The organism is Bacteroides sp. D1, assembly GCF_000157095.2.
Lineage (GTDB): Bacteria > Bacteroidota > Bacteroidia > Bacteroidales > Bacteroidaceae > Bacteroides > Bacteroides xylanisolvens.
In genome coordinates this window covers 416,186-460,607 of record NZ_JH114350.1, presented here as the reverse complement: position 1 = coordinate 460,607, position 44,422 = coordinate 416,186, and the positions used below count along the sequence as shown (strand labels likewise).

General features: G+C 42.8%; 45 protein-coding genes, 7 tRNA genes and 1 pseudogene (1 of these 53 only partly in view). 37 read left to right on the top strand and 16 right to left on the bottom strand.

What is annotated here, in order from left to right; genetic code table 11:
- Together BSAG_RS0223500 and BSAG_RS03025 are read left to right on the top strand one after the other, a co-directional pair.
- Nucleotides 1–566, top strand: a pseudogene (locus BSAG_RS0223500) (RHS repeat-associated core domain-containing protein); the annotation flags it as partial.
- 11 nt (nt 567–577) lie between these two features.
- Nucleotides 578–1,039, top strand: a complete 462-nt coding sequence (locus BSAG_RS03025; protein WP_008997737.1) for a hypothetical protein — start codon at nt 578–580, stop codon at nt 1,037–1,039.
- Between the two features lie 58 nt (nt 1,040–1,097).
- Here BSAG_RS03025 and BSAG_RS03030 read toward each other — a convergent pair whose 3' ends face one another.
- Entirely contained in the window at nt 1,098–2,147 is a 1,050-nt protein-coding gene (locus tag BSAG_RS03030) for a leucine-rich repeat domain-containing protein (RefSeq protein WP_008770942.1), read from the bottom strand.
- Nucleotides 2,148–2,250: 103 nt separating this feature from the next.
- On the opposite strand from BSAG_RS03030, the gene BSAG_RS03035 reads away from it, so the two are divergent.
- A complete protein-coding gene (locus BSAG_RS03035; protein ID WP_004316326.1) occupies nt 2,251–3,147 on the top strand; it encodes a CPBP family intramembrane glutamic endopeptidase in 897 nt (298 codons plus the stop codon).
- Here BSAG_RS03035 and BSAG_RS03040 read toward each other — a convergent pair.
- Nucleotides 3,119–5,251 carry a Tex family protein gene (locus BSAG_RS03040; protein ID WP_004316327.1) on the bottom strand — a complete coding sequence of 711 codons (2,133 nt, stop codon included), beginning with the start codon at nt 5,249–5,251 and terminating at the stop codon, nt 3,119–3,121. The genes BSAG_RS03035 and BSAG_RS03040 overlap by 29 nt on opposite strands.
- Before the next feature lie 118 nt (nt 5,252–5,369).
- Here BSAG_RS03040 and BSAG_RS03045 point away from each other — a divergent pair, with 118 nt between their 5' ends.
- The 3 genes from BSAG_RS03045 to BSAG_RS03055 all read left to right on the top strand — a co-directional run bounded on the left by BSAG_RS03045 (nt 5,370) and on the right by BSAG_RS03055 (nt 10,041).
- A complete protein-coding gene (locus BSAG_RS03045) occupies nt 5,370–7,304 on the top strand; it encodes a sensor histidine kinase (RefSeq protein WP_004316328.1) in 1,935 nt (644 codons plus the stop codon).
- Nucleotides 7,301–9,043 carry a bifunctional metallophosphatase/5'-nucleotidase gene (locus BSAG_RS03050; protein ID WP_004316329.1) on the top strand — a complete coding sequence of 581 codons (1,743 nt, stop codon included), beginning with the start codon at nt 7,301–7,303 and terminating at the stop codon, nt 9,041–9,043. The genes BSAG_RS03045 and BSAG_RS03050 overlap by 4 nt, the downstream gene beginning before the upstream one ends.
- Before the next feature lie 95 nt (nt 9,044–9,138).
- Nucleotides 9,139–10,041, top strand: a complete 903-nt coding sequence (locus BSAG_RS03055) for a helix-turn-helix domain-containing protein (RefSeq protein WP_004316330.1) — start codon at nt 9,139–9,141, stop codon at nt 10,039–10,041.
- A gap of 2 nt (nt 10,042–10,043) precedes the next feature.
- Here the strand turns inward: BSAG_RS03055 and BSAG_RS03060 are convergent, their stop codons facing one another.
- Nucleotides 10,044–10,628 (bottom strand): Crp/Fnr family transcriptional regulator, encoded by a 585-nt coding sequence (locus BSAG_RS03060; RefSeq protein WP_004316331.1) that lies wholly within the window; start codon nt 10,626–10,628, stop codon nt 10,044–10,046.
- 15 nt (nt 10,629–10,643) lie between these two features.
- Here BSAG_RS03060 and BSAG_RS03065 point away from each other — a divergent pair, with 15 nt between their 5' ends.
- On the top strand, nt 10,644–11,465 hold the full coding sequence (locus tag BSAG_RS03065) for a DUF3845 domain-containing protein (RefSeq protein WP_008770943.1): 822 nt from the start codon (nt 10,644–10,646) through the stop codon (nt 11,463–11,465).
- 202 nt (nt 11,466–11,667) lie between these two features.
- Here the strand turns inward: BSAG_RS03065 and BSAG_RS03070 are convergent.
- From BSAG_RS03070 to BSAG_RS03085, 4 genes are all read right to left on the bottom strand, one after another.
- A tRNA-Glu gene (locus BSAG_RS03070) sits at nt 11,668–11,739 on the bottom strand.
- Between the two features lie 67 nt (nt 11,740–11,806).
- Nucleotides 11,807–11,893: transfer RNA gene (locus BSAG_RS03075), tRNA-Ser, on the bottom strand.
- Nucleotides 11,894–12,323: 430 nt separating this feature from the next.
- Nucleotides 12,324–13,751: a hypothetical protein gene (locus BSAG_RS03080; RefSeq protein WP_004316333.1), complete on the bottom strand. Its 1,428-nt coding sequence runs from the start codon at nt 13,749–13,751 to the stop codon at nt 12,324–12,326.
- Nucleotides 13,726–15,300 (bottom strand): AAA family ATPase, encoded by a 1,575-nt coding sequence (locus BSAG_RS03085; RefSeq protein WP_004316334.1) that lies wholly within the window; start codon nt 15,298–15,300, stop codon nt 13,726–13,728. The genes BSAG_RS03080 and BSAG_RS03085 overlap by 26 nt, the downstream gene beginning before the upstream one ends.
- 213 nt (nt 15,301–15,513) lie before the next feature.
- Between BSAG_RS03085 and BSAG_RS03090 the strand changes: the two genes are divergently transcribed.
- The 3 genes from BSAG_RS03090 to BSAG_RS03100 all read left to right on the top strand — a co-directional run bounded on the left by BSAG_RS03090 (nt 15,514) and on the right by BSAG_RS03100 (nt 20,056).
- Nucleotides 15,514–15,960, top strand: coding sequence for a hypothetical protein (locus BSAG_RS03090; RefSeq protein WP_004316335.1), 447 nt, complete (start codon nt 15,514–15,516; stop codon nt 15,958–15,960).
- Between the two features lie 371 nt (nt 15,961–16,331).
- The gene (locus tag BSAG_RS03095) at nt 16,332–17,996 is read left to right on the top strand and encodes a putative transporter (protein ID WP_008019318.1); all 1,665 of its coding nucleotides are present in this window, start codon (nt 16,332–16,334) and stop codon (nt 17,994–17,996) included.
- Between the two features lie 65 nt (nt 17,997–18,061).
- Nucleotides 18,062–20,056 (top strand): fructose-bisphosphatase class III, encoded by a 1,995-nt coding sequence (locus tag BSAG_RS03100; RefSeq protein ID WP_004316337.1) that lies wholly within the window; start codon nt 18,062–18,064, stop codon nt 20,054–20,056.
- 194 nt (nt 20,057–20,250) lie between these two features.
- Here BSAG_RS03100 and BSAG_RS03105 read toward each other — a convergent pair whose 3' ends face one another.
- The 5 genes from BSAG_RS03105 to BSAG_RS03125 all read right to left on the bottom strand — a co-directional run bounded on the left by BSAG_RS03105 (nt 20,251) and on the right by BSAG_RS03125 (nt 27,042).
- Nucleotides 20,251–21,399 (bottom strand): LA_2272 family surface repeat-containing protein, encoded by a 1,149-nt coding sequence (locus tag BSAG_RS03105; protein ID WP_004316338.1) that lies wholly within the window; start codon nt 21,397–21,399, stop codon nt 20,251–20,253.
- 54 nt (nt 21,400–21,453) lie between these two features.
- Nucleotides 21,454–23,112, bottom strand: coding sequence for an AMP-binding protein (locus BSAG_RS03110; protein WP_004316339.1), 1,659 nt, complete (start codon nt 23,110–23,112; stop codon nt 21,454–21,456).
- 424 nt (nt 23,113–23,536) lie between these two features.
- Nucleotides 23,537–24,607: a GDP-L-fucose synthase family protein gene (locus BSAG_RS03115; protein ID WP_004316340.1), complete on the bottom strand. Its 1,071-nt coding sequence runs from the start codon at nt 24,605–24,607 to the stop codon at nt 23,537–23,539.
- Nucleotides 24,608–24,708: 101 nt separating this feature from the next.
- The gene (gene gmd / locus BSAG_RS03120) at nt 24,709–25,779 is read right to left on the bottom strand and encodes a GDP-mannose 4,6-dehydratase (protein WP_004316341.1); all 1,071 of its coding nucleotides are present in this window, start codon (nt 25,777–25,779) and stop codon (nt 24,709–24,711) included.
- A gap of 93 nt (nt 25,780–25,872) precedes the next feature.
- Nucleotides 25,873–27,042: a dicarboxylate/amino acid:cation symporter gene (locus BSAG_RS03125; protein ID WP_004316342.1), complete on the bottom strand. Its 1,170-nt coding sequence runs from the start codon at nt 27,040–27,042 to the stop codon at nt 25,873–25,875.
- Nucleotides 27,043–27,151: 109 nt separating this feature from the next.
- Here BSAG_RS03125 and gnd point away from each other — a divergent pair, with 109 nt between their 5' ends.
- The 4 genes from gnd (at nt 27,152) to BSAG_RS03145 (ending at nt 32,212) form a co-directional block, all read left to right on the top strand.
- Nucleotides 27,152–28,627, top strand: coding sequence for a decarboxylating NADP(+)-dependent phosphogluconate dehydrogenase (gene gnd / locus BSAG_RS03130; RefSeq protein WP_004316343.1), 1,476 nt, complete (start codon nt 27,152–27,154; stop codon nt 28,625–28,627).
- 369 nt (nt 28,628–28,996) lie between these two features.
- Nucleotides 28,997–30,493, top strand: a complete 1,497-nt coding sequence (gene zwf / locus BSAG_RS03135; protein ID WP_008770944.1) for a glucose-6-phosphate dehydrogenase — start codon at nt 28,997–28,999, stop codon at nt 30,491–30,493.
- Nucleotides 30,490–31,221, top strand: coding sequence for a 6-phosphogluconolactonase (gene pgl, locus BSAG_RS03140; RefSeq protein ID WP_004314091.1), 732 nt, complete (start codon nt 30,490–30,492; stop codon nt 31,219–31,221). Before zwf ends, pgl begins: the two co-directional genes overlap by 4 nt.
- A gap of 40 nt (nt 31,222–31,261) precedes the next feature.
- Nucleotides 31,262–32,212, top strand: coding sequence for a Dyp-type peroxidase (locus tag BSAG_RS03145; protein ID WP_004314092.1), 951 nt, complete (start codon nt 31,262–31,264; stop codon nt 32,210–32,212).
- A gap of 35 nt (nt 32,213–32,247) precedes the next feature.
- Here the strand turns inward: BSAG_RS03145 and BSAG_RS03150 are convergent, their stop codons facing one another.
- Entirely contained in the window at nt 32,248–32,460 is a 213-nt protein-coding gene (locus BSAG_RS03150; protein WP_004314093.1) for a hypothetical protein, read from the bottom strand.
- Nucleotides 32,461–32,774: 314 nt separating this feature from the next.
- On the opposite strand from BSAG_RS03150, the gene BSAG_RS03155 reads away from it, so the two are divergent.
- Nucleotides 32,775–33,113, top strand: coding sequence for a hypothetical protein (locus BSAG_RS03155; protein WP_004300192.1), 339 nt, complete (start codon nt 32,775–32,777; stop codon nt 33,111–33,113).
- Here BSAG_RS03155 and BSAG_RS03160 read toward each other — a convergent pair.
- Genes BSAG_RS03160 through BSAG_RS25365 form a run of 3 tightly spaced genes read right to left on the bottom strand, consistent with a single transcriptional unit; the run spans nt 33,110 to nt 34,376 of the window.
- Nucleotides 33,110–33,577, bottom strand: a complete 468-nt coding sequence (locus BSAG_RS03160; RefSeq protein WP_004318837.1) for a hypothetical protein — start codon at nt 33,575–33,577, stop codon at nt 33,110–33,112. The two genes, BSAG_RS03155 and BSAG_RS03160, sit on opposite strands and share 4 nt — an antisense overlap.
- Before the next feature lie 19 nt (nt 33,578–33,596).
- Complete coding sequence (locus BSAG_RS03165) at nt 33,597–33,983, bottom strand: hypothetical protein (RefSeq protein ID WP_004318836.1); 387 nt, start codon at nt 33,981–33,983, stop codon at nt 33,597–33,599.
- A gap of 12 nt (nt 33,984–33,995) precedes the next feature.
- Nucleotides 33,996–34,376, bottom strand: a complete 381-nt coding sequence (locus BSAG_RS25365) for a helix-turn-helix transcriptional regulator (RefSeq protein WP_008997734.1) — start codon at nt 34,374–34,376, stop codon at nt 33,996–33,998.
- A 153-nt stretch (nt 34,377–34,529) separates the two neighbouring features.
- Between BSAG_RS25365 and BSAG_RS03175 the strand changes: the two genes are divergently transcribed.
- The 22 genes from BSAG_RS03175 to BSAG_RS03250 all read left to right on the top strand — a co-directional run.
- A complete protein-coding gene (locus BSAG_RS03175) occupies nt 34,530–34,823 on the top strand; it encodes a hypothetical protein (protein WP_008765982.1) in 294 nt (97 codons plus the stop codon).
- Between the two features lie 15 nt (nt 34,824–34,838).
- Nucleotides 34,839–35,075: a hypothetical protein gene (locus tag BSAG_RS03180; RefSeq protein ID WP_004300198.1), complete on the top strand. Its 237-nt coding sequence runs from the start codon at nt 34,839–34,841 to the stop codon at nt 35,073–35,075.
- 274 nt (nt 35,076–35,349) lie between these two features.
- Nucleotides 35,350–35,483: transfer RNA gene (locus tag BSAG_RS25060), tRNA-OTHER, on the top strand.
- Nucleotides 35,484–35,509: 26 nt separating this feature from the next.
- The gene (locus BSAG_RS03185) at nt 35,510–35,716 is read left to right on the top strand and encodes a hypothetical protein (RefSeq protein WP_004318833.1); all 207 of its coding nucleotides are present in this window, start codon (nt 35,510–35,512) and stop codon (nt 35,714–35,716) included.
- A 17-nt stretch (nt 35,717–35,733) separates the two neighbouring features.
- Entirely contained in the window at nt 35,734–35,991 is a 258-nt protein-coding gene (locus BSAG_RS0223495) for a hypothetical protein (RefSeq protein WP_004300201.1), read from the top strand.
- A complete protein-coding gene (locus BSAG_RS03190) occupies nt 35,988–36,179 on the top strand; it encodes a hypothetical protein (RefSeq protein WP_004300202.1) in 192 nt (63 codons plus the stop codon). The genes BSAG_RS0223495 and BSAG_RS03190 overlap by 4 nt, the downstream gene beginning before the upstream one ends.
- A 62-nt stretch (nt 36,180–36,241) precedes the next feature.
- Nucleotides 36,242–36,312 (top strand) — tRNA-OTHER (locus BSAG_RS0223490).
- Nucleotides 36,313–36,408: 96 nt separating this feature from the next.
- Nucleotides 36,409–36,506, top strand: a tRNA-OTHER gene (locus BSAG_RS25055).
- A gap of 409 nt (nt 36,507–36,915) precedes the next feature.
- Nucleotides 36,916–36,982 (top strand) — tRNA-OTHER (locus BSAG_RS25050).
- A gap of 101 nt (nt 36,983–37,083) precedes the next feature.
- A tRNA-OTHER gene (locus tag BSAG_RS25045) sits at nt 37,084–37,166 on the top strand.
- Nucleotides 37,167–37,402: 236 nt separating this feature from the next.
- A complete protein-coding gene (locus BSAG_RS03195) occupies nt 37,403–38,185 on the top strand; it encodes a hypothetical protein (protein ID WP_004300204.1) in 783 nt (260 codons plus the stop codon).
- 5 nt (nt 38,186–38,190) lie between these two features.
- Complete coding sequence (locus tag BSAG_RS03200) at nt 38,191–39,105, top strand: hypothetical protein (RefSeq protein WP_004314097.1); 915 nt, start codon at nt 38,191–38,193, stop codon at nt 39,103–39,105.
- Nucleotides 39,102–39,551: a single-stranded DNA-binding protein gene (locus BSAG_RS03205; protein WP_004300206.1), complete on the top strand. Its 450-nt coding sequence runs from the start codon at nt 39,102–39,104 to the stop codon at nt 39,549–39,551. Before BSAG_RS03200 ends, BSAG_RS03205 begins: the two co-directional genes overlap by 4 nt.
- A 6-nt stretch (nt 39,552–39,557) precedes the next feature.
- Complete coding sequence (locus BSAG_RS03210) at nt 39,558–40,010, top strand: hypothetical protein (RefSeq protein WP_004300208.1); 453 nt, start codon at nt 39,558–39,560, stop codon at nt 40,008–40,010.
- A gap of 18 nt (nt 40,011–40,028) precedes the next feature.
- Nucleotides 40,029–40,697 (top strand): hypothetical protein, encoded by a 669-nt coding sequence (locus tag BSAG_RS03215; RefSeq protein ID WP_004300209.1) that lies wholly within the window; start codon nt 40,029–40,031, stop codon nt 40,695–40,697.
- On the top strand, nt 40,615–40,965 hold the full coding sequence (locus tag BSAG_RS26115) for an HNH endonuclease (RefSeq protein WP_229070380.1): 351 nt from the start codon (nt 40,615–40,617) through the stop codon (nt 40,963–40,965). The genes BSAG_RS03215 and BSAG_RS26115 overlap by 83 nt, the downstream gene beginning before the upstream one ends.
- A complete protein-coding gene (locus tag BSAG_RS03225) occupies nt 40,962–42,119 on the top strand; it encodes a DEAD/DEAH box helicase (RefSeq protein WP_004314098.1) in 1,158 nt (385 codons plus the stop codon). The genes BSAG_RS26115 and BSAG_RS03225 overlap by 4 nt, the downstream gene beginning before the upstream one ends.
- 5 nt (nt 42,120–42,124) lie before the next feature.
- On the top strand, nt 42,125–42,589 hold the full coding sequence (locus tag BSAG_RS03230) for a recombination protein NinG (protein ID WP_004300212.1): 465 nt from the start codon (nt 42,125–42,127) through the stop codon (nt 42,587–42,589).
- A gap of 35 nt (nt 42,590–42,624) precedes the next feature.
- A complete protein-coding gene (locus tag BSAG_RS03235; RefSeq protein WP_004314099.1) occupies nt 42,625–43,437 on the top strand; it encodes a DUF6291 domain-containing protein in 813 nt (270 codons plus the stop codon).
- A gap of 127 nt (nt 43,438–43,564) precedes the next feature.
- Nucleotides 43,565–43,981: a hypothetical protein gene (locus BSAG_RS26220; RefSeq protein WP_008997732.1), complete on the top strand. Its 417-nt coding sequence runs from the start codon at nt 43,565–43,567 to the stop codon at nt 43,979–43,981.
- Nucleotides 43,938–44,159, top strand: coding sequence for a hypothetical protein (locus BSAG_RS03245; protein WP_004318822.1), 222 nt, complete (start codon nt 43,938–43,940; stop codon nt 44,157–44,159). Before BSAG_RS26220 ends, BSAG_RS03245 begins: the two co-directional genes overlap by 44 nt.
- 101 nt (nt 44,160–44,260) lie before the next feature.
- Nucleotides 44,261–44,422: the beginning of a ParB/RepB/Spo0J family partition protein gene (locus tag BSAG_RS03250; protein ID WP_004314101.1), read on the top strand. It continues 1,557 nt past the right edge of the window; the window shows 162 of its 1,719 coding nt (coding positions 1–162); it begins with the start codon at nt 44,261–44,263; its stop codon lies off the right edge, out of view.

Sequence of the window (44,422 nt, the reverse complement as noted above, 5' to 3'; positions counted from 1 at the left end):
ATATTGACCCAGATGGAAAGCAAGTAATACCTGTTCCAATGCCTTATGCACCTCTTCCATTCTATTCTCCGATAACGTATCCTCAAAGTTATAATTTGCCTTCGGATCAACAAATAATGAGACATGCATCAGGAAAGTTTGCAGAAGTTGGACAAATAATAACAGATACTCCTAGGATGTCTTATGCTTTTGGTACTCTTTTATACTATCAAGCGAAGAATGCTATTAGTCCGGAATATGAGCATCAGCGAAATAGAGAAAGAAAAAGCAAAGAGGAACTGGATAGGAATCAGGCGAATGTCGCAAAAAGCATTGATACTAATGTATCGGGGATGATGCCTAATGGAGACCCGGCTCCGAAAAGAAATCCAAAAGATGGAGGAAAGAAAACAATGGTAGGTATGATTCTTGGGGCTATAGGAACATTGTCGAAGGAAACATTAGACGTTACCAACCCTGATCCGTCACAAGATTCTTATGAAGTCCATACAAAAAAAGTAGAAAAAAAAGAAATATATGGTCCAACTATATGGGAGGAGTATTTTGATTGGAAAATAAACTTTTAATTTATAAATATATGAGATATCTTTTAATAGCAATATATGAAAAAACAGCTTTGTTAGGTAGTATAATCCTAATTGCCTATCGTATCTTCTTGCCTTATATATATAAGATTCCTTATCTGTCATCCAGTGTACAGATAATATTCTTAATTTTTTGGGCGATTACATTAATAGGCGGAATGATGAGTTATTTATTTCCCTATATACGGACTCCTAAACGACCATTGAAAGCAGAAGGAATCATTCGGACATTTTATTTGAAATCAGATAAAATAATAATGCAAGTCTATTGTTATGTTTTTGGAGCGTATGCAATTTTTTATTTAGATCGGGTATCTGTATTATTTGATTATCTAATGTTACTTTTACTGGGAATGTTTCTCGGATATAAGATAGCAGTGAGAGCGAATAAATACTCATTGGATGAAACTAGCAAAAAGAAGCAAGTCAGTAAGAAAGAATCTCATACTCGCTAAGATAATTTTATCCCCTGATATGAATAACCAAGCGGTTTAATTCATATCAGGGGATTTTTTATTTCTTATAAACCAACTTACTCGGAACTCCCTCCCCGAACAAATTATCACCCAGCGTCGTAATCTTATTTCCGGTAGCCAACACATAGCGGAGATTATCGCATCCCATAAAAGCACCGAACTCGATAGCCGTCACACTGGCCGGCAGCTCCAACGTGCCGCAAAGGCGACCGCAGTTGCTAAATACCCGCTGTCCGATAGATTTCAGATTATGAGGTAATTTCATATTCAACAGATACTTCTTCTGTGCGAAAGTGAAGTCGGGGATAGCCGTTGCGTTCGTTCTGGAAATATCGACAGAGACGAGATTCGGCATATAATCGCGGATCAGTTTGAAGTCGGCGTTATCCAGCTTGCCCTCAACGGTCAGGAAGTTGATGTCTCTGGGTTGCAGTCCCGCTTTCAGGATCTCTTCTTCCAGTTTGCCCATGGCGCCCACTTGCAGGGTAGTCTCTACCGGTTCCCCCTCGATAAACGCAAAGTTCTGCCATCTGTCCTTGTAGCGGTAAGAGTCGCTGCTGCCCAGGGGGACGAAGATAGCGGTAACGCTGTCTGCCAACGCTTCCGGCAACAGGTTGGGAGCTGTCTTCTTGCGGATCTGGCAGATTTTCAGGTTCTCGCAACCTTTGAAGGCGGCATCTTCGATATTCTTTGTTTTCTCCGAAAGAATCACTTTCTCCAGCGTGGCTTTGCCTTTGGTCACTCCGTCCACCACATTCGAGAAAGCGTATGCAGGAATGAAGTTCGGCATATAAATATAGAATTTCCCGTTGGGATAAGTGCCCGCTTTTCCGCTGTACATCTTGATTTCAGCGTTCGAAATATCCAATACTTTCAGATTATCAAATTCGTCACGGAGATGGCGGAAGTCCTCCGCGTTCAGTTTGCCGGTCAGTGTGAGATGGGTGACACTGTTGGCTTCCTCTTCAGTCATCATGGAAATCAGCGTACCGGGCTTACTCACATAATACGTTTTACTCACTTGGGCGGCTGCTCCTAACGCATTAGCGGCCAATAAGAAACTTATCAATAGTAGTTTTATTTTCATAATTTTGTAGATTTGTTCTGACAAATATAGGAAAAATAGAGAATACATGATGTTTTTTTATGTTTTATATCTAATTTTGTAGCCGGATTAACAAATTGTAAAAATGGAGGCAGACAACATTGCTGGGGGCAAAGAACCCAAAAGACTTCCTGTGTGGGCTTGTATCCCGCTGTTTATTGTGATACTTTTCATCCTTCTTGGATTGTATGGTACGCTGGCCCGCGGATGTTTGTCGTTGGTGTTGGGTGTGGAAGCCCGCCATCCGGGAGTGATGGGATACATTATCCTCGAAGCCAGTATGCTGCTCGCCGTTCTAACCGCCGCCATTCCTATGCTCCGCTTCGAACGCCGTCCGTTTTCTGATTTGGGGCTCTCCTTAAAAGGACACGTCAAGGGACTGTGGTATGGCTTCCTGATGGCAATCCTGCTCTATCTGTTCGGCTTCGGAATCTCGTTCGTTTTGGGAGAGATAGAAGTCACCAGTTTCCAGTTCAAGCCGTTGGAGCTGCTGGGCTCGTGGGTGTTTTTCCTGCTGGTCGCCTTGTTCGAAGAAATACTGATGCGCGGCTATATCCTCGGACGCCTATTGCATACCACCATGAATAAATTCCTGGCGCTTTTCGTCTCGGCAGCGTTATTCGCCTTTATGCACATCTTCAATCCCGAAATAGCTTTCCTGCCTATGCTCAACCTGTTGCTGGCAGGTATGCTGCTGGGAGCTTCCTATCTATATACGCGGAACTTGTGTTTCCCTATCTCGCTTCATCTTTTCTGGAATTGGATTCAAGGCCCCATCCTCGGTTATCAGGTAAGCGGAAACAACTTCACCACCAGTATGCTGACTTTGCGTATGCCCGAAGAAAACGTACTGAATGGCGGAGCCTTCGGTTTTGAAGGCTCGCTCATTTGCACAGTACTTATGATTGTATTTACGATTCTGATCGTGTGGTGGGGAGAGAAAAGAGAAGCAATCAGTCTTGCGGTACCCCGATCATGCTAAGTTGAATTCGTTTCCGGTCATAATCTACATTCATCACCCTCACCATGACGTGCTGATGGATGGACACCACTTCTGTCGGGTCGGAAATGAACCGTTCCACTAATTGAGAAAGGTGTACAAGACCGTTCTCCTTAATTCCTATATCGACAAACGCCCCGAAATTGGTGATATTGCCTACAATGCCCGGAAGAATCATCCCTTCGCGCAAATCGGCTATGGTGCGTACGTTCTTGTCGAACTCGAAGACTTTGATAGCCTTGCGCGGGTCACGTCCCGGCTTGTCGAGCTCCTGCAGAATGTCCTGTAAGGTAGGCAGGCCGACGGTAGGAGTGATGTAGTCGGAAATATTGATCTTCCGGCGAAGTTCCTTGTCGGCTATCAACTCGTCGATGGTGCATTTCAGGTCTTTGGCCATTTGCTCTACGATGTGGTAACTTTCCGGATGCACGGCGGTATGATCCAACGGATTTTTAGCTCCGGGGATGCGAAGAAATCCTGCGCATTGCTCGAAGGCTTTGGCGCCCATGCGCGGCACTTTCATCAGTTCTTTCCGCGAACTGAAAGCTCCGTTTTCCGCCCGGTAATTGACAATGTTCTGTGCCAGTTGGGGGCCCAGACCGGATATATAAGTGAGCAGATGACTGCTTGCCGTATTGAGATTTACCCCGACTAGGTTCACGCAATTCTCTACCGTCTGATCGAGTGCTTTCTTCAGCTTCGTCTGGTCTACATCGTGCTGGTATTGCCCCACGCCGATGGACTTGGGATCTATCTTCACCAATTCTGCCAACGGATCCATCAGGCGGCGTCCGATGGAGACTGCCCCACGCACCGTTACGTCGTAATCCGGAAACTCGTCACGAGCAATTTTGGAAGCCGAATAAATGGAAGCCCCCTGCTCGCTGACTACAAACACGGGTATCTGGCGGTCGAAACTCTGACTGTTGATGAAATCTTCCGTCTCCCGGCTTGCCGTTCCGTTGCCGATGGAGATGGCTTCTATCTGGTAGGCCTCAATCATCTTGCGAAGTTTCGAAGCAGCCTCGCCGGTCTTGTTGATTGGAGGATGCGGATAGATATTCTCATTATGCAACAGATTGCCTTGTGCGTCGAGACAAACCACCTTACATCCGGTACGGAATCCGGGGTCGATGGCGAGCACCCGTTTTTGTCCCAATGGCGGAGCGAGAAGAAGTTGGCGGAGGTTTTCGGTGAATACGCGAATCGCTTCATCGTCGGCTTTCTCTTTGGATTGGGCGGCAAATTCTGTCTCAATGGAAGGCTTGAGCAACCGTTTGTAAGCATCCGTCGTGGCTTCGCCCACTTGCCGGCTACATTCGTTGTTGCCACGTACGAATTGGCGTTCCAAACGTTCGATGCAGGCCTCGTCGTCGGGATTGATAGACACTTTCAGCAACCCTTCCGACTCTGCCCGGCGGATGGCGAGCAGACGGTGGGACGTGCAACGTTTCAGTGGCTCGGAGAAATCGAAATAATCGCGGTATTTCGCTGCTTCTTCCTCTTTTCCTTTGACTAGTTTGGCCGTAATCTCTGCCTGTCGCCCAAACTGGTTACGTACCGCGTTGCGGGCACGCTCGTCTTCGTTCACCTGCTCCGCGATAATGTCACGCGCACCTTTCAGCGCGTCTTCCACATCTTTCACTTCACCTTTTACAAAGGAAGCAGCTTTGGCGCTAAGGTTGTTTTCCCGTTGCAACAGCAGGATGGTGGCAAGCGGCTCCAGCCCTTTCTGGCGGGCCACTTCGGCACGTGTCTTCCGTTTGGGTTTGTAAGGGAGGTATATATCTTCCAGTTCCGTCGGGTTCCAGGTGTCGTTGATGCGTTTCTCCAGTTCCGCAGTCAGTTTGCCCTGTTCGGTGATGGTGCCGAGAATCGTTTCTTTCCGTTTGGCTATGTCGCACAACTTATCGTGTTGCTCTTTGATCTGCTCTATTTGCACCTCATCCAGCCCGCCAGTGGCTTCTTTGCGGTATCGGCTGATGAAAGGAATCGTAGCACCTTCGCCCAAAAGATGGAGCGTGCTGCTTATTTGTCTTTCCGGTATGCCCAGAAATCCGGAAATCATCTTGTGAAATAATTCCATAATTTGTATTTTTTGACAGTAAATGAGCGACAAAAATACATATAAATCTGTTAAACCCGACAAGTTTTACTATATTTGCAACTCAATTAATGAATTAACACATCAAAACTGCATTATTATGCTGGGACGTCTTGGATATTTTTTTATCTGTTTTCTTTGGCTCCTGCAGTCATCGAAGGTCTTGGCTGTCTCTAACGATAAGAAACCTATTCTGATTATCTATTCTTATAATCCGGCAGCGCACCAAACATCGGTCACTATTTCCGATTATATGGATGAATATAGTAAGTTGGGAGGACAGCGCGACATCATCATCGAGAATATGAACTGTAAAAGCTTCTCGGAAGCTCCGCTATGGAGCAAAATGATGACACAGATTCTTGCTAAATATCAAGGGGAAAAGCATCCGGCGCAGATTATTTTGTTAGGTCAGGAAGCATGGGCCGCTTATTTGTCGCAGCGGGATGAAATGCAGGTGAAAGTGCCCGTGATGTGCAGTCTGGCCAGTAGCAACGTGGTGATATTGCCGGAAGATACCGTGGAAAGCCTGGATAGCTGGATGCCCGAATCTGTCGATCTCTTCGATGACCATCTGAATATCCCCGAACTCAAATCGGGATTTATCAACCAATATGATATAGAGGGTAATATTCAGGTGATTCAAGCCTTCTATCCGAAAACGAAACACATTGCCTTTATTTCGGACAACACGTATGGCGGAGTGACCATGCAAGCATTGGTGCGAAAAGAAATGAAGAAATTCCCCGATCTGGATTTGATTCTGATGGATGGACGGAAACATTCTATTTATACCATCGTTGAGGAGTTGAGGCAACTGCCCGAAAACACGGTGATCCTGGTAGGAACGTGGCGGGTGGATATGAACGAGGGGTATTTCATGAGAAATGCCACGTATGCCATGATGGAAGTTACCCCTACCATTCCGACTTTTACCCCTTCATCGGTGAGTCTCGGTCATTGGGCGATAGGAGGGGTGTTGCCCGACTACCGGAAAGTGGGTGGAGAAATGGCTATGGAGTCTGTACGGATGGATACGCACCCGCAGGATACGGTGAAACATCTTTCGGTAATCGGCTGCAAAGCGGTATTGGATAGCCGGAAGGTGAAGGAATGGGGGCTGGATCCGGCAGTATTGCCTTTTAAAGTGCAGCTTGTCAACCAGCCGGTTTCGTTCTATCAGCAATATACTTATCAGATATGGTCTGCCTGTGCTTTGTTTGTGATACTGGTGCTCGGCTTGTGCATCTCTCTCTTCTATTATTTCCGTACGAAACGCCTGAAAGATGAGCTGCTGAAATCGGAGAAGGACTTGCGCGTAGCAAAAGACAGGGCGGAAGAGTCCAATCGTCTGAAGAGTGCTTTCCTTGCCAATATGAGCCATGAGATACGGACACCGTTGAATTCGATTGTAGGATTCTCGGATGTATTGGCCGTTGGCGGTAGCACGGAGGAGGAACAGCAGTCTTATTATCAGATTATCAAAACCAATTCGGATTTGTTGCTTCGACTGATTAACGATATTCTCGACCTTTCACGTCTGGAGGCCAACCGGGTGACGCTGACTTGGGAGGAATGTGACGTGGTGCAATTGTGCAGCCAGGTGGTGGCGTCTGTTAGTTTTTCGCGGCAGTCGTCGGAAAACCAGTTCTTGTTTACCACTTCTTTCGAATCTTTCCGGATGGTGACGGATGTGCAGCGTATGCAGCAAGTGATGATTAACCTGCTTTCCAACGCCAACAAGTTTACGAAGTGCGGTAAGATCACATTGGACTTTTCTGTGAACGAGGAAACGCAAATGGCTGTCTTCTCGGTGACGGACACCGGATGCGGTATCCCGAAAGAAAAACAGGGACTTGTGTTCGAGCGTTTTGAGAAACTGAATGAATATGCCCAGGGTACCGGACTGGGATTGTCTATCTGTAAATTGATTGTGCACAAATGGAAAGGAAGTATATGGATCGACCCTGACTATACCGGTGGGGCGCGGTTTGTATTCTCTCATCCGTTAAATCTAAATATAGAAAAAGAATGAAACGAATCGTATTAATTTATGGCTTGCTTCTCTGCCTCGCTCTGTCTGTTGCGGCGCAGGAAAAGGTGGTGAAACTGAAGATTGTAGAAACAAGTGATGTACATGGCAATTATTATCCTTATAATTTTATAACCCGCCACGAATGGAAGGGGAGTCTCGCACGGGTTTATTCTTTCGTGCAGAAAGAGCGCGAACAATATAAGGAGAATCTGATATTGCTGGATAACGGCGATATTTTGCAGGGACAGCCCACTGCCTATTACTATAATTATATAGATACGGTGTCTCCCCATCTTTGCTCGGAAATGATGAATTATATGAAGTATGATGCCGGCAACATGGGTAACCATGACGTGGAAACGGGACGTGCCGTTTTCGACCGTTGGATCGCCACTTGTGATTTCCCAGTGTTGGGTGCCAACATCATAGATACATCTACGGGACAGCCCCATCTGGCTCCTTACAAAGTGTTGGAACGTGATGGCGTGAAGATCGTGGTATTGGGAATGATTACCCCTGCCATCCCTGCATGGCTCTCCGAAAACCTGTGGAAAGGATTGCGTTTTGACGATATGGAAGAGACGGCACGCAAATGGATGAAGGTTATCCGTGAAAAAGAGAACCCGGATTTGGTGATCGGCTTGTTCCATGCCGGACAGGAGGCTTTCAAAATGTCGGGCAAATACAACGAGAACGCTTCTCTCAACGTAGCGAAGAATGTGCCGGGATTCGATATCGTATTGATGGGGCACGATCATTCCCGCGAATGTAAGAAGGTGATGAATGTTGCCGGAGACTCGGTGTTGATTATCGATCCGGCCAGCAATGGGATTGTTTTGTCTAATGTAGATGTGACCTTGAAACTGAAAGATGGAAAGGTGCAGAGCAAGGATATCAAGGGTGTCTTGACGGAAACGGAGGCTTACGGAATCAGCGAGGACTTTATGAAGCGTTTTGCCCCGCAATATGAAACGGTGCAGAAGTTCGTTTCAAAGAAGATCGGCACTTTTACCGAAAGTATCTCCACTCATCCTGCTTTCTTCGGCCCTTCTGCCTTTATCGACCTGATACATACCTTGCAGCTCGACATCACCGGTGCCGACATCTCGTTTGCCGCTCCGCTTTCGTTTGACTCGGAAATAAAGAAGGGGGATGTATTTGTGAGTGATATGTTCAATTTATATAAGTATGAGAACATGCTGTATGTGATGACTCTGTCCGGAAAGGAGATTAAGGATTTCTTGGAGATGTCTTATTATATGTGGACGAACCGGATGAAATCGCCGGAAGATCATCTGCTCTGGTTCAAGGAGAAACGTCGTGAAGGCGCGGAGGATAGAGCGTCTTTCCAGAATTATAGTTTTAATTTTGACTCGGCTTCGGGCATTATTTATACGGTGGATGTCACTAAACCGCAGGGCGAGAAGATAACGATCACAAGCATGGCTGATGGTTCTCCTTTCCGCATGGATAAGATATATAAGGTGGCCTTGAATTCTTATCGTGGCAATGGTGGCGGAGAATTGCTGACGAAAGGGTCGGGCATCCCGCAGGAGAAGTTGAAAGACCGCATTATTTTCTCTACGGATAAGGATCTCCGTTTCTACCTGATGAATTACATTGAGGAGAAAGGAACGATGGACCCGAAAGCGCTCAATCAGTGGAAGTTTGTTCCGGAAAAGTGGACGGTGCCGGCTGCCAAACGTGATTATGAATATCTGTTCCGGTCTGTTCGATAAGTATCTAAAAGTGTTCATTATGTCCGATAATGCTCCCGATTGGCTTGTATATCTGATTAAATGCTGGTATATTTGTCGCCAAAAAAAGAGAGAGTATGGATATTCAAAGTGTTCCGAAAGTAGGTATTTCTTCGGTAGTTCATTCTAAACATATAGATGCCGACAACATTGATGTTGTTGATAATGATATAGCGCTTTTCGATACGGAGAGCGTTATATCGTTGTATAACGGGCCTACCAAACTGGAAGTGTTGACGGTGGGGCTTTGTCTGGAGGGTACCGGTACTTTTAAGATCAGTCTGCGTGAATTTCAATTGTGTCCCGGATTGATGGTGATAGCACTGCCTAATCAGATTATCGAGCAGCGGTATTTCAGTCACGATTTTAAAGGCATTTTCTTTGCTGTGTCGAAGAACTTGCTGGAGACGTTGCCTAAGATCGGAAATGTGCTTTCTTTGTTTTTCTATCTGAAAGATTATCCGTGTTTCGACCTCACTCCGCACGAGCAGGAGGTGGTGAAGGAGTATCACGCGTTTATCAGGAAACGGTTGAGGAATAAGGAGGCTTTATACCGTAGGGAAGTGGTAATGGGACTGATGCAGGGGTTCTTTTTCGAACTTTGCACTATTTTTACTAATCATGCGCCTGCAAACGCTACTACGATGAGGAACAAAAGCCGGAAAGAGTATATCTTCGAACGCTTTTATGAGTCTCTAGTGGAGTCTTACCAGTCTGAACGCAGCGTAAAATACTATGCCGACCAACTGTGTCTGACGCCGAAACATCTTTCGGGAGTAGTGAAAGAAGTCAGCGGAAAAACGGTGGGAGAGTGGATTGATGAGTTGGTGATTCTGGAAGCGAAAGCCCTCCTGAATTCTTCAAGTATGAATATACAGGAGATTGCCGACCGGCTGAATTTTGCAAACCAATCTTTCTTCGGGAAATATTTCAAGCATTACACCGGTATGTCTCCAAAAGAATACCGGAAAAGCCGCTAAAATCATAGAACACCGGAGCGTACACGGCTTAGTGTCTCCGGTGTCATTAGAAGATAGGAAGCGATGTGTGCCAGAGGCGCGCGTTTGATGATTTCCGGATGTGTTTCGAGCAGGAGGTTATAACGTTCGCGAGCGGACTCGAAACGCCAGGAGTCTGCTTTAACCTGTGATACAATTAAAGAGTATTCCAATATCTTTTGATAGAACATGTTGATTTCCCAGTTCTCCCTCGCTAATTTTTGTATCATGTCGCGGGGGAATAAGTAAATAATGGAAGGTTCAAGAGTTTCTACGATTAGCCGGGTGGGTACTTGTTTCAGAAAACTTTCAATGCACATCACGATACATCCTTCGTATGAGAAATGTTCGGTCACGTCTTTCCCGTTTTTGTAATAGTACTGCCTAAGCATGCCTTTTCCTACAAAAACAAGTTCGTGGGCTACTTCTCCTTCGTTGAGCGCTATGGCTCCTTTGGGGAATTCTTCACGAATCAGTATGCTTTCTATCTGCCGTCTTCCTTCTATACTCATCTCCGGAAAGCGGGAATTGACAACAGCATTTACAGTCTCTCTTAATAGTGTATCCATGTCTTTTCTGTCTTGATGTGTGCAAAAATACTAAAAACGGTTGACATAAATCAAGGGTGGTATAAAAAAGATGTATCTTTGTCCGCAAAATCAAGAAGTAAGGTGATTATGAATAAGATAATAGGCTTGACAGTGTTGCTGTTTTGTTTGAGTGGCTGCGTAAGGGATAATGATGCTATTTATTATCCGGTTGGCAACGTGGATGTGGAAAGAGGCGGTCCGGCTTTGGAGGCAGGAAAGGGAGATTTGATAGCCCGAAGTTATAATACCGAAGATTATGTGTTGGACACGCTTGCGCAATATCCGGGTGACCCGACTCTCGGTAAACTGACATTTATGATTAACCTGAAAAATCAGTCGGCGGATCGGGAAGTAGATGGATTTAATGGCGTCGGCCGGTCTGAACTAACGATGAGCCTTGGATATAAAGACGGTAACTATCCGGTAGAAAGTCAAGTCCCTGTTTATACCTCGTCTGATGTGACTGCCAGTTATGCAATCAAACTCCGCTTGAAAGGGGAACTGACCTTAACGGGAGACGAATGGATGATTGACTATATGTATGCCCAATTAGCGGGCTTATTCCAGCCTTATCCGCCTACGTCTTTCCCGGAAGTGTTTATGTGTAAAGGAGGTGAGCAACCATTCGCTACTTTCGATTCTTTCCGTAGAACCTGGACGTTTGATATAACCTATGATCGTTCCAACCTTTCTTTCAGCCAACTGTATTTCAACTTGTTCGTAAACCTGGCTGGGCAGAAGAGGGAAGAAAGAGTCCGGTTGAGAATAGATAAAGAATCTTACTTTGAGATCTATAAAGAAAAAGAGGAAATGTAGTTTAGCTGCATTTCCTCTTTTTCTTTGTAGGTAGGTACATTAATGGGATAGCACGATAACTATGCGAGATGAAAATTTGCGCAAAATTTGCATTTTTCTTTTGAAAATACCTCTTTATATCGCTTAAAAACGATATTTTGAGATAAATATAAGGCAATAAAAAAGCCCCTTACTTGTTAGTAAGAGGCTGATAATCAGATAGTAGTGGGTACGAGAATCGAACTCGTATTACATGCGTGAGAGGCATGTGTCCTAACCGTTAGACGAACCCACCGGAGTTTGATAGATTAAAAAGAGCCAAGTCTTTAAAACTTAGCTCTTTTTTATATTGAGATTTTTTGCGGAAGCTGGGGGATTCGAACCCCCGGTACCCTTACGAGTACGTCAGTTTAGCAAACTGGTGGTTTCAGCCACTCACCCAAACTTCCTTGAACCCGCATTCTCTCTCAAATGCGGTGCAAATATAGGGGGAACTTTTGGACTACGCAAATCTTTTAGCAAGATTTTTTTTACCTGTTTTTTGTAAAATGAGATAACCTGCTATGTTTCAAATGTTAAACGGAAGATTTTTTTTTTCGAAAGCTTTTAATTTTTATCGATGGAATGGGAACTTGAAACATATTGACGCTATCCGCTTATTATAGTGACGGTATCTTCATGGGATAGGGTAAACATCCGGATGGGATAGTGACGGTATATTTGACGTAAGAAAAGGACATAAAAAAAGGCTATCTATCCCAGACAGCCAATCTTTTTGTTAACCTTAAATCTAATACTATGAAAAACACAGTACAAATATACGGACTTCTGTCAACTTTGCAAATAAAACAAGAAAAAAGAGATGTTTTATAACATTGATTAATTATTTGATTCCTCAATTCTATTTTTATTAAGACTTTCGGCGTTTTGAATGCTATATTCCCAATATTTATCACATAATTTCAGATAGCTGGTCTCGGCACTCTTGCCACCTAAAGAAATAGCGTACATCTTTGTCTGTTTCGCTTTTGCGTGTTCGATGGTCCGGGATAGTAGTTGATCGACAGGACGCATCTCAAAGTCCGATACGGTGATAATGTCCGCTTCCATATATCCTTCTTCGCTGATCTTCCGCAAAGCATGCGTGATAACAGGTTCCATATCAGTTCCGCCATGAAAGGATTGGCATAAGAAATCGACCAGGCGATCGAAACTGCCGCCTAAATCTGTGATTTCAATGCACTCGATATCATCGGAAAACAGGATGACGTAACATTTTCGGTGTTGCACTTCCGTCAGTTCGGCAATGGCAAGTAGGGTGGATTTCGCGATTCTTTCCCGTTCGCCTGCCATGGAACCGGAAGTGTCCAGACAAACAATGAAAGGGCCTTCGGCTTCTTCGGAAACTTCGTTCCCTATTGTTTTCTTGTCGTTGATGGTTTGCTTTTCGTGTGATTGATAGTCGATGACTTGCAATCTCTTCTCAATGAAACGCTCAAAGAAAATGGGTTGCAGACTTTTTTCGGCCAGATAACAATATTCCAAGGGAAGAAGGCTGTTTAAGTCGTTTCCTTCGCAAATACCTGTAATATCGCTTCGGGTGGCATGAGATATAATTTGTTCCCGATGAATACCGGCAGTCATTTTGAAACGTTTCCGGCTGCTTTGGTGTTTCTTGCCCAAGATTTCTACCAGTTCACGGATAACGGGATTTCGTTTGATCGTTTCTTCGTATTCTAAAATCTGTTCTGCTATCTGTTTATGGTTGCGGAGTAACCAGACGAGGCGTGAGCCGCCACGCACCGGAAGGTTTTTGGCAAGTGATAGCTGAAGACGGTAGAAATCATCACAAAGCCGCTCGATATGTTCCATCTGATAGTTGAACTCGTTGTTCGAGAGCAGTGTGTGCCATTTGTCGAAGAAGAGAGTCCGCAACGCTTTCCATTCTTTAGAGCGTGGGCTGATTGCGTCAAAACGCTGGAGGTAGTATTTTACGTTGAGGTCTACCAGGTGATATTTCATTGAGAACGTGTAGGCGCTGTTTTTCAGGAAATGGAGAAACTTGGTGTCGGATGCTTCATTCATTTCATGAAAGTATTCCCATTGCGACGCGTAGTGGGAGTAGAAATCTTGCAGGGAGGGTTGCGTGTGACGAAAATACCGGTGAATATCCGCATCCAGTTCTTCGGGACGGATAATCAGGTTGTGCAGTTGTTCGTCGTACACATCGTAGGCTATTCCCTGCAATTTCTCATAATAAATGTCTTGCAGGTGTTTGAGCCTAATACTCTCTGTTCTCTTGTTCATGGGCATGAGCGATGATGCGGAGTTCGTTCCGGTAATTCTCTATGATATGTGCAGTCTCTCCTAAAATTCGTTTGATCTTGCTTTTTTGCGATGAGCTTAAGAAGAGATGCTCTTTTGTATATGCTGTTTCCCGTTCGGAGATTGTTTTATATTCCACCTCCATTTGATGGAGCAAGTCGATCACTTCCTGCAATGTAAATTCGAACGGAGTGTTGCCATCCTGTTGTGCAGGCAAAGGATTACAATTGTCATAACATAGTAACGGATATTCCTGATTGTTGACGAAAACAGACCGTCTTCCTTTTCGGAGGGAATAGATATTCTTTTGCGCGATATTTCTGTTTTTTACAAAATCGTAGGCTTTTAGGATTTTGTTAACCGGACGGAATTTATCCTGTTGGATATAAAATAGCCGGTTGCTGTCTTTCTTCAAAGACTGGTAATCGGAAGCAAAAATGAGTAGATTTCCGGCAATGTGATAACCTTCTATGCGATGATAGAAGGTGTCTACGACCTGGATTCCCGGATCGCTAAGTTCACGCAGGCTGTGTTCGGACTTCATGTTTTCTTTCAGTGTGTCCAATTTTTGTTCCAACCGTTTTTCTCCTAACAGATAGGTGTTGATGCCTCGTGCTATCGACTGTTCTACAATCTCTTCTATAATGGGGAGCTGCGAAATTTCATCCCATAGGCAGGCGCTCATTAACAGGCAGTCGGAGAAATGAATTCCCGGAGATTCATTCAGATAAGCCGATGTGCGGAGCAGACCTACTATTTTCTTCCAGCGGCGGTCGGATACATAGATGGGAGGGGTGTTTTCATCCCGTCCTGTGTTATATTGTTCAATTTCTCGTTTGATATTGTGAATCAGCTCGAAGATAGTATAGTGAATACCTACTTTTTCGCTTTCAGCTTGTATCTGGTTGTATAATTCATCGTTCACCTGGAGTTTTTCCGGGATTTCAGGTTCTATCTCCCGCGTAGAAGAAATCATCTGATCGAACGCATATTCCTGTTCGATACATCCGACAAACTGACGGATCAGGAAACGGTCGTATAAGGCTTCCAGTCCTTCACCTTTTGCCGGCAGTTCGTTGGAAGCGGCAATCAATGCTTTCAGGGGTACACGCACTGTAAATTGTCCGTTGCGGTATATCTTTTCATTGATTACCGTCAAAAGGGAATTTTGGATAGCAGGGCCGGCCTTCCATATTTCATCCAGAAAGACAATTGATGCTGTCGGCAGGTATCCTTTTGTGATGCGTTCGTACGTATCTTCATCCTTCAATTTTGAAATGGAGACGGGGCCGAATATTTCGTCCGGTGTACTGAAGCGGGACATCAGATACTCAAAAGCATCTGCGTCTTTAAATGCCAGTTTGAGCCTGCGTGCTACCAAACTTTTAGCTACTCCCGGAGGGCCCAGCAGAAAGATACTTTCCCCTGCCATGGCGGATAGTAGAGACAGTGCGATGGTATGCTCTTTTTCGAATACTCCTTCGTTGAGGGACTTCAATAATTGGGTGATATGTGATTTGATAGACTTCATGCGACGGATAATTTCATGTGTTGTTAGCAAGAGGCAAAGATACAAGAATTCTTTGAAATAGACTTCACCGGAGGGATTTACTCCTAGATTTAGGCAATTTCCTCCCGATAAGTAGGAGTTTTCAGTTTCATGGGGAAAAATCATTCTCTACTTTTGTTCTATCGAAAGATAAATGATATATAATAATTAGAGAACCATTAAAAATAAAGGAATATGAAAACGAGCACATTTAAATACTTCGGTTTGGCGTTGATGGCTATATTGATGGTAAGTTTTACCTCTTGCGAAGTGGAAATAGACAGTTTCTATGATGATGATAATAATGGTGCAGGGTACTATAACCGTTCGGCTGATTTATGTAGCCGTACCTGGGTTAGTTTCTACCGCGACATGGACGGTAACTATTGCCGTCAGGAACTGGACTTCTTTTTAGACCGTACCGGAATCGACTATATACGGGTGGAATATCCTAATGGAGCAGTCGATCAATATGAATATAATTTCCGTTGGAGTTGGGAAAATTATGCACAGACTTCCATTCGTATGTCATACGGACCGAATGATGTTTCATACCTGGATGATGTATATATCGGTGGAAACAGATTGAGCGGTTATCTGGACGGACGAAATAACTTTGTGGAGTTTCAAGGGAAAAGATGAGACGTGAAGCAAGATGAAGCGTAAAGCAGGAAGAAACGTGAAGCAGGAAGAAAAAAGAAAAGGTTAAGAAATTAGGAGAGATAAAGAAATTAGAAAAAGATAAAGAGATAGGTAAGCGTAAAGGAAGAAACAGGTAAAAAAGCATCGTTGGAAGGATAACAAGATGCGGGTAAAAAGAGAAAGGATAAGATTGTTAAGATAGAAATATAACAGGTATTGGGAGCAAAATAACAGGTAACAGTGTAAAAGGGTAATCAATAAGATTTCAGGATATATGAATCAGGGTATAATTGGGGCGCGAAATGAAAGCTTAAAAGTTTTGAACCGGACTAAATAGTTTTTATCTTTGCGCCCTATTAGTTTTTATATACATGGAGTGGTTATATAGTCTATTCATCGAACATTCTGCCTTACAGGCTGTTGTGGTACTTTCACTGATTTCTGCCATTGGTTTGGGCTTGGGAAGAGTGCATTTCTGGGGAGTTTCCCTGGGAGTCACTTTTGTTTTTTTTGCGGGTATCCTGGCCGGCCATCTCGGGCTTTCGGTCGATCCGCAGATGTTAAACTACGCAGAAAGTTTCGGACTGGTCATTTTCGTTTATTCCCTCGGGCTACAAGTCGGTCCCGGTTTTTTTAGCTCTTTCCGTAAAGGCGGGGTAACGCTGAATATGTTGGCGTTGGGAGTAGTTCTACTGGGAACGTTGTTGACGGTGGTGGCTAGTTATGCAACGGGTGTCTCTCTTCCTGATATGGTGGGCATCCTTTGTGGAGCAACGACAAACACTCCGGCATTGGGAGCTGCGCAACAAACTCTGAAACAGATGGGAATAAACAGCAGTACGCCTGCTTTAGGATGTGCGGTGGCCTATCCGATGGGAGTAGTCGGCGTAATTCTTGCCGTTTTATTAATCCGCAAAGTATTGGTCCGCAAAGAAGACTTGGAGATAAAAGAGAAAGACGATGCGAACAAAACTTATATTGCAGCGTTTCAAGTACACAATCCTGCTATTTTCAATAAAAGTATCAAGGATATAGCTCGTATGAGTTACCCGAAGTTTGTCATATCCCGTTTGTGGCGTGACGGACATGTCAGTATTCCGACTTCAGACAAGATTCTGAAAGAAGGCGACCGTCTGCTGGTGGTAACTGCGGAAAAAGACGCTTTGGCCCTGACAGTGCTTTTTGGTGAACAGGAAAATACAGATTGGAATAAAGAGGACATTGACTGGAATGCGATTGACAGCGAATTGATCTCGCAGCGTATCGTTGTCACCCGTCCCGAACTGAATGGTAAGAAACTCGGTGCACTCCGGTTGAGAAACCATTACGGAATTAACATCAGCCGTGTTTACCGGTCGGGGGTGCAACTGCTTGCTACTCCGGGATTGATACTTCAGTTGGGCGACCGCCTGACAGTAGTGGGCGAGGCTGCTGCTATCCAGAATGTGGAGAAAGTATTGGGAAATGCCGTGAAAAGCCTGAAAGAACCCAATCTGGTTGTTATATTTATCGGTATCGTGCTTGGTTTGGCACTGGGGGCTATTCCTTTCTCTTTTCCGGGTGTCAGTACTCCTGTGAAGTTGGGATTAGCGGGCGGACCGATCATTGTCGGTATCCTTCTGGGGACTTTTGGACCACGGATACACATGATTACCTATACCACCCGTAGTGCGAACCTGATGTTGCGTGCCTTGGGACTTTCCATGTACCTTGCTTGTCTGGGACTGGATGCCGGAGCTCACTTTTTCGATACCGTATTCCGTCCGGAAGGCTTATTATGGATTGGTTTGGGAGCCGGATTGACTATCATTCCAACAGTGTTGGTTGGATTCGTGGCCTTCAAGATGATGAAGATCGATTTCGGTTCTGTATCCGGTATGTTGTGCGGAAGTATGGCAAATCCGATGGCACTGAACTATGTAAACGATACAATCCCCGGCGACAACCCATCCGTAGCCTATGCGACTGTTTATCCGCTATGTATGTTCCTGCGGGTAATTATCGCCCAAGTGTTGTTGATGTTCTTGTTAAATTGAGAATGGTACATTGCTGAATCGTAATTAGTAACTAGTAAATTGTAAATAGTAAAATAGTAAATAAAATGACTGCTCAAAGTAACATAACTCCTGAAAGCATTGTGGGCGATCTCCGTTACCTGCAACTGCTTTCCCGAAGTTTTCCTACGATTGCCGATGCTAGTACGGAAATAATCAATCTGGAGGCTATCTTAAATCTACCTAAAGGGACAGAGCATTTCCTGACTGACATTCATGGAGAATACGAAGCTTTTCAGCACGTACTGAAAAACGCTTCAGGTGCGGTAAAACGTAAAGTAAATGAAATATTCGGCAACACTCTCCGCGAGGCTGAAAAGAAAGAAATCTGCACGTTGATTTACTATCCCGAAGAGAAACTTCAATTAGTGAAAGCCCGTGAAAAGGACCTGGATGATTGGTATCTGATTACCCTGAACCAACTGGTGAAGGTCTGTCAGAATGTATCTTCCAAATATACCCGTTCGAAGGTTCGTAAATCGCTGCCTGCCGAGTTCTCATATATTATTCAGGAATTATTGCACGAATCTTCCATCGAGCCGAACAAGCATGCCTATATCAATGTAATTATCAGTACGATTATCACTACCAAGCGTGCCGACGATTTCATTATCGCTATGTGCAATCTGATTCAGCGTCTGACTATTGACTCTCTTCATATCGTAGGCGATATTTACGACCGTGGTCCTGGCGCGCATATCATCATGGATACGTTGTGCAATTACCATAACTTCGATATTCAATGGGGAAATCATGATATTCTCTGGATGGGTGCAGCTTCCGGTAACGACAGCTGTATTGCCAACGTGATACGTATGTCCATGCGCTACGGCAACCTGGGCACGCTTGAAGACGGATACGGAATCAATCTGCTTCCATTGGCTACTTTTGCAATGGATACGTATGCCGATGATCCTTGCACCATCTTCATGCCGAAGATGAATTTTGCCGACGCTCATTATAATGAGAAGACTCTGCGCTTGATAACTCAAATGCATAAAGCCATTACCATTATCCAGTTTAAGCTGGAAGCCGAAATTATCGACCGTCGTCCGGAGTTTGGGATGACCAACCGTAAACTGCTGGAAAAGATTGATTTTGAGCGTGGCATCTTTGTATACGAAGGAAAAGAATATGCTTTGCGCGATACCAACTTCCCGACCGTAGATCCTGCCGATCCTTACCGGTTGACGGAAGAAGAACGCGAATTGGTAGAAAAGATTCATTATTCATTTATGAATAGTGAAAAGCTGAAGAAACACATGCGTTGCCTGTTTACATACGGCGGAATGTATCTGGTTTCAAATTCGAATCTTCTTTATCACGCTTCTGTCCCTCTGAATGAGGATGGCAGCTTTAAGCATGTCAAAATACGTGGTAAGGAATATTGGGGGCGTAAATTGCTGGATAAAGCCGATCAACTGATTCGTACTGCGTACTTCGATGAAGAAGGGGAGGAGGATAAGGAATTTGCTATGGATTACATTTGGTATATGTGGTGTGGTCCGGAAGCTCCCTTGTTCGATAAGGATAAGATGGCAACTTTTGAGCGTTATTTCGTAGAAGATAAAGAATTGCATAAAGAGAAGAAAGGTTATTATTATACATTGCGTAACCGGGAAGATGTCTGCGATCAGATTTTGGCAGAGTTTGGCGCTTCCGGCCCTCACTCGCATATCATCAACGGGCATGTGCCTGTGAAAACGATTCAGGGAGAACAGCCAATGAAAGCCAATGGCAAGCTTTTCGTTATTGATGGCGGATTCTCAAAAGCTTATCAGCCGGAAACGGGAATTGCGGGATATACGCTTGTTTATCACTCTCATGGTATGCAGCTTGTGCAGCACGAGCCGTTCCAGTCTCGTCAGAAAGCTATCGAAGAGGGGCTTGATATCAAATCTACCAACTTTGTCTTGGAATTCAATTCGCAACGGATGATGGTGAAAGATACCGATAAAGGAAAAGAACTGGTGACCCAAATACAGGATTTGAAGAAATTGCTCGTTGCTTATCGTACCGGTCTGATAAAAGAAAAGGTATAATTAGTAATCAGTATGCTCAAAGTTGCACGTTTCTGAATTTATTCACCACAGAGGACGCAGAGGACGCAGAGTTTTACTATTTTTTATTCACTATAGAGTAACACAGAGTCTCATGTATTTAGAATCGTATTTATCGCTCTGTTTTACTTGCAGAAAAAACTCTGTGTCCTCTGCGTCCTCTGTGGTGAATAAGTTTAGAAAAGAACAATACCCGCTTCGATAATAGCTCCCTTATCGTAATTGCTCGATTTATTATAGAATCTGGTTAACCCATATCCACCTGTTGCAAAGATGCCGAACTTCTTGGTAAATTGATATTCCAGATTTGCACGTGCCTGCAGTGCGTACAGGCGTTTCGGGATGACCTCATCTTTGTTGTCAAAAGCCTCGATATGCTGATATCCGAGGTCTCCGCTGATGGATAACCCCTTGTAAAGGGGGAAAGACAGACCGGCACGATAGGATGCGCTCGCCGAAAACTTATCATTCAATCCCTGATACATGGAACCCACTCCCAATATGGTATAAAACAACTGGTTCTTGAACCGTACCCCGATATTGGCAGGCGTTGCATTTCCACCGTATACCATCATTTGCACTTTTGTGTCAGGATTTGCATTCACCAAACCAAGTTGGAAACCTTTCATATCTTCTTTGTAGTAATTGACAAGACCAATTTGAAGTCCGCGCGCTTTCGTTGCGTAGTTGCATAATGCTACTTGCACTCCATTCAGCTTTGATGCGGTTATATTGGCAATTCCTGCTATCTGCAAACCGTTCATGTGTTCGCCTACTACATTTAAAAGTCCCGAAGCCATCAGACCACCGAAGCTCTGTCCGGTTATATTTGCTATTCCGGAAAAGTGTAAGCCCGAAGCCATATTGCCCGTCACATTCATGAAACCACTAATCATTAACCCCGAGTTGTTGTCTCCTCCGATGCTCGTTAGCCCGGATATGACTACTCCCTGTGCTTTGTCGCCGGTGATATTTACCAATCCGGCAGCAGAAAGCCCTACGGTGTTATCGCCGCTGATATTACTGATACCGGCTAGCTGAACGCCCCTCATAGTACCCCCTGCCAAGTTGGCTAATCCGGTGATTTGTACTCCGTTCATGTCACCATGAACCACGCTTCCCAACGCATTGATACCCACACCGTTCAGACGGTTCATGGTAGACAGGAGGCCGATGTTTATGTATGTCGTCTGTGTACTGTCATGCGGTTGCGTGCATATATCTTTCCAGATGGATATATTGATCCCTGCACTCTTGTTCTGTGCCGGTAAAGAAACGGCAGCCATTAGTATAGCTGCCGTGAGTATTGTTTTTTTTATCTTCATTCCTTTCTCTTTTTCGGTTTAAGTTATATCTTTCTCTATGCAGCTGACAATCTATCAGCCTTTTGCTTCCTGATACAAATAACGCTTGATGCTCTTCTTCGGTGTCTTTTCAAATTCTTCCGGATAGATTTTCATCTTGGATATTTGGCTGTATGCCGGTAACATAGTGTTCAGTGTCACGCGGTTTTCTTCCATTACTTGTTCGATGTCTTCAGTTTTCAGGCCGTGGGCGAACGCATCGTCGAAGTCGGGATAAACAAGTCCGACAAGTTTCTCGTTTTGCTGAACGATAATGCTTTCAGCCACGTATGGCAGGTTGTTCAACTTATCTTCAATTTCTTCAGGATAGATATTCTGTCCGCTGGAGCTCAATAACAGGTTCTTGCTGCGTCCTTTGATTGTAACATTACCTTCTTCATCCATCAAAGCCAAGTCGCCGGTATGCAACCAACCGTCCTTGTCGATGACTTCTTGAGTGGCTTCTTTGTTTTTGTAATAGCCCAGCATCACATTCGGGCCCTTACATACAATTTCACCAACAATATTTTCGGGATCAGATGACAATACCCGTACATCCATCCGTGGCACAGCCTTTCCGCAAGAACCCGGTTTGAACTTTCTCCAATCTTCGTAGCAGATAATCGGGCCACATTCCGTCATTCCATATCCAACTGTATAAGGGAAATCAATCATTTTCAAGAACTGTTCCACTTCCTGATTGAACGCTGCACCTCCTACGATGACTGCCTTGAAGTTTCCGCCAAATGCCTTAATCATCTCTTCGCGCACTGTTGCCTTTATCTTGTCATTGATAATAGGCACTTTCAGCAATATCTTCATCGCCGGAGTTTCCAACTTCGGAAGTACGCTTTTCTTGATTATCTTTTCGATGATGAGTGGTACGGCAACAATCAGACTGGGTTTCACTTCTTCAAAAGCCTGGAAGATAATCTTAGGGCTTGGCATACGGGTGAGGAAGTAGATGTGGCAACCTACGGAGAACTCATAAAGGAATTCAAAAGCCAATCCGTACATGTGTGCCATAGGAAGCATGGAAACGATTTTATCTCCGGCTTCCAGTTCCAACACTTCAAAAGCAAATTTGGTATTCGACCACAGACTGCGGTAGGGGAGCATTACTCCTTTGGAATAACTCGTTGTTCCCGAAGTATAATTGATAACTGCCAGTTCTTCCGGTTCGTCTTTGTGATAAGCGACATGCTCTTTACGGAAATTCTTCGGATATTTTTTGCCGAACATTTCGTTCAGATGTTCGCGTGCATACGTGAGTCGTTCGCTGCGTGACACTAATAGGGTGAAGTCGTTCATCATCAGGATACCTTCCAGTAGCGGCATTGCCGACTCGTTCAGGTTTTCCCATACCATATCTCCTACAAGCAGTAATTTAGCTTCGGAGTGGTTGACGATATTATGCACGTTATCTGCTTTAAATTCATGGAGAATAGGTACAATAACGGCTCCATACGTCAGTGTGGCAAGGAAAGTAACTCCCCAGTGAGAGCTGTTTCTTCCACAAACGGCAATCTTGTCTCCTTTGCGGATTCCGCTTTCTTCAAAGATGATATGGAGTTTCTCGATTTTACGAGCTACGTCTTTATACTGTAAAGTTGCACCTTTATAATCGGTCAGGGCATCCAGGTCCCAATTATTCTTGATACTATTCTCAATATAGGCTATAAAACTTTGTTCCATTGTTTTTTGCACATTTGGTATTAAATTGTGCAAATATAGCAATTATATTAAGAATGAAGAATTAAGAGTGAAGATTTTTTGGAAATGGAGGAGAGAGTAGTGGGGGAATTTGTGTGGCGATACGTTATAAATACAATGGATGAGGCTTATAATTGAATGAATGGTGCTTATGGTTGAATAAATGATGCTTAGTTGGATGAAGGCTTATCACAAAAGGGATTAACTTATAATAAAATAGATTGACTCGTAGTATAAAAAAGATTATGCTCATAGCTCAACAGATTATGCTTATAGCTAATTGGATTATCATTATAGCAAAACTGATTATCATTATAGCTAATTTAATTATCATTATAGCTAAAAAAAATAATGCTATTAGCAAAAAAACATTCAGCTAATAGCATATTTACAGTAACTTCATTTCTTATTTCAAGTACCATTCGTACATTCTTTGTACGCCTTCCTCGATTTCAATTTTGTGGTGCCAGCCCAGTGCATGCAGTTTTGAAGGATCGGTTAGCTTGCGCATTGTGCCGTCCGGTTTGCTGCTGTCGAAGGTCAGTTTACCTTGATAACCTACTGTTTCAACGATCCGTTCAGCCAGTTGGCGGATGGTGATTTCCTTACCGGTTCCGATGTTGATATGGCAGTTGCGGATATCTTTGCTACCTTCTTTATAGGTATCTTTAAAGTCCACGTGCTCCATAACGAAGACACTGGCATCCGCCATTTCTTCGCTCCAGAGGAATTCGCGAAGAGGAGTACCCGTACCCCAGAGAGTGACCTCTGTTTCGCTGATTCCGTATTTTTTCAGAATAGCCAGAATGTCCTCTTTTGAGCTGTCGCCGTTGACACCTTCCACCGGACGCTGGTTCATATCCTTGCGTACAGCTTCCCAGTTTCCTTCTTTCAGACAGTGTGCCAAATGAATCTTGCGAATCATGGCAGGCAATACATGGCTGCGTTCCAAATCGAAATTATCATTCGGCCCGTAAAGGTTTGTCGGCATCACGGCGATGTAGTTCGTTCCATATTGCAGGTTGAAGCTCTCGCACATTTTCAGTCCGGCAATTTTGGCGATTGCATACGGCTCGTTGGTATATTCCAACGGTGAAGTAAGCAATACATCTTCCTTCATCGGCTGTTCGGCATCGCGTGGATAAATACACGTACTACCGAGGAAGAGCAACTTTTTCACGTTGTGACGGAAACTCTCTCCGATAATGTTCTGTTGAATCTGCAGATTCTTGTATATAAAGTCGGCACGGTAGATGCTGTTCGCCATGATACCACCCACAAAGGCAGCGGCAAGGAATACATATTCCGGTTGTTCTTCATCGAAGAATTTACGGACAGCCATTCCATCCAGCAGGTCAAGCTCTTTGTGCGTGCGGCCTATCAGATTGGTGTATCCTTTATCCTGCAAATTCTTCCAGATAGCAGATCCCACAAGTCCGCGGTGTCCTGCTATATATATCTTTGCATTCTTTTCCATTCTATCTTTTATTATTTTCACCACAGAGGACACGGAGGGCACAGAGGAAAAAATAAAATCCTCTGTGTCCTCTGCGTCCTCTGTGGTGAAATGAAATTCATTTAATGTTTGGTAGCAATCATCCGCTTCACTTTTTCCATATCGTGGCGAACCATGATACTTACCAGTTCTTCGAATGATGTTTTGCATGGATCCCATCCTAACAATGTTTTTGCTTTAGTCGGGTCACCCAGCAGTTGTTCCACCTCTGACGGACGGAAATATTTAGGATCAACCTCTACCAAAGACTTTCCGGTAGCTACGTCGATACCTTTCTCATTCACGCCTTCACCTTCCCAACGAAGTTCGATGCCTGCTTCCTTGAATGCCAGCGTTGCGAATTCGCGCACTGTGTGCATTTCTCCGGTAGCAATTACGAAATCTTCGGGAACGTCATGTTGCAGAATCAGCCACATACATTCGATGTAATCCTTGGCATATCCCCAGTCGCGACGTGCATCCAGATTACCCAGATACAGTTTGTCCTGTTCGCCCTGTGCGATACGTGCGGCAGCAAGCGAAATTTTACGGGTAACGAATGTCTCGCCACGGCGTTCACTCTCGTGATTGAACAAGATTCCGTTTACGGCAAACATACCATAGCTTTCGCGGTAGTTTTTAGTAATCCAGAAACCATATTGTTTGGCTACCCCATACGGAGAACGGGGATAGAATGGAGTTGTCTCTTTTTGTGGAACTTCCTGCACCTTACCGAACAATTCGGAAGTAGAAGCCTGATAGATGCGGGTTTTCTTTTCCAGTCCCAGGATGCGTACCGCTTCGAGCATACGCAACGTACCGATAGCATCCGCTTCGGCCGTGTATTCCGGAACGTCGAATGAAACCTTCACGTGGCTTTGAGCAGCGAGATTGTAGATTTCATCCGGTTGCACCTGTTGAATAATACGAATTAACGAACTAGAATCTGTCATATCCCCATAATGCAGATTGATCGTACGTTTCTGTTTCATGTCGCGCACCCACTCGTCAAAATACAAATGTTCAATACGTCCTGTATTGAACGAAGAAGAACGACGGAGTATACCGTGTACTTCGTAACCTTTTTGCAATAGAAATTCGGCAAGATAAGAACCATCCTGCCCGGTGATGCCTGAAATTAGGGCTTTTTTCATACGCTATTATTTAATATAATTGAAAATGTGGGTGCAAATGTCGGCATTTTTTGTGAGCCAGCCAAGCTACTACCCAATTATTTTTCAGCACAGTCATTCAGCACGGTTTTTCCCCATTATTTTGTCGATAATCAAAGCGATAGCTCCGTCGCCCGTCACGTTGCAGGCTGTGCCGAAACTGTCCATTGCGATGTAAAGCGCAATCATTAAAGCCTGTGCCGATTCGTCGAAGCCGAGCATGGATTGAAGAATTCCCAGAGAGGCCATGATAGCTCCGCCCGGAACCCCCGGAGCGGCTATCATTGTGATGCCCAGCATGAAGATAAATCCGGCAAACAAGGGGAAGTCAAACGGTATTCCCTGCATCATCATCAATGCCAGTGCGCAGGCTACGATTTTCAGTGTGCTGCCCGACAGGTGAATGGTAGCGCAGAGCGGAATCACGAAACCGGCCACTTCGGCAGATACCCCGTTCTTTTTGGTCTGTTCCAGCGTTACAGGGATGGTGGCTGCCGAAGATTGTGTGCCCAATGCCGTGAAGTAAGCCGGCAGCATTTTATTAAGTAATTTAAACGGGTTTTTGTGTACAAACAGTGCCGCAATGGAATACTGAAAAACTAACAGGAAGATGTGAAGAGCAAAGATGACTCCGATAATTTTAATAAACACCATCAGGATGGAATATACTTGTCCCGAATGTGTCATGTTGAGGAATATGCCAAAGATATAAAGCGGCAGCAAAGGCAGAATGACTGCGCTAATCATTCGTACGATAATTTCCTGAAAATCACGTGCCACGTTTTTCAATGCGTCGCTGTTCAGTGACGCCAGGCCCAAGCCCAAGGTGAAAGCCAATACCAAGGCCGTCATGACGTTCATCAGCGGTGGGATGGAGACGGAGAAGTAGGGGAGGATTCCTTGTGCTTCACTCACTTCTTCAAGCGGCGCTCCCGGTTCGATGAGTGACGGAAATACGGTGACTCCTGTGAAGTAGGAGAGGAATCCCGAAAACAGGGTGGCGAAATAAGCAATCAGAGCCGTCACGAGCAGCATTTTTCCTGCACCTTTTCCGATGTCGGCAATAGCCACCGTTACCAGTCCGACGATAATCAGCGGGATAGAGAAATTGAGAAACTCGCTGAAAATGCCGTTGAAAGTAACGAATATTCGCACTAGCGGAGCCGGGAAAAAAGTGCCGATGGCAATACCCAAAATGATGGCAATTACGATGCGTGCCAACAAACCGATTTTGATCTTCTTCATCCTTGATTTTATTTGTAGACCACAAAAATAATATTTTAATCTAAAATATTGCGAACAAATGTGCATTTCAACTGTTACTAAGATAAAGAATATTCAAAATATATAAGTTATGGCAAATCAGAATAAAACAGATATCGGACTTATCGGCTTGGCTGTGATGGGCGAGAATCTTGCTTTAAACATGGAGAGTAAGGGATGGCATGTGTCGGTTTATAACCGTACAGTTCCCGGAGTAGAGGAAGGAGTGGTAGATCGCTTTATGAATGGTCGTGCAAAAGGTAAAAACATCGAAGGATTCACGGATATAAAAGCATTTGTAGATTCGATAGCTATTCCCCGTAAGATAATGATGATGGTTCGTGCCGGAAGTCCGGTTGACGAACTGATGGACCAGCTTTTCCCGTTGCTTTCACCGGGAGACATTCTTATTGATGGTGGTAACTCCAATTACGAAGATACCAACCGCCGCGTCAAACTGGCGGAGTCGAAAGGATTTCTCTTTGTTGGTAGCGGAGTGTCCGGCGGTGAAGAAGGAGCCTTGAATGGAGCTTCTATCATGCCCGGCGGTTCGGAGCAAGCATGGCCGGAAGTGAAACCGATTCTTCAAAGCATTGCGGCAAAAGCACCGGACGGAACTCCCTGTTGCCAATGGGTAGGCCCTGCCGGATCGGGTCATTTTGTGAAGATGATTCATAACGGTATCGAATACGGTGATATGCAGCTGATCGCCGAAGCCTATTGGGTGATGAAAAAGTTGCTGGATCTGACCAATGAGGAAATGGCTGATGTCTTTGCCCGTTGGAACGAAGGCAAACTACGCAGCTACCTGGTCGAAATCACCGCCAACATCCTGCGGCATAAAGACAAATCCGGAGGGTATCTGATTGATAAAATCTTGGATGCGGCCGGACAGAAAGGTACCGGCAAATGGTCGGTCATCAACGCTATGGAACTCGGCATGCCGTTGGGATTGATCGCCACGGCGGTATTCGAACGAAGCCTTTCTGCACAGAAAGACTTGCGTCATCTGGCTTCCAGACAATATCAGTGTCAACATACACAACCTATATATAATAAGGTAGAACTCGTAAAGAATATATTTTCTGCTCTTTATGCTTCCAAACTCGTCTCTTATGCTCAAGGATTCGCCGTGTTGCAACGTGCTTCCGACGCTTTCGACTGGCATCTCGACCTGGCTTCCATTGCCCGTATGTGGCGTGGAGGATGCATCATCCGCAGTATATTCCTGAACGACATTGCTGCCGCCTTCGAAGCCACCGACAAGCCTAAACACTTGTTGTTGGCTCCTTATTTTAAAGAAGAAATGAAAACATTGCTTCCCGGATGGAAGAACTTGGTGGCGGAAGCCATGAAAGAAGAACTTCCCGTTCCTGCTTTCTCTTCTGCGCTGAACTATTTCTATTCGCTCACATCTGCCGATCTGCCCGCCAATCTTGTGCAGGCACAACGCGATTATTTCGGTGCGCACACTTTCGAGCGCAAAGACGAGTTGCGTGGACAGTTCTTCCACGAGAACTGGACAGGTCACGGAGGAGATACGAAATCGGGTACATATAATGTTTAAATAGAAAACAGTTTTGAAATGATAAATGGGAATTTGAAATGATAAATGGGAATTTAGCGGTTAAATGGGAATTTATCGGTTAAATGGGAATTTTGCAGTTAGGCTGAAAGCCTTACAATTATATATTTATTGGGGTGCCCTGAAAGGGCTTAATTATATAGCGTAGGGCAACGCCCTACGAAAAAAACACACCAGCCACAAGCCCTGAAAGGGCGGAACTGTATACAATTATGCCCTTTCAGGGCGCAAATTCAGATTGTCGTTTTTACGTAGGGCGTTGCCCTACGCTATATAATTAAGCCCTTTCAGGGCACTCCGCAAAATTATCATTTACCATCTCAAAACAGAAATTAAAACAACTCTTGAAAAATGGATAAATTTGCAATGATAATTTTCGGTGCGTCGGGTGATCTGACCAAGCGTAAGCTGATGCCCGCCCTTTACTCCCTCTACCGTGAAAAGCGGTTGACCGGAGAGTATTCTATATTGGGTATCGGGCGTACGGTCTACTCTGACGATAACTACCGTTCCTATATATTAGAAGAACTGCAACAGTTCGTAAAGTCCGAAGAACAGGACACAGCTCTGATGGCTTCGTTTGTCTCCCATCTCTATTATCTACCGATGGACCCGGCAAAAGAAGAAGGTTACCCGCAACTCCGCCAACGTCTGGTCGACTTAACTGGTGAGGTAGAGCCGGACAACCTGCTGTTCTACCTAGCCACTCCGCCGTCACTGTACGGAGTAGTGCCCTTATACCTCAAAGCTGCCGGACTCAACACTCCCCATTCACGTATCATCGTCGAGAAACCTTTCGGTTATGATCTCGAATCGGCACGTGAACTGAATAAAACGTATGCTTCTGTTTTCAATGAGCATCAAATTTACCGTATCGACCATTTTCTCGGTAAGGAAACAGCCCAGAATGTACTGGCTTTCCGTTTTGCCAACGGTATCTTCGAACCTCTCTGGAACCGTAACTATATCGACTACGTAGAAATCACAGCCGTAGAAAATCTGGGTATCGAACAACGTGGCGGATTCTATGAGACGGCAGGTGCACTGCGCGATATGGTGCAGAATCACCTGATACAGCTCGTAGCCCTTACGGCTATGGAACCGCCCGCTGTTTTCAATGCTGACAATTTCCGCAACGAAGTGGTGAAGGTCTACGAATCTCTCACCCCGTTGAATGAAGTGGATTTGAACGAACATATCGTTCGTGGACAATATACAGCCTCCGGCAATAAAAAAGGCTACCGTGAAGAAAAAGGAGTGGCTCCCGATTCGCGTACGGATACTTATATTGCCATGAAACTGGGCATTAGCAACTGGCGCTGGAGTGGCGTTCCGTTCTACATTCGTACAGGTAAACAAATGCCGACGAAAGTAACGGAAATCGTCGTTCATTTCCGTGAGACACCTCATCAGATGTTTCATTGTGCCGGTGGCAACTGTCCGCGGGCTAATAAATTGATTCTTCGTTTGCAACCGAATGAAGGAATCGTGCTCAAAATCGGAATGAAAGTACCCGGTGCAGGTTTTGAAGTGCGCCAGGTGACGATGGATTTCAGTTATGCGCAGTTGGGCGGCGTACCCAGTGGCGACGCTTATGCCCGTCTGATAGACGACTGCATCCAGGGTGATCCGACTTTATTTACTCGAAGTGACGCAGTAGAAGCCTCATGGAAATTTTTCGATCCGGTACTCCGTTATTGGAAAGACAACCCCGACGCACCTCTCTACGGTTATCCCGCAGGTACGTGGGGACCTCTGGAAAGCGAAGCGATGATGCACGAACATGGGGCCGACTGGACGAATCCTTGTAAGAATTTGACGAATACAGATCAATATTGTGAATTATGAAACTATCAGTTTTTCCCTCATCTATTGAAACTTCACGAGCATTGATACTCCGCTTGGTGGAAATCATGAATGAAGAGCCGGACAGAGTGTTCAATATCGCAGTCAGCGGTGGCAACACACCTGCTCTGATGTTCGATTTATGGGCGAATGAATACATGGAAATTACCCCGTGGGATCGTATGCGGATTTATTGGGTGGATGAACGTTGTGTGCCTCCCGATGATTCGGACAGTAATTACGGAATGATGCGCAACCTTCTTTTGGGTTTGACTCCTATTTTGTATGAAAATGTATTCCGTATTCGTGGAGAGGCGAAGCCTGCGAAAGAAGCGGTCCGTTATTCGGAGTTAGTCCGGCAGCAAGTACCGTTGAAGCGTGGCTGGCCCGAATTTGATATTGTACTGTTGGGGGCCGGAGACGACGGACACACGTCTTCCATCTTTCCCGGACAAGAAGATTTGCTGACTTCAAACTCTATTTATGTAGTCAGCGCCCATCCCCGTAACGGGCAGAAGCGCATCGCAATGACGGGATACCCCATTCAGAATGCCCGCTATGTCATTTTCCTGATTACCGGAAAAAATAAAGTCGACGTAGTAGAAGAAATCTGTAATTCGGGAGACACTGGTCCCGCAGCCTATATAGCTCATCACGCGCAGAATGTAGAGCTATTTGTGGATAAAGCGGCTGCCGCATATATTGACGATAGTAATAAAAAAATGAATTAGAACTGTTTCGTTGACGAAACTAACAGAAAAAAAGAAAAATATGAATCCTTATCAAAATTCATTTGGAGGTAATATCCCGCAGGACGTAGCCGGGAAACAAGGTGAAAATGTCATTTTTATTGTTTATACTCTAAAAGATACTCCCGAAACTCTTGATAAAGTAAAAGATGTATGCGCTAATTTCTCGGGCATGATTCGCAGCATGCGTAATCGTTTCCCCGAACTGATGTTCAGTTGTACGATGGGCTTTGGCGCCGATGCCTGGGGCCGTCTTTTCCCGGAAAAGGGAAAGCCGAAAGAATTGAACACTTTTGAAGAGATCAAAGGCGGAAAGCACACGGCAGTCTCTACTCCGGGCGACATCTTGTTTCATATCCGTGCAAAACAGATGGGGTTGTGTTTTGAGTTTGCTTCCATCATTGACGAGAAGCTCCAGGGCGTAGTTGAACCTGTCGATGAAACTCACGGTTTCAGATATATGGACGGCAAGGCTATTATCGGCTTTGTAGACGGAACAGAGAATCCGGCAGTTGATGAGAATCCTTATCATTTTGCGGTGGTAGGAGAGGAGGATGCTGATTTTGCAGGAGGAAGTTATGTTTTTGTACAGAAGTACATTCACGATATGGTTGCATGGAACGCTCTGCCTGTGGAAGAACAGGAGAAAGTGATCGGTCGTCGTAAGTTTAACGATGTCGAGCTGTCTGACGAGGAGAAACCTCAAAATGCGCATAATGCCGTCACTAATATTGGTGATGACCTGAAAATTGTACGTGCCAACATGCCGTTTGCCAATACGTCTAAGGGAGAATATGGCACATACTTCATCGGTTATGCAAGTACGTTCAGTACGACCCGGCAGATGTTGGAAAGTATGTTCATCGGCAATCCGGTAGGGAATACCGATCGTTTGCTTGACTTCAGCACAGCTGTAACAGGAACGCTTTTCTTTGCTCCTTCCTACGATTTGCTGGGAGAATTGGGCGAATAAAAAAAGAAAAATAAGAATAAAAGATTGGAGGAGGATTACACTTTGGTAATCTCCTCCACTATATATTGATCTTTCACTCTCCTGCAGGTACATACAAAGTATTCCGGATGTTTCAGGGCTCCTTCTAAAGTATCAGGAAGAATCATCTCTTTGGTACGTCTATCCATTGCCACCGTTGCATATAGAATACCCTCTTTTTCGCATCTCTCAATTAATGCATTTTTTAGTTCTTCTACGCTATATTCCATTTGTGTGAGACTTTATCGCTGCAAAGTTATGGAAAATATGTATATTTTGTGCAATAATATTCCTGTAATATATAAAAATAGCTCCCTAGTTCGTCCGCCGACGAGGGAGCTATCAACACAAAAACTAAACTAGACACATTTTTGGAAATCTAGTTGTATATTCTGTATATCAATTATATAGTCCTGCTTTTTTTTATGGTTCGACCATAATTCGACCATTTGATGTTTTATGTACTATCAAGATTTCTATATTTCATATTTTATATTACTTTAAATATTATATTTGCGCATTGTCAAACTAAAATAGTGCGTTTATGAAATCGTTATTAAAAAATGTCCTAAGAAGGATAAGTAAAAAACAATCTTCTAAAGAAGATAATGCGACAGCCTTTTATCCCCAGTGTTGTGCAAAAGTGGATGATTCCGCTCGTATGCGTATAAAAATGTCTTATGACCAAAATGTAAAAGAAACTATATCAAGCTTGAAAACACTTGCTAATGATATGTCTAGTGGCTTTGTTACTTTTAAAAAGTTTCAGACTAGGCGTTATCAATACAACCCGGATGCAGATGCAACTCTATATGCTTCAAGACTGCTTCGTGCAGCTTCTATATTGGAGTTCCTATTAACTGATCCTGATAATAAATCTTAGAGATTCATTTTTTCAGCTAGAGCAGAGAGCCCTATCAGTAGTTCAGTTATATTTTTGGCTTTTCCGACAACATCATCAACTTTCGCTGCTGTATCAGGGCTTAACTCCTTTTCTAATCGTTCTAGCTGCATTTGAAATGTATCAAAACTTAATATATATAAGTCTCTTTCAACAGTGAATCCCCCTTTTTCTGCAAAATTGAATATTTCAAAATTCAACGTAAGATATTCAATACCATATCCTTTATAGTCAATAAATCTCCTATTTTTGAACTCCTCTAAAACTATTTCATATTGTTCTTTACTGATCCTAAGGTCTGGTATATCTTTATAATTTAGTTTAGCTGTTCTTTTCCCGTTTGCTACAACCAAAATATAATTTAATACTTTATCCTTTTCTTCAGCTGTTATAACTAAAGGATATTCTCTTTCATCTTTTGGGGGTACAGTTCTAATTGGGCGCATATTTGAAAAAATATTTATTCTATTGTTTATATAGTTTCATTCTAGTATTACTGTAATACATTATATCTTTTTCTATTTCGCAGGGAATTGTTAAATTGTCTTTTTCTACTATTAGATTCACAATATTGTCGTTTATAGAGTATTTACCTGATACCGTTTCTTTCCATTCATATTCTAAATCCTCATTATCATCTGCAACATTATATATTGTGAAAGATTTCAAGTCAAAAGATATAGCAAAAAAAGATCTTAAATAAGGAGTGCCTTCTTCAAAAGACAATCGAGTTTTTCCGTACCAGTCTTTTGCAGAAGTCCATGTTGTTCCTGCTAAATTAATACTGTCATCAGAGCATGAATTAAATATAAGCACAAATAAGAAGGATAGTATTAAAAATCTTTTTTTCATACATATATAAGTTTATCCTATATTTCTTTCATTCTTCAACATAGCTAGTTCACCCTTTAATTTCTGATTTTCTTCCAAAAGCCGTTGGGTAAGCACTGTCTTTTCATTAATCTCATCTTGTAAATTGGCGATGGTATATACTATACTTTTCAATTTATCCATTCCTGGTTCTGTTTCTTCTTTTTGAAGAAGCATAGAACCTTTTCCTCTTAACAGCCATTCTGCGGAAATTTCCTCAAATGAGGATGAAATTGCTATTATTGTTGCAAGGCTAATTTCTCTTTTTCCTATCAGTTGATTATTAATAGTTGTGGGCTTTAATCCACACTTAATAGCAAATCCCCTCTCTGATAGCCCTGAATAGGTTATTACTTCTTTAATTCTGTTTATCATAATCAATCAAAAGTTAAATATCCACAAATGAAGGTATAAAATAGGTTTTAAATTTTTATATATCCACATTTGAGGATATATTTGCATCATAAATCAATCAATCATACAAACATACAAAAATTGATTGATAAAACCAATTAAAAAATAACGATTATGAGCTACAATTTATCACAAATAATGAAGTCTGCACACCGCAATTACAAGAAGGGTGGAAAAACATTTTCAGAGTGTTTAAAATCTGCATGGAGCTTCGCAAAACTCCAAGAAAGTTTCTCACCGGAAGCAGTGAAATCAAGAACTGATAAATTTTTAGCTGAAAGACATGAAGCTATGAGCAAGACTGCCAAAGCTACACCTAGCAAGGAATATAATAACCTTAATATTCCCGCTTCCGCTTACTACAACCCAAATAGTACTCATTACGGTGCACATTACGTCGGAGATTAATCAAATTATACAACAATGGATAAAAGAACCGAACTAGAAATACAGCGAGACAAATATGAAGCTGTGATTGAAGAACGAGACGCGTTGATCAGCTCTTTGAGAGGTGAAAATGAAAAACTCAAACGAGATTTAGAATCAGAACGTGGATTTTATAGAGAGAAAGTTTCCCAATGTGATGATTTGAAGAAATTTATTGAATCGCAACGAAACTTAATGGACATAGTTTTGAAGAACAACCAAAGTATTCTCTAACCCTCACTAAAGTCAAACCAAACCGCCGGTTATCCGGTACCCAGTCCGGTCTTTGAGCCTGCCCTTGAAGGGAGACTGGGAACAACAGAGAAGAGTTCTTTGACATATTGGTAAAATGGTGTTTTGGAAGCCGACACGTGCCGAAAGGGATTACTGACGTAGGCGGGCTTCTCAACGATATAATGCTGTGGTTAATGGTCAAGCCGTATCGTTGTAAAACTAAATCAGTTAGACGTTTGTCGGCAAATCGAGGTATTTGCTTTATGTATATAAAGGTGATGTAGCTCAGGCAGGTTAGAGCGCTGTGTGTGGTGGATGGTTGAGAGTTCGAGTCTCTCAAGAAATACTCTTAGCTTAACGGAAGAGCACCACAAGCAGAGGTCGGCGGTTCGAATCCGCTCATCGCTTCAATGTTTAATTTAAAATTAGATTGTATGGAAAAGGATATTCAGAGACGTAACGTAATTGATGTATTACGGAGTATGGATGTTGGTGCAATAGAAGTATTTCCTATCGTTCAGAAACCGTCTGTAACTAATACATTGAATGCTCGGCTTTATAAAGAAAAAGCTGAAGGAATGGCTTGGAAAACAAAGTCAGATGTAAAAAATATGCAGTTTATAGTAACCAGAATTGCATAACTACCTTGCTTGTTGAGATGATCAGAGGTGAAATGGCTGAAATATTGCTAGATAATATTCTCCGTCTGTTTTCTACAGAAACGTTTGGAAAAGATAAGTCTGCGTATTATGTGGGTGGGGAAAAGAAATTGATGAATCTTATAGAAGCGGGTAAGATTGAAAGTGATAAGCCCACTAATGTCCAAAACGGCAAGTGGCATTGTAATGCTGCTCAAGTATTACTTCATTGCCGATGTGCGGGAAGGAAAGTTAAATCTAAAAAACGGAAGAAATGAAAAAGATTAAAGTGATACAGTATGCCATGATGTTCATTGCCTTATGGACAACACTGTATCTTATAGATAGCATTGAAGTTAGCAAGAAAGAATTTATTGCTGCTTTTGTATTGGTGACTGTCGTATCAGTGAATTATATCTGTTTTCGATACTACGAAGATAGGAAACAAAATAAAGATAGCCTGTGAAGGTCTGCATTGCTTAATTTTAGTATTTGTCATGTTTATTTAGCCCGGTTCGCCGGGCATCTGCCGGGATAGTCCAGTTGGTTAGAGCGCATGTTTCTACATGAGGTCAGCGGTTCGAATCCGTTTCCCGGCTCAACTCAATCAGAGTTAAGTAACCCGTGAGGGGGAAAATTATGTTTGTATCAATAACAATTCAATCAATGTAGCCGGAAGCGTCTGGCTACGACCTGAAGGAATGGCGGAATTGGTAGACGCAAGTATGCAGATAGATTGAAGAAAGTCATACATAGGTAATCTGTCATCCCGGTTCGAGTCCGGGTTCCTTCACAGAGAATTTTTCTTTTTATGTTTAACTAATGTTGCCAGCGAAAAGGACGCTGTAGGGTTAAAGCCCCTGTTATTTGAGTTTTAATTGTTCTATACTATTCCGGTGTGCTTTGAACGGCTATCCGGAAACAAGAAGCTCGTGAGAGTGAATTGATTTTTTCAAATTTCTAAATTTAAAATTGAGCCACATCACGGGTTGATGTGGCAACAAGGGGAGGTATTCTCAATGGTAAAGAGAGCATAAAGAAAGCGTACGAAGTGCTTTATGTATTGCATTTGCAATTATTTAGGTTCGACTCCTAAACTGCCCCACAAAAGCTCGTGAGAGTGCTATTTAATAGTTAATGTCGTGTTTTATTTTGTGTTTGTGTTCTAGGTGAATGGTTCGTGAGAATAGTTCACTTAAAACGGATGGCTGGTGTAATTGGCAGCATACGCAGATATGCGTGATGTGGGTTCGATCCCCACGCCATTCACCCTTCTGATCCTAATTAAATTATAGTAGTTCATGAGTTTTGTTTTGTGTTTGTGATTGGGGTGTATGGTCTGTGAAGATAGTGCACCTTTTTAATTAATCGGGCGGATATGTATATCGTTGGTTGAAACTGCGGTGAGGTGCACCAATATTCCGTGAGACCGGTTCGACTCCGGTTCCGTCCACTAGCATTTACATTATGTATAAATCAGGGAGCCGTACACCCTTCAAAGCGTAGCCGTTCCATAAGGTACATTGGATTATTCATTTTCTTATTTTTCTGCCTGTACAATATCGTACAGGCAGTTTTTACTACCTGAAAATGGCGTTAAAATGGCGAAGTTTCTGTTTGCTAAACTTGTCAATAACGATTACCTTTACTGATGTAATGAACTAAAAGTCAAACCATTAAATTAGAATTATGACAGCGAGAAAAAACACTGTATCAACGGTTCAGAATGAAGAGAAGAAGAAAAATTCTATCAGACCGCTTCTAGCTTCTGAAATTGAATGTAGGGTTGGTACTATGAAACCGGACGGTTCGGGCTGCTCCTTGCTATTATACAAGGATGCTCGAGTAGACATGAGAATACTTGATGAAGTGTTCGGAGAAATGAACTGGAAACGGCACCATGATGTCGTTAATGGGAATCTATTCTGTACGTTGTCCATTTGGGATAATGAAAAGAAGGAATGGGTGAGTAAACAGGATGTTGGGACAGAATCTAGCACAGAAAAAGAGAAAGGGCAGGCTTCGGACGCCTTTAAACGTGCAGGATTTAACTGGGGAATTGGGCGTGAACTTTATACGGGTCCTTTCATTTGGATTCCACTTGAGAAAAATGAAATATATCAGAGCAAAACAGGTTCTCCTGCTCTATACACCAAATTCAGTGTAAAAGAGATTGGTTATAACGAGCAAAAGGAGATTATTTTACTTGTTATTGTGGACAATAAAAACCGCGTTCGTTTTGCTTATGGTAATACAAAGGAAAAAGTATATGCTCCCAATGTTTCTGCTTCAAACGCTTCGGGCAAAGTATATACTGGTGTAGACCTGGATCGTGCAATTAAACAAATGACTGGTGTTAAAAGCCGCGAAGAGCTTGAGAGAGTTTGGGCTGAACATCCCGAACTTCACAATAATAAGGAGTTCAGAAACATAACTATTGACATGCAGAAAACATATCCCCCTAGAAATTGATAATAATGATAGAATTAGTGAAATCCAGTGTGGTTTTCAATGAGGAAAACCACACTTATATGCTCGGTGAAAAACAGTTGCAAGGTATAACCGGTATGATTAGCCGGCAGTTGTTCCCTGACAAATATAAAGATGTCCCCGATTTTGTATTGAAGAGAGCTGCTGAGAAGGGGAGCCTTATTCATGCTCAATGCCAGTTTGTTGATGCAACAGGCTTACCGCCTGAAAGTATTGAAGCAGAGAATTATTTGAAAGAGCGGACGAAAGCTGGATATAAGGCTTTTGCTAATGAGTACACGGTGTCTGATAACGAATACTTTGCATCGAATATAGATTGTGTTTGGGAGAAAGCCGGTAGAATCTGTCTTGGTGACATCAAAACTACGCTGCATCTTGACGAAGAGTATTTGAGTTGGCAGTTGTCAATTTATGCTTATCTGTTTGAACTACAAAATCCATTACTCAAAGTTGATAAATTGTTCGGCATTTGGGTACGTGGTGATAAACATGAATTGGTTGAAATTCCTCGTAAGCCTGATAAAGAAGTCAAGAAATTAATGGAATGCGAGAAGAAGGGTGAGCAATATCTATCCATTCTTCCTGTTCCTGCCCCTGATGATGACAAGTTACTTATTCCAATGCAACTTGTAAATACTATAATCGGAATTGAGGAAGAACTTGCAGATCTAACCAAGATTCAGAAAGATTATAAGGCAAAATTGAAAACTGCTATGCGTGAGAATGGTGTCAAGTCATGGGATGCCGGAAGATTGCGAGTTAGTTATACACCCGCTTCTACGAGTGACAATTTTGATACTAAAAAGTTTCAGGCTGACTATCCGGAATTATATTCTAAGTATATCAAAACAGTTCCTAAAGCTGATAGTATCCGTGTAACAATAAGGGAGGATAAATCATGAGTTTAAACAAATTGATGCTTATCGGGCATGTTGGCAAAGACCCCGATATTAGAATTTTGGAAGCTGGTTCTAAAGTGGCCACTTTCTCCTTTGCCACCACTGAAAAAGGTTATACCCTTGCCAATGGAACACAGGTTCCTGAAAGAACTGAATGGCATAATATTGTTGTTTGGCGTGGTCTTGCCGATGTTGTTGAGAAGTATGTCCATAAGGGAGACAAGTTGTATCTGGAAGGAAAGATAAGAACTCGGAGTTATGATGATAGCAGAGGAATTAAACGGTATATTACAGAACTTTTTGTTGATAATATGGAGATGCTTTCTGTTAAGCCTCAACAAGCGCCACCACCGCCACCTCTTCCGGAACACACCAATAATCAGACTCGAAGTGCGGTGAATGAGTGCCCGCCACCGCCACCACCGACCAAGGACGATTTGCCATTCTGATAGGTTATGGAAGCAACATTGACGAAGAAAGATGGCAAAATCCAAATGGATAAGTCTTTCGAGTTCATGTGCAGCACACTTCGTAATGGAGAATACACTGTAACCATTAAGAAAAAAACACAGCCGAGAACATTAAATCAAAATGCTCTCATGTGGAAATGGTTTCAGTGTATTGGTGCCTGTTTGCGTGAATACACAGGTGAAGAGTATTGGAGCACTGCTGCTGGAGTTCAGGATATACATGACTTGTATTGTAAGAAGTTTCTTGTGAAACAGGTTCATGTGAATGGTAAGGTGGAAACTATTGTGCGAGGAACAAGTAAACTTAATACTTTAGAGATGCATAATTTCATGGAAAGCGTGAAAATAGATGCGGCCACCGAGTTTGGTATTACACTTCCATTGCCTGAAGACCAGCATTACTTAGATTTTATTCATGAGTACCAAAACCGGTACTAATTAATCCTTTTATAATTTATGATTGCAAATTTGAGAAACTACGAACCCGAGACAATCGAGTTTGTAGTTCCCGATTCTATTCGGGAAAAATTTCCCCCTGTTTTATTTCAGGGTTCTACGAATGTAGATGAATTGATAAAGTTGGTGAATGAGCATTTCAATGCTACATTCCCTGAAAGTGAGGTGACACAACGTTTACTGGATGAATTTGAGATTTCCGAAATTCGTGAAGAGTATTGCATCAAGCAAGAGAATGAGGTCCCCAAACGCGAACGTGAACTGTTGGAAGCCATTGAACGTGCAAAGAAAATTAAGAGTGATGCACAAGACAGGTTAGCTTCTATTAAGACTGAAATTAAAGACCTGGCTGCCGAGGTCAAAAAGGGGACGAGGGAGTATCATCTTTCAAGTAAGAATACGATCCGGTTTGCTCTTGATGGATATTTCCTGTATTATTCATGGGTGAACGGTGAGTTTAAGCTTGTGAAAGCTGAAAAAATTCCTGATTGGGACAAACGTTCTCTTTGGGCACAGGAAGATCGAAACAGAAAAGCGATGCTTGATTTGTTTGGTATTGAATATCCTGAAGTAGAACGTCCTATTGATGATACAGAAGATTATGGGGACAAGTTCGAAGAAGACCTGTCTGATAAACTTCCTGAAGAAGAACCGGAAGACGATGAGTAGATTGCAGCACAAAAAAGGCAGGAAGTCCAACTATGTGAAGCGGCTTGTGAATAATCCAGATTGGGAAGAAGCCAAGCGTAAGGTTCGTATTAGGGATGGACATAAATGCCAGATGTGCGGTAAAGACTTCAATTTAGAGATTCACCACAAAACATACAGGGTTAACGGAAAATCAATCGTTGGTCATGAACTTGAACATCTTGATTGTCTCGTTACCCTTTGTGGTGACTGTCATTCGAAAGTTCATAAATATCACATCAAATTATGACATACCAGTTAAGAGACTACCAAAAAAGTGCTAGTGATGCAGCGGTCAGCGTTTTTAAATCCAAGGAAAAGAAAAACTACGTGATAGTTCTTCCCACTGGTGCCGGGAAGTCCCTTGTCATTGCCAATATAGCTGCACGGATAGACGGGCCGCTGATAGTGTTCCAGCCTAGCAAGGAAATACTCGAACAAAATTTTGCGAAACTTCAATCATACGGCATATTCGATTGTGGAGTTTATTCAGCTTCTGCCGGAAGAAAGGATATCAATCGTATTACGTTTGCTATGATTGGTAGTGTGATGAAACACATGAGTTTCTTCAAACATTTCAAGCACGTTCTGATTGATGAATGTCATTTAGTGAATCCGGAGAAAGGAATGTATAAGGAATTCTTTGAAGATGAGCAAAGGAAAGTTATTGGGCTGACAGCGACTCCTTACAGATTATGTTCAGGAAGAGGTGGTGCTATGCTTAAATTTATAACTCGTACCCGGCCAAAGGTTTTCACTGATGTTATTTATCACTGTCAGGTGAGTGAACTACTTGCTAAAGGATTTCTCGCAAGTTTGAAATACTATGATATTACAAAGTTGGATTTAAGTAGAGTCAGGACTAATTCTACTGGTGCAGATTACGATGAAAAAAGTCTTCTGCAAGAGTTTGAACGTGTGGACATATACAAAGATATAGTTGGATGGACAAAACGTCTGTTGAACCCCAAATCGGGCATACCACGCAAAGGTATTTTAATATTCACGAGGTTTATTCGTGAAGCTGAAAAACTGGCTTCCGAAATTCCTAATTGTGCGATTGTTAGCGGTTCTACTCCAAAGGAAGAAAGGGCACGAATTCTGAAAGGTTTTAAAGATGGAAGAATAAAAGTTGTTGCTAATGTCGGAGTACTTACAACCGGATTCGATTACCCGGAGCTTGATACGGTTGTTCTTGCACGTCCAACCAAATCCCTTTCCCTCTATTATCAAATGGTCGGTCGTGTTATTCGTCCCTGCCAAGGTAAAGAGGGTTGGGTTGTTGATTTGAGTGGGAATTTCCGGCGTTTTGGGCGTGTTGAAGAGTTACGCATAGAACAGCCTGAAAAGGGAAAATGGTGTATAATGAGTCGTGGCCGTCAATTAACCAATGTAGTATTTTAATTATCATGTGGAGAAATTACAAGAAGAAAGAAAAGAAAAAGCCTCTTTTCGAGGTAGAAGGTGTTAAGGTCAAGAAGAAACCTGATCTTGTCGATAAACTAGACAGAATATTTAGTTTGTTCATCCGTTATCGTGATACGATGCCTAATGGATATTTTCAGTGTATTTCATGTGGTAAAATAAAGCCTTTCAATAAAGCAGATTGCGGTCATTACATCAACCGCCAACACATGAGTACTCGCTTTGATGAAATGAACTGCAATGCTCAATGTTCACATTGTAACCGCTTCATGGAAGGAAATATTCAGGATTATCGCAGACGTCTAGTTGCCAAGTATGGTGAACGAAATGTGCTGATCCTGGAAGCCAAGAAAAATGTTACTAAGCAATTTAGTGACTTTCAATTAGAAAAGCTGATTACTCATTACAAGGAAGAAGCGAAAAAACTGAAGGAAGCAAAAGGTCTGTGAGTTTTATTACTAATCGGAGTATAATCCCTTAAAATATGGAAAGAAATTCATTCATCTTTTATAAAGGGTGGAGAGAAGCAATCAAGGATTTGCCGGATGATGTCAGGCTGGAGATTTACGAAAGCATAATTGAGTATGCGACAACGGGAAATCTTCGGGGGTTGAAACCTATGGCAAATATTGCTTTCAACTTTATAAAGATAGATATAGACAGGGATACTGAAAAGTATATGTCTATTGTGGAAAGGAATAAGAGCAATGGTTCTAAGGGGGGACGTCCGAAAAGTGAAAACCCAAAAGAACCCAAAGAACCCACAAAACCCACTGGGTTATTTGGAAACCCAAAAGAACCCACAAAACCCGATAATGATAATGAATATGATAATGATTATGTAGATGATAATGATTCTCATTTAAAAAAGAAAGAAACTTCTCCTAAAGGAGAATCAAAGAAAGACGAGCTTTCTTTGTTCCCCGAGGAAAAGATTGATTGGGGTGGGCTAATGGATTATTTTAATTCCACGTTTAAAGGTAAACTTCCTGCTATAAAGTCCATAGATGCAAAACGAAAGAAAGCTATTAAAGCACGTGTCGCACAATACGGGAAGCAAGCTGTATTCGATGTGTTCCAATTGGTTTTAGACAGTCCTTTCTTGCTTGGACAAAACGATAAAAATTGGAGGTGCACTTTTGACTGGATATTCAAGTCTGCGAATTTTACTAAAATTTTAGAAGGAAATTACAATGGAAAACGAACTGATACTGCGGCCACAAGAAGAGAATCGGTTAGCAGTCTTACGGACCTCGCCGAAAAACTATTGCAAAGCTCTATGCCCCAAGAAGGTTGAAGATGTATTTCAAAGTGATGAACCTTCTATTGGCACTATTATAAGAAAGTTTGGTGAGCCGCAAGCCAGAGCAGTGTTGGTCATATTGATAGCTGATGCCTTGGAGTTTTTCAATGTCGGTAATCCAATGTCGGCTACACAAGTCGCTACTACAGTAGATTTAATCATTGAAGAATATCCATATATGAAAACTGATGATTTTAAACTGTGTTTCAAGAACGCAATGAAAATGAAATATGGCAATATCTATAATAGAATTGATGGTCAGGTCATCATGAGTTGGCTTCGTGAATACAATAAAGAACGTTGTGCTGTTGCTGATAATCAGTCATGGAATTTTCATAAAGAGAATTTGTCGGAGGAAGTGAGTTATACAAGTGGCTTGTCGTATGAAGAATACCGGAACGAACTCAAACTTAGAGTTGAGCAAGGAGATGAAGAAGCTGCTAAAGCGTTAAGTCTCTCAAATGAAATAATCTCTTATCTAAACAAAAGAGAAAATGGCAAACAAGAAGCAGAAGGTGACAATTTACTGGAACACTAGGCATATCAAACTTGAAGATATTCCTGAAGTGAAAAGAAGAATACGGGAGCGTTTTGGTATTCCTAATCACACAACTGTTAATGGTGAAACGGATTGTTATATCCGTGAGGAAGATATGGAATTGCTTCGGGAAACGGAAAAACGTGGCTTCATTCAAATACGTAATAAGCCCGCATGAAAATGGCGTTAAAATGGCGAAGTTTCTGTTTGCATAACTTGTCATTTTACGATAATTTTACTGATGTAATGAATTAAAAGTCAAACCAATATAATTAAATTATGGAAGTACAAAACATTAGAATTGACCTTATCAGTCCTTCTCCTTTGAATCCGAGAAAGACTTTTGATGAAGCAGCTCTTGAAGAGCTTGCAAGCAACATTGAAAAGCAAGGTTTATTGCAACCTGTCACTGTCAGAGTTGCTAAATCCGAGGAGATGACT

Excerpts from the sequence above, each read along its gene's own strand:
- BSAG_RS03185 (WP_004318833.1), top strand. The coding sequence starts at position 35,510 with ATGGAAAAGGATATTCAGAGACGTAACGTAATTGATGTATTACGGAGT.
- BSAG_RS03145 (WP_004314092.1), top strand. The coding sequence starts at position 31,262 with ATGAATCCTTATCAAAATTCATTTGGAGGTAATATCCCGCAGGACGTA.
- BSAG_RS03105 (WP_004316338.1), bottom strand. The coding sequence starts at position 21,399 with ATGAAGATAAAAAAAACAATACTCACGGCAGCTATACTAATGGCTGCC.
- BSAG_RS03025 (WP_008997737.1), top strand. The coding sequence starts at position 578 with ATGAGATATCTTTTAATAGCAATATATGAAAAAACAGCTTTGTTAGGT.
- BSAG_RS03210 (WP_004300208.1), top strand. The coding sequence starts at position 39,558 with ATGGAAGCAACATTGACGAAGAAAGATGGCAAAATCCAAATGGATAAG.
- BSAG_RS03225 (WP_004314098.1), top strand. The coding sequence starts at position 40,962 with ATGACATACCAGTTAAGAGACTACCAAAAAAGTGCTAGTGATGCAGCG.
- BSAG_RS03150 (WP_004314093.1), bottom strand. The coding sequence starts at position 32,460 with ATGGAATATAGCGTAGAAGAACTAAAAAATGCATTAATTGAGAGATGC.
- zwf (WP_008770944.1), top strand. The coding sequence starts at position 28,997 with ATGGATAAATTTGCAATGATAATTTTCGGTGCGTCGGGTGATCTGACC.
- BSAG_RS03245 (WP_004318822.1), top strand. The coding sequence starts at position 43,938 with ATGGCAAACAAGAAGCAGAAGGTGACAATTTACTGGAACACTAGGCAT.
- BSAG_RS26220 (WP_008997732.1), top strand. The coding sequence starts at position 43,565 with ATGTCGGCTACACAAGTCGCTACTACAGTAGATTTAATCATTGAAGAA.
- BSAG_RS03195 (WP_004300204.1), top strand. The coding sequence starts at position 37,403 with ATGACAGCGAGAAAAAACACTGTATCAACGGTTCAGAATGAAGAGAAG.
- BSAG_RS03175 (WP_008765982.1), top strand. The coding sequence starts at position 34,530 with ATGAGCTACAATTTATCACAAATAATGAAGTCTGCACACCGCAATTAC.
- BSAG_RS03100 (WP_004316337.1), top strand. The coding sequence starts at position 18,062 with ATGACTGCTCAAAGTAACATAACTCCTGAAAGCATTGTGGGCGATCTC.
- BSAG_RS03215 (WP_004300209.1), top strand. The coding sequence starts at position 40,029 with ATGATTGCAAATTTGAGAAACTACGAACCCGAGACAATCGAGTTTGTA.
- BSAG_RS03095 (WP_008019318.1), top strand. The coding sequence starts at position 16,332 with ATGGAGTGGTTATATAGTCTATTCATCGAACATTCTGCCTTACAGGCT.
- BSAG_RS03040 (WP_004316327.1), bottom strand. The coding sequence starts at position 5,251 with ATGGAATTATTTCACAAGATGATTTCCGGATTTCTGGGCATACCGGAA.
- BSAG_RS03110 (WP_004316339.1), bottom strand. The coding sequence starts at position 23,112 with ATGGAACAAAGTTTTATAGCCTATATTGAGAATAGTATCAAGAATAAT.
- gmd (WP_004316341.1), bottom strand. The coding sequence starts at position 25,779 with ATGAAAAAAGCCCTAATTTCAGGCATCACCGGGCAGGATGGTTCTTAT.
- BSAG_RS25365 (WP_008997734.1), bottom strand. The coding sequence starts at position 34,376 with ATGATAAACAGAATTAAAGAAGTAATAACCTATTCAGGGCTATCAGAG.
- BSAG_RS03160 (WP_004318837.1), bottom strand. The coding sequence starts at position 33,577 with ATGCGCCCAATTAGAACTGTACCCCCAAAAGATGAAAGAGAATATCCT.
- BSAG_RS03165 (WP_004318836.1), bottom strand. The coding sequence starts at position 33,983 with ATGAAAAAAAGATTTTTAATACTATCCTTCTTATTTGTGCTTATATTT.
- BSAG_RS0223495 (WP_004300201.1), top strand. The coding sequence starts at position 35,734 with ATGATCAGAGGTGAAATGGCTGAAATATTGCTAGATAATATTCTCCGT.
- BSAG_RS03035 (WP_004316326.1), top strand. The coding sequence starts at position 2,251 with ATGGAGGCAGACAACATTGCTGGGGGCAAAGAACCCAAAAGACTTCCT.
- BSAG_RS03045 (WP_004316328.1), top strand. The coding sequence starts at position 5,370 with ATGCTGGGACGTCTTGGATATTTTTTTATCTGTTTTCTTTGGCTCCTG.
- pgl (WP_004314091.1), top strand. The coding sequence starts at position 30,490 with ATGAAACTATCAGTTTTTCCCTCATCTATTGAAACTTCACGAGCATTG.
- BSAG_RS03230 (WP_004300212.1), top strand. The coding sequence starts at position 42,125 with ATGTGGAGAAATTACAAGAAGAAAGAAAAGAAAAAGCCTCTTTTCGAG.
- BSAG_RS03115 (WP_004316340.1), bottom strand. The coding sequence starts at position 24,607 with ATGGAAAAGAATGCAAAGATATATATAGCAGGACACCGCGGACTTGTG.
- BSAG_RS03060 (WP_004316331.1), bottom strand. The coding sequence starts at position 10,628 with ATGGATACACTATTAAGAGAGACTGTAAATGCTGTTGTCAATTCCCGC.
- BSAG_RS03050 (WP_004316329.1), top strand. The coding sequence starts at position 7,301 with ATGAAACGAATCGTATTAATTTATGGCTTGCTTCTCTGCCTCGCTCTG.
- gnd (WP_004316343.1), top strand. The coding sequence starts at position 27,152 with ATGGCAAATCAGAATAAAACAGATATCGGACTTATCGGCTTGGCTGTG.
- BSAG_RS03235 (WP_004314099.1), top strand. The coding sequence starts at position 42,625 with ATGGAAAGAAATTCATTCATCTTTTATAAAGGGTGGAGAGAAGCAATC.
- BSAG_RS03155 (WP_004300192.1), top strand. The coding sequence starts at position 32,775 with ATGAAATCGTTATTAAAAAATGTCCTAAGAAGGATAAGTAAAAAACAA.
- BSAG_RS03200 (WP_004314097.1), top strand. The coding sequence starts at position 38,191 with ATGATAGAATTAGTGAAATCCAGTGTGGTTTTCAATGAGGAAAACCAC.
- BSAG_RS03085 (WP_004316334.1), bottom strand. The coding sequence starts at position 15,300 with ATGAAGTCTATCAAATCACATATCACCCAATTATTGAAGTCCCTCAAC.
- BSAG_RS03030 (WP_008770942.1), bottom strand. The coding sequence starts at position 2,147 with ATGAAAATAAAACTACTATTGATAAGTTTCTTATTGGCCGCTAATGCG.
- BSAG_RS03055 (WP_004316330.1), top strand. The coding sequence starts at position 9,139 with ATGGATATTCAAAGTGTTCCGAAAGTAGGTATTTCTTCGGTAGTTCAT.
- BSAG_RS03190 (WP_004300202.1), top strand. The coding sequence starts at position 35,988 with ATGAAAAAGATTAAAGTGATACAGTATGCCATGATGTTCATTGCCTTA.
- BSAG_RS03205 (WP_004300206.1), top strand. The coding sequence starts at position 39,102 with ATGAGTTTAAACAAATTGATGCTTATCGGGCATGTTGGCAAAGACCCC.
- BSAG_RS03065 (WP_008770943.1), top strand. The coding sequence starts at position 10,644 with ATGTGTGCAAAAATACTAAAAACGGTTGACATAAATCAAGGGTGGTAT.
- BSAG_RS03090 (WP_004316335.1), top strand. The coding sequence starts at position 15,514 with ATGAAAACGAGCACATTTAAATACTTCGGTTTGGCGTTGATGGCTATA.
- BSAG_RS03080 (WP_004316333.1), bottom strand. The coding sequence starts at position 13,751 with ATGAACAAGAGAACAGAGAGTATTAGGCTCAAACACCTGCAAGACATT.
- BSAG_RS03125 (WP_004316342.1), bottom strand. The coding sequence starts at position 27,042 with ATGAAGAAGATCAAAATCGGTTTGTTGGCACGCATCGTAATTGCCATC.
- BSAG_RS26115 (WP_229070380.1), top strand. The coding sequence starts at position 40,615 with ATGATACAGAAGATTATGGGGACAAGTTCGAAGAAGACCTGTCTGATA.
- BSAG_RS03180 (WP_004300198.1), top strand. The coding sequence starts at position 34,839 with ATGGATAAAAGAACCGAACTAGAAATACAGCGAGACAAATATGAAGCT.